Raw genomic sequence first — 49,720 nt, 5'->3', positions numbered from 1 at the left:
AAGGCGAAAAAGTCATCGACGGGAAAATCTAAGCTTAAAATACTATCAATCTCATCGACAAATATAAAAATTCGCTCGTTAGGAAATCTTGCTAATAATACCTCTTCAATAAATTGACTCAATCTTTGCAGGAGAGAAACTTCTTCTTGTTCTTGCCACCAGGTTTTTAAATTGACTTTTCCTACAAGATGGAAACTGCGCCACAAATCCCCAACAATTCCTTTGTACCACTGTAAGGGAGTAATGTTTTCGCTGCCGATGCGGGTCATGTCGATCGTACTGCACTGAAACCCTTCGGCTTGCAGTCGGTGCAGGGTGCGAACGAGAAGGGAAGATTTGCCCATTTGCCGGGAATTGAGAACGTAGCAAAACTCGCCGAGTTTTAAGGCTTCATAAAGTTCGATATCTGCTTGTCGTTGGACATAGGTAGGCGCATCAGTTGTGAGACTGCCACCAATTTGGTAAGAGTAATCTTTCATAGTTGATATTTAATTGTTATCGTGTAAAATGAGCCGGAAAATATTACCATATAAGCACTTTGGAAATTGAATCTGAACGATCAATGACTCGCCTAAAATAATTTTAATTTATAAAGTTGTTTAGGAAAGACTTTAAAAAATAAGACTAGACAAATTATATTTTAAATTATATTTAATATCTGCCCTAGCCGTCCAAGCTTAAAGAGAAAAGAGACAAGTCGAAGTGAATTTATCACCATTCACGATGTTCATTGGGGCATTGAAACTTTCATATAGCCCTCAAACAAGTATGTGCAATTTGTCGGTTCATTGTGAGAGACACCTTCGCGATCGAGACTCACATATTTTCCTCACTTCACGCCTTTATCAAATTGGAGTTGATGCGCTCTAAAAAGATAATTAGCAATTGGTATGAAGTCCAAAGAAATCTGTTCACTTTAGTTGTCCGTGAGTATATTTTTGCGAACCTTAGCAGTGATGGCACGATGTAGAACGCATAGATAATGTTTTTTGTCAATCCTTAAGTCCTAGATTTACCTAATCTTTACATTTTCCCCACCAAAAATTAGCCCAACCTTTACATAATTACACCCAAAAGAGAGTTACAAATATAACAGACAAACAGTCATCCCTCGGAGGTATTATTATGGCAAAGGCAGCGTGGAAATTTTTAATGAGCACTTCATTAGTGGCTAGCATGAGCGCAATCACAGCGGCCTCATCTTTTGCTGCCTCTTTAACAAACCCTACTGTCTCTGGAACAGCCGGCACTGACTACTTGCTCTACAAACAAGTTGGTAATCAAACGGTTCGCGACGACTCAGCCTCTTTATCCACTGTATTAGAAGGTTCCGCGGCGAGCCCTGGTGGGAACGTCGAACTGTTTGCCAATAGCGAAACGAGCTTGTACACGACTCCCTTTTCTTCTGTCGGTCTTACCAATTTCAAGACAGCTCCCATTACGAGCTTGACCGGCTCCCTCTTCGGCATGAATCTTATCCTCAGCAGCCTGAATGGAGCAGACTGGTTTACAACCAAAAAAGGTACCTATGACACCAGTTATGGGGCAGATAACCTCGCTAACAGATGGTTTAAGGATGTCTTTGCTGCTAACGGGTTCAGCAGCGTGATTAGTCTATTCGGTTCAACCATCTACAATACCGGTTTAAATGCAGGCGTCTTCCAACGATTCAGTGACTCCAACGTTTCTTATGTGAATCAGGACACCGCTACCAGTGATATTAAGATTGGCTTAGCCGGTCACTTCGATGCAAAAACACTATTACTAAAATCCCTACCGTCTAGTGTCGTGGGGATATTGGGCACCAAACCGCTACAAGCGAGCGAAGTTATCAAAGTGACCTACGGCGGCGTGACTCAATACAAGTACAGCTTTAACGCCACTGGGTCGGGACTTACAGCAGCAGACGACGGAATTTCTCACAACGGCAACTACGAACTCACAGTCCAACCAGTACCAGAACCCACCACGATGTTAGGACTTGCTCTTGGCGCGAGTGGTTTGTTGGCGGCTAAGCGCAAGCGGACCAAAATCTCCTAAATTTTTTTTACTAAGCTCCTTTTTGTTGTGAAACCGCAGTTCAACGCAGATTATGAACTTTTCATCTGCATTTACCTGCGGCTTTTTTATAGCAACCGCCTTGGCGGTTAAGCCATAGACTGAAGGAGTGCGATTTTTATCTACTATTAAATCGCGGGGCGTAGCTACCCCGAAAATCGCGAAGGTATTTCGATTGTATTCTGGATTAATGGCGCGTTGGTTGTAACAATAACAAATCAAGGCAAAAAAGTCATCAACTGGAAAATATAAACTTAAAATACTATCAATTTCATCGACAAATATAAAAATTCGCTCCTCCGGAAATCTCGCTGATAATATGTCTTCAATAAATTGACTCAATCTTTGCGGGAGAGAAACTTCTTCTTGTTCTTCCCACTAGGTTTTCAAGTTAAATTACCCTAAAAGATAAAAGCCACGCTTTAAATCCCCAACGATTCCTTTATACCACTGTAAGGGAGTAATGTTTTCGCTGCCCATAGGGGTCATGTCGATCGTACTGCATTGAAATCCCTCTGCTTGCAATCTATGGAAGGTGCGAACGAGAAGGGAAGATTTGCCCATTTGTCGGGAGTTGAGGACGTAGCAAAACTCGCCGAGTTTTAAGGCTTCATAAAGTTCGGAATCGGCTTGTGGCACTACGTATGTAGGCGCATCACTGGCGAGACTGCCACCAATTTGGTATGTTACTTGGGTCATGCGGTTGATGGGTGGGTTGAAAGGTGAAAGTTTATAAAAAGAGGTAGTCCGATCCTTAATGTTTGTCACCCTCCCTACTTAATTATAATCCCTCCTTAAAAGTTACGTTTTTAGAGTATTTTATTTAAAAATAATATTGACCAAGTAACGAGTGGAAGTTATTTTACAATATAAATCGCCTAATCTTTTTAATTTATATTAACATTGAAATTAACAGCAAACAAGGAGAATCAATATGCTCGTTCAAGAACAACCGACCCAATCTAAACAAATGACCCTAGACGAGTTTCTGGACTGGTATCCAGAGGGTGAAGGTCGCTTTGAACTACAGGATGAAACTGTTATAGAAATCCAAGCAACTGGAACTCACGAAAAAGTAGGGGGCTTACTTGCCATTGAAGTGGGAGTAGAAATTAAACGTTTGACTTTGCCCTATTTCATTCCCCGACAAGGAATTATTAAGGCTATTGATTCTGATAAGTCTGGCTACAGCCCAGATGTGATGGTATTAGATTGGCAACAAATTGAAACGGAACCAATGTGGAAAAAGCGCTCGACTATTACCAGAGGTGAAAATATCCGTTTAGTCATCGAAATCGTGAGTACGAATTGGCCAAATGACTACTTAATAAATTTAGCAGAATATGAAAAATTGGCAATTCATGAATACTGGATTGTCGATTATTTAGGTTTAGGTGGCAGAAGATATATTGGCAACCCCAAGCAACCAACTATTTACGTAAACCAATTGGTTGACGGTGAGTATATAGTTAATCAGTTTAGAGGTGATGATGTGGTGCGATCGCTTGCTTTCCCGGATTTAAACTTAACGGCAGAACAAATTTTTCAGGTGGGGCAATAACTAAATAAAGTTGTGCGAACCAAAATACAGGCGGTACAACTCGCAGCTTAGCGTACAGCGGTTGTTATTGATATGAATCAGCCCCATACTCAATAATTTAGCAGCCACTATCGGATCTAATTCCACTCCGTGTTCCGATTTTACCACTTGTTTAAGTGCAACCGCGAGTTCGGGATACTCTTGCAATGTTACCCAAAAATTCCGCAAGTAATCTTTATAAATTCCCGCTATTGTGGGAGCTTCTTGTAGTAGCTGATCTAGCGTTACACTGTTGTAACAGAGGTGGTAAAAAGCTAGCCGCACCAGATAAGGATGTCCCCCCACCATTGCCATCAGTCGCTCGGCATCCAGGCTATCTGTCCAATCCACTCCGTGACGCTGCGCTAAAGCAAGTATCTGCTCTTCTGTAAAATAGGGCAATTGCAGCGGTAAACCGACATTAAAAGGCGATTCAGTGAGCTTTAAAGGAATATAAATTTCTGTGGAGTGAAGAACGATTAACCGCAGTTTTCCCAAAGTTTCAATCCGCTTTGCTTCTTCATGCCAGCTTCGCAGCAGAGGCAAAAATTCTCGGGCAATTTTTGGATATTCAAAAATTATATTTACTTCATTTAAAGCTAACACAAGAGGGGTACTTATTTGTGCTAATACATATTGTTGCAAATAGATGGTACAGCTTACTTTGCTACCCATGTCTTCATCCCAATAATCATCTAATAGAGGTGGTAATTCTAGGTTACGGCTGATGTTGGCACAAAACCAGCGTAAAAATTTATTGATATTGGCTAAGACAGCTTCCTCGGCTTGCTGAAAATCTAAACTTACAGTTCGATAGTCAAGAGAAGTCGCGCGCTCTAAAATGCGTAGCAGAAGGGAACTTTTTCCCATCTTCCTGGGAGCTTTAATCCGCAGCACACTTCCTGGTTTGGCAATCTCTCGATAAGCGAGTTCTTCAATTAGCGGGTGAGGGATATAAAATGGCGAATCCAGGGGTACGGGAGAGCCGGGAAATTCTAAAGGTGTTGCTAGGCATTTGCTGCGGGTAAATGCTTCAATTAATTCTTGTTCCTCTGCGGTCAGGGAATGTGATTCTACACAAGAGCGAAAATTTGATTTGCTAATAGATGTCTGCAAGATTTGAGAGAGAGATTGCCACAAGGATGAAGCGATGTTTCTCAGGTAATGCTCTCCGTAATGAGAGACCGATGCGATACTTGTATAAGTCTTGCCTTCCCAAACTTGGCGGAGTATGATTTCTTGTACTGGATATAAATCTTTTTGTAATCGCACACGAATTAGCTGTAATACCTCATCTATCGTCATAACTGGCAATAACCATATAAGTGTATCGTTGATATTATCACTTATGATTGACGGTAAAGCTGAGAGCGATCGCCTATTGGATTGCGACAGGCTCCTGTCGGGACATTTCTCACGGGGTAATTGGTGACATTGGTTAATTCTCCCGCGAAGAGTAGCACTATCAATAAAGAATTCCCTCGCGGGGTGGGGGGGGGTGTATTTAACCTGTGTGCACTTTTCAAGGGTACAAGAGTTAACCCACCTCTACAGGTTGTTGAGAATGGTTTTCTTCGTTAAGTTAAATCCGTGACATCCGTTAAATCTGGTGATTGCCCCGTTGCCAGACTGATCGCTGAGTGGTATAACCTAATTTCAATGGGCGCTGGCGCTCCTACTGGAAAGGAATCTGCGCTCAGTTTTTCTTGATCCTTGGCTAAAATGTCATGCCGGTGTCACAGTTGGTAGTGAAGGCAGAATTAAAAATGTGACAGTTGACCTTGCTAAGGCTGAGTCGATTGATGTTAAGTTAATTAACACGAGTTTCATCTTGCTGTATCTACTCATCACAAGTGTTAAGTTTGAAACTCTAATTCTTCTTTTTGGGCCAGCAGTTTTTCAAATTCTCCTGTAACCACGTTTAAAAAATCTTAGCAAATAACCGAGTTAATTTGATGGAAATGGTTCATGAAATGTTTTCAAATTATTTTATTCCTCACGGTCATTGCTACTTGTGGAAGCCGGGATTAGTGGGGCTACACGTTTTGTCCGATGGCTTGATAGCCGTCGCTTATTTTTTGATACCGTTCACGCTGATTTATATTGTCAAAAAGCGGAAAGATGTGCCTTTTGACTGGGTTTTCATGCTGTTTAGCTCTTTTATTATCTGCTGCGGGATTACCCATATTATCGAAATATGGACGCTGTGGCATCCTAATTATTGGTTTTCTGGTTTTCTTAAAGGGATTACAGCGCTGATTTCGCTATCTACAGCAGTAGTGCTGGTTGAACTAATCCCAAAAATCTTGGCTATCCCCAGTCCAGATCAATTGGCGGTGGCAAATTTAGCTTTACAAAATGAGATTGGCGAGCGCAAACAAGCTCAAGAAGCACTCTCGGAATTAATGCTAGAATTGGAAAAACGGGTGATGGAGAGGACGATGGCTTTAGAAGTTGCTAATGAACTTTTGCAACAGGAAAATCGCGATCGCTCTTTGGCTGAAAATTCATTGCGGCACTCGGAAGCTAAACTGCGAGAACAAACTCTGCAGCTAGAGAACGCTCTGCAACAGCTTAAAGGCGCTCAAGCTCAACTCGTGCAAACTGAAAAAATGTCGTCTTTGGGGCAAATGGTAGCTGGGGTTGCTCACGAAATCAATAACCCTGTTAACTTCATTTATGGCAATCTGATTCCGGCGGAGGAATACATTAAAGATATTTTGGCATTGATTAAGGCTTATCAAGTTTATTACCCCACTCCTGCGCCGGAAATTGCAGACAAGATTCACACTATCGAACTCGATTTTATTTTAAAAGACCTGCAAAAACTTTTTGGTTCGATCAAAATAGGAGCAGAGCGAATTAGGGAAATTGTTAAATCTTTACGAACTTTTTCCCGGTTAGACGAAGCCGACATGAAAAAGGTAAATATTCATGAAGGACTCGATAGCACTTTAATGATTTTGCAGCACCGCTTGAAAGAACAACCAAACCGTCCGCCTATCCAAGTGATTAAAGAGTATGGAGATTTGCCTAAATTGGAATGCTACGCTGGACAGCTTAACCAAGTATTTATGAACATTTGTTCTAATGCTATTGATGCTTTAGAACAGATTGTCCAGCAGGGATATTCGACCAACGGCTATTGGGAAAATAATTTCGGTGACGACTTACAAAACCCCCATTGCCCACTGCTAAAAATTCGCATCCGCACGCTTTTAGTTGATGGCAAGTGGGTGCAGATTCACATTGCTGATAATGGCACTGGCATAGATTATGATGCGATCGCTAAAATTTACGATCCATTTTATACGACGAAACCTATCGGTGCTGGTACCGGGCTGGGTTTGGCAATTGCTTATCAGATTATTCAAGCCCATGAAGGTTATTTGCGCTGCACTTCCGAGGTTGGGAGAGGTACTGAGTTTATCATTGAAATTCCTTTGCGATCGCAATTTGGCGAGCACCACCTATTTCAGAAGCAAGCTGTTATGAACAAGCTGAGTTAAGGCGTTAATAAATAATGCTGAATCCAGCTACAACTTTGGGTTTCTTTTATTTTTTGCCTAACTTTAGGCCTCATCAAATCCCTATTATCTGCCAATAACAAGTATTATGTGGGAAGCACTCAAAAATATTTTTTCCCCAACTCAGTATATGCCTCACGGTCATTGCTATCTTTGGCAAACGCCTTTAGTGTGGCTGCACGTAACTGGGGACTTTTTAATCGCGATCGCCTACTATTCAATTCCGGCGATGCTAATTTATTTTATCTTCAAGCGGCGCGATGTTCCTTTTTTAGGAATATTTGCTTTATTTGGTGCATTTATTATTCTGTGCGGCACGGGTCACTTGCTAGACATTTGGACGTTGTGGCATTCCGCTTATTGGCTGTCGGGGATTGAAAAAGGAATTACTGCACTTGTTTCCTGCTTCACGGCGGCCTCGATGGTAACACTATTACCCCAGTTTTTGTCTTTAAAAACCCCGCAAGAATTAGAGGCCATAAATCGCAAGTTGCAGACTGAGATTGCTGTGCGTGAAGATGCAGAATTAGCGTTGCGCTACGCTTATGATGATTTAGAAATTAAAGTCCAAGAGCGCACCGTACAGTTGACAGAAATTAATGGTCATTTAGAAGCAGAAATAAGAGAAAGAATAGCCGCTGAATCCGCTTTACGCGAACGAGAAACTAGGTTAACAGAACAACAAAATGGTTTGCTAGAATTAGCAAAAAATTCTAGTATCTACGAGGGAAATATCGGCGAGGCGTTGAGAGAGATTACGCAAATGGCAACTCGTACCCTGAATGTCGATCGGGCAAGTATTTGGTTTTATCAGGAAGATAAATCCGCAATATGCTGTGCGGATATTTACGAACTGACTCCCAATCAACACACCGCGGGTGCAGAACTGAAAGTTGCTGACTATCCTAGCTATTTCCAAGCTTTGAATACACAACAGGCGATCGCAGCAGTTGATGCCAAAACCGATCCCCGCACCCGAGAATTTAGCGAATCTTATTTGACGCCTTTAAACATCTCGTCGATGCTAGATGTTCCTATTACCCATCAAGGACAAATTGCGGGTGTAATTTGTTTAGAACATCAGGGAACGACCAGGAATTGGACGCTCGACGAACAAAGCTTCGCTAGCTATGTGGCGCAGATCGCAGCTTTAGCAATGCAAGCTCGCGATCGCAAGCAAGCGGAGTTAAACTTGCGTTCTGTCACCGAACGCTTGCAATATTTACTGGCGACTACTCCGGCGGTGATTTTTAGCTGCAGATTAGGGGGAAATTATGACGTAACATTTGTCAGCGATAATATTGTTTCAATGATTGGTTACGAAGCGCAAGAATTTCTTGATGGTTCCCTTGATTGGCATAGCCTAGTTCATCCAGAAGATCGAGAAATTGTTGCTACTTCATACGCTCAGATATTGGAAAAAGAATCGATTTCCTACGAATACCGCGAACGGCACAAAGACGGTAGTTATCGCTGGATTTACGATGAGATCAAGTTAGTCAAAAATTCTGCTGGCATACCTGTGGAGTGCGTGGGTTATGGAGTAGATATTACTGCTCGCAAACAGGCGGAAGCAGCTTTGCAGCAACGAGTAAAAAGAGAGCGGCTCGTGAATGCTATTCAAGAGCGGATTCGCTCCTCTCTTAACGTCGAAGAAGTAATGACAATGGCTGTGGAAGAAATCCGGCAGTTTTTGTCAACTGATAGAACAGTTATTTACCGCTTTAACCCAGATTGGAGTGGATTTATAGCCGTCGAGTCAGTATCTGTAGGTACGATGCCGATTTTGGGGATTGACATTAATGACCCTTGTTTTCGAGAACACTACGTCTCTGTTTACGAGGAGGGACACCTGCGCGCGATCGACAATATTTATACGGCAGGTCTTTCAGAGTGCCACGTTAATTTACTGAGCGAGTTGGAAATTAAAGCTAACCTCGTGGTTCCCATTTTGCAAGGTGAAAAACTATGGGGGCTACTAATTGCTCATCACTGCCGCAGTTACAGGCATTGGACCTCTTCTGAGATAGAGTCTCTCCAGCAAATTTCAGTGCAGCTAGCAATTGCGATCCAGCAATCTACCCTTTTTGAACAAGCCAAAACAGAAATTGCCGATCGCAGATTAGCAGAAACAGCTTTACAAAAAGCTGTTGTAGCTGCGGATACAGCTAACCGCGCCAAGAGCGAATTTCTTTCTTCTATGAGCCACGAATTGCGGACTCCCCTGAATGCCATTCTCGGATTTAGCCAGGTGATGGTGCGCGATTCATCTCTCAACAATCAACACCAACAGCACCTAGAAATTATTAATCGCGCAGGTGAACACTTGCTTGCTCTAATTAATGACATTTTGGAAATGTCCAAAATTGAAGCGGGCAGAAGTCAGCTTAATGAAAGCAGTTTTAATTTAATGCGGTTGCTAAAAACCTTAGAAGAAATGTTTAGATTAAAAGCTAAATCTAAGAAATTGCAGCTAAATTTGGAAGTGGGTGACGGCGTACCACACTTTGTTACGGGAGATGAAGGTAAATTGCGGCAAATTTTGATTAATCTTGTAGGAAATGCGATCAAGTTTACAGATATGGGTAGTGTTACTTTGCGAGTAAAAAATCAGGTACAAGAAAGTTTGAGATCTGAAAACGCAGAGTTTGGGGACACACAAACAAAACTGGCTGGCGCGGGTTGTGAACATTCCGAAAGCTTAGCGGTTGAAACCACAGCTATACCAAAAAAAACCGGATGGTGCACTGGTTTTAATCAGTCCGAAAGCTTGACGAACTTTAGTTGTGTAGACGCGAATGACCTTCGTGCGGAATTTTTACGCCTTCAGTTTGAAATTGAAGATACTGGTCTTGGCATTGCCCCAGAAGAGATGAATAAGTTATTTGAACCCTTTGAGCAAACAAAAACAGGTCAAAAATCTCAACAGGGGACGGGGTTAGGTTTACCAATTAGCCGCAAATTTGTACAAATGATGGGAGGAGATATTACTGTCAACAGTACACCTGAGTTGGGAAGTAAGTTTGCATTTGATATTCAAATCAGCCTTGCCACTCCCAGCGAGATTAAAATCCTTAAACCGCAGAAAAAAGTAATTGGTTTAGCACCGAATCAACCAGAATACCGGATTTTGGTTGTTGACGATCGCGCCGATAACTGCCTAGTCATAGAGAGATTATTGTCACCACTAGGCATCCTCGTGCGAGAAGCTAGAGATGGTGAAGAAGCTATTGCTGTATGGAAGGATTGGCAACCGCACCTGATCTGGATGGATATGCAGATGCCTGTCATGGATGGCTATGAAGCCACCAGAAAAATTAAAGCTCATCCTCTCGGAAAACAAACTGTAATAGTTGCTCTTACTGCTAGCGCTTTTGAAGAGGAACGACAAACTATTTTAGGAGCAGGCTGCGATGATTTCATGCGTAAACCCTTCGATGCAAAGATATTATTTGCGAAAATGGAAGAACTTTTAGGAGTGCGTTACATTTACGAGGAATCTGTTGATGCACCACCACAAGAAAATGAAATCAAAATTAGCGGAGGGACTAGCAATCAATCGGTAGAGTCACAACTCGGTCAAATGCCTATTGAGTGGGTAGAAAAGATATCTCATGCTGCTCATGAATGTTGCGACGATAAAATTCTCAAGTTGATTGAGGAAATGCCGAGCGAATTTGATTTTGCAGCACAATATTTAACTACTTTGGTGCAGGATTTCCTATTTGACGACATTATAGATATAGCGCAGTCAGCAGTTGCGACGGTGTGAAAACACCTGTTTTCAAGTAATCTAAACTTAGGAGCCTATTTCATTTAAAAAAGACCTAACATTAAGCCGCAATAGCGTCTCCTTGCAATCTTTTTTTAGGAGAGCAAAGCGGAATTTATACTTCTTCGTGTTTTTGAGGGAAACTTCTTAAGTGTTAATATCTTTTATCTTGACAAACTACCGTGAGTGATCGCATGGACAGCCATCAATATCCTACAATCCAAGCCAACATTTTAGTAGTTGATGATAAGCCCGATAATGTGCGGCTTTTATCTACAATCTTGACCGAACAAGGGTATCAGGTTCGTAAAGCGCTGAACGGACAAAGGGCGATCGCTACAGTGCAAGAGTTTCCGCCGACCCTAATTTTGCTGGACGTGATGATGCCAGATATGAATGGATATGAGGTATGTGCAAATTTGAAAGCTTCACCAAAAACCAGTTCCATTCCCGTGATTTTCTTAAGCGCCTTAGATGACGTTGTAGATAAGGTGAAAGCCTTTGATGTGGGAGCAGTTGACTACATTACTAAACCTTTTCACGGTAAAGAAGTATTGGCACGAGTGGCAAATCAGTTAACTATTCAAACTCAACAACAGTTACTTCAACAGCAAACGAAGCAATTCCAAGAACTTGTCGATCGTTTGCAAAATGAAATTAAAGAGCGGCAGGGGGTGGAGCTAGCTTTACGGCTTGCTCAAACAAAGTCGGATCATTTATTGCTGAATATTTTACCAGCAGCGATTGTTGAAAATTTGAAAAAGGGCGAGGGTTCTCCTGCCCAGAGGTTTGATTCAGCAACAGTTCTTTTTGCCGATATTGTCGATTTTACGTCTATTGCTGCTAGAATGTTACCTCTAGAATTGGTAAATGTATTGAACCAAATTTTTTCCAGGTTTGACCAACTAACTGAAAAACACGGTTTGGAAAAAATTAAAACAATTGGAGATGCTTATATGGTAGCGGGGGGGTTGCCGGTGCCGAGGGCAGATCATGCAGAAGCGATCGCGAATATGGCCTTGGATATGCAGGAAGCGATCGCTGATTTTCAAACTGACAGAGGCGAACCATTTCAAATTCGGATTGGCATTCATACAGGGCCAGTAGTTGCTGGCGTAATTGGTACTAAAAAATTTATCTATGACTTGTGGGGAGATACTGTTAATGTTGCTTCTCGGATGGAATGTCAAGGATTACCGGGATATATTCAAGTTACTACGGCTATTTACGAACTGTTAAAAGAGCGGTATTTATTTGAGGAAAGAGGTGCGATTACGATTAAAGGAAAAGGAGAGATGAGCGTCTATTGGCTAAAAGGTAAACCAGATAATCCAGCGGTAGAAACCGATGCTTGTCAAACGAAGTCCACTCCTAGCGAACTAATAGAGTACCCAAATACTCCACTTATTTAAGAAGTTGGACATCTAACCCAGGAGCTATAAATAAACGTCGAGCTAATTCTTAAAAAATGAAAATAATTTGCAGTTTCCAATTTGTATTTTCCCGGACGATTTCAATGCGATCGATAAATTCTCGAAAGTAAAACCTGCGTTCTGATTCTGATAAATCGAGCCAAAATTGCGGCAGGGAAACAGTTTGGGCAGTTTCTCGCAAATTTACTGGGGGTAGTTGAGCCAATTTGCTTTGCAGTTCGGCAATTTCGGTGCGGATTTTGTAGGCTCTAAACTCTGCCGTTTCGGTGTCTAATATGCCGCTTTCAATCAGGGCGGGAAGTTGCTCTATAATTTCTTGTTTCGATGCGATCGCCCTGACAATTCCTGCTTTAATTCCATTCATATTCGGCATTTGCAATCCAGCAACAGCAGCGGGTAAATCCCGACAAATACCGGCGATGGTTAATTGCAATACTTCATCGTAGGAAAGGCCGCTACATTTAGGTTGTTTTGGACAGTTAATCGGTCGCAAATAAAGGTATTCTTTTTCTTGGCGGTAGGAGGTGACTTTGGCAACTGTCATGGGCGATTTGCATTCTGCACAAATTGCTAAACCGGCGAGGGAACGTGGGGCGCTAGCGCTGCGAGGAGAAAGGCAGCGGTTGCGGCGCAGTAACCTGTCTATTTGGGCTGCTTCTTCTCTGGAAATAATCGGGACGTGGGTATTAGAAATTACTTGGCTGCTTTGATATTCCAAATCGCCTCGGTAGGCGGGATTTGTCAGCCAGCGGCGGCCGGTGCTTACAGAGATTTTCTTGTTGTATTTCTTGGCTAAATACCGCACGGAACCTCGCAAGGAACCGTAAATTAAAAAGTGTTCAAAAAAGTCTTTGACGGTGGGGGCGGTGGATTTATCGATCGTATAACAATCTTTGCCGCGCCGGTAGCCGTAGGGAGCCTTACCCGGTGGAATCCGGGATTTGATGCGGTTGCGGGCGTGTCCTTTGCGAATACTCCGGCTGTGTTGGCTGCGCTGGATTTCTGCGAGGATTTGCAGCAAGTTTTTGCGGTTTCGCGGTTCTGTTTCTGCTTGTACGATGATTTCGACGCCGAGGTTTTCGAGTTGGGCGAGGTGCGAACACACTTGCTGTACGGTGTCGCCGAGTTCTTCAAAACGCTGAATTAACAGGTATTTGACTGGTTCTGTTTCGCAGTCTTTTAGGAGTTGTTGCAGTTGTTGTCGCCCTCCTAAGTCTTGATAGGTGCGATCGACTTCTTGACCCCAAATTTCCGGTGCGGGTGCTGTTTCGAGTAGCGGTTCGGTGTAAGAATAAGCGATGATTTTCATCTGTTACTCGCTGAGTTCGATGATGTTGCCGTCGGGATCTTGGGTAAATAATGCCGATCGACCTGACGCGCTCATTTGAAACTGGCAATTGTGAGCGATTAACTGCTGTTTGGCAGCCTCTAAGTTAGCAACAGAAAACGCTAGATGTCGGTTGCGTCCCCATTTAGCATGGTCTACGGCATCTGGGATAATTGTGGCTGCTAAAATTAGGTGGAGCTGGAAGTCTCCGATTTGATACCAGATTCCGGGAAATTTTAAGTCTCGATCGATTTTTTGCAGTCTTAGTACGGTGCTGTAAAAGTGTTGGGATTTTTCTAGGTTGGAGATGAGTAGGGCGCTGTGGAGGGAGTTAGTAATTTGCATTTTTTTGAGTATTTATTTTTTGATTGTAACCGCTGATGGAGGCAAATGAGCGCTGATGATCGAAGATTTTTTGATGTTGGTTTAGTTTTTGATATGATAACATTGTGAGTCGCTCTTAATATATCCATTATCAAGTCTTGTAACAAAAAACTGCCCGCTGGGAGTGTTTTTAACAATGGTTTCTCAAAAAAGTGCGATCGTCTCCAGATCGGGCAAATTCCGTCTCCGCAATGTCTTAGTAGTTCCCTTTGTTCTCCAAATTTTGGCTGCTGTTGGCTGCGTTGGATATCTCTCTTACAGAAACGGAGAGCAGATAGTCAACGATATTGTTAGTCAGTTGCGGCACGAAGTGAGTGCGAGAGTTTACGAACGTGTTCAAACCTATCTGGAAGCTCCGCCATTGGTGAATCAGATCAATCAGGATGCTGTACCTTTGGGGGTGTTGAACTTTGACGATTTGGAGCAAGCACGACCCTATTTTTGGAAACAAGTTCTGCAATTTAATTCGATCGGTCACGCGGGAATTGCCAACGAAAAAGGTCAGTACCTGCGTGTGGGTTGGGTAAATCGGCTGGTTGGACTTGAACAACCTCAGCTTGCCCAGCAACTGGTTTCCGGGGGTGGCGACTTGATATATTACAACCTTGACGATAATGGGAACCCCACAAAAATTGACAAAACTACGCCCAATTATGACGTTCGCACGCGCCCTTTTTACCGAGTTGTTGTTGAGAAAAAACAGGCAGCTTGGAGTGAAGTTTATATTAATTTTGGTTACGGTACGCTGCAAATTAATGCGAGTCTACCCTATTATGATGGCGAAGGGAAACTAATTGGCGTGCTGACTTGCCAGATGGGACTCGATCAAATTCGTCACTTCCTGCAAACCTTAAGGGTGGGTAATTCCGGTCAAGTATTTATCATTGAACCCCAGGGGGAGTTAATAGCCACCTCGCTTAAAGAACAGCCTCTGTCGCTGGGAAAAGGCAAAGATACAAAGCGGATCAAAGCACAGGAAAGCAGCAACCCATTGATGCGTAAAAGTGTGGTTTATCTGCTCGATCGCTTCAAGCGTTTGGAAGACATCCATCAAACTGTTCAACTTGACTTTAAGCTAAACGGTGAGCGGCAATTTATCCAAGTTTCTCCGCTAACTGACAAGTACGGTCTCAATTGGCTGATTGTAGTAGTAGTTCCTGAAGCCGACTTTATGGCGCAAATTTATGCTAACACTCGCCAGACCATCTTGCTGTGTATTGTGGCTCTAATTGTCTCTGTTGGAGTGGGTATTTTCACCGCTAGCTGGATTACTCGCCCCCTGAATCAAATTGCTCGAGCTTCAGAATATCTAGCAGGTGGCGCTCTTAACCAGAACGTTGATTCCAGTCGAATTTGGGAAATTGAAACCTTAAGAAATTCTTTTAACAGCATGGCGAGACAACAGCAAGAATCCTTTGAAACGCTAGAAGATAAAGTCAAAGAACGTACCTCTGAACTCGCCACAGCCACTAAACAAATTGCCACTCTCAACCAGCGCCTGAAAGCGGAAAACCTCCGCATGAGTTCCGAACTCGATATGCTCAAACAAATGCAGCAGTTGATTCTGCCAAAACCTGCTGAACTCGCAGCGATTGAAGATTTAGATATTGCCGGATTTATGGAGCCAGCCTCGGAAGTAGGTGGTGATTACTACGACGTACTTTGTACTAACGGGGTTGTCACGATTTGCATTGGTGATGTCACCGGACACGGATTAGAAAGCGGTATTTTGATGGTGATGACTCAAGCTGCTGTCCGCACTCTTCAGGAAATGCAAGAATCCGATCCGGTGCGTTTTTTAGATACCCTCAACCGCACTATTTATAAAAATGTCCAGCGCATGAACTCCGACAAAAATATGACCCTAGCTTTGCTCCACTACGCCGATAGCACAATTAGTATCAGCGGTCAACATGAGGAAACTCTAGTGGTCCGGAAAGGTGGTCAAATCCAGCGGATAGACACCATAGATTTAGGATTTCCGCTCGCCTTAGATGAGGATATTTCTGATTGGATTAGCCATGTTTTAGTAGACTTAGAGCCGGGGGACGGCGTGGTGCTTTATACTGACGGCATCCCCGAAGCTAGAAACATACACAAAAAATTCTACGGTATCGAAAGACTCTGTGAAGTGGTTTCTCAAAACTGGCATTTGAGCGCCGAACAAATCAAGGAAGCCACCATCGCTGATTTGCGAAAATTTATTGGAGAACAAAAGGTATTTGATGACATTACTTTGCTAGTATTGAAGCAACAGGGCAATATTGTGCATAATTTATGATTGACGGTCGTCAACCCGGTTTCTACCATGGGTCTTGGATTTAGTAATCAAGCATCGAAGCAGAAACAAGATTTCGAGTTCCGCGCCTGTAAGTTATAATAATTTACAGCGAGGAAGTCAAACAACTTGGCGCTTCCAGATTCAGAAGTATAAATTATGAAACCACAAATAAATTTAGCATTATCTAAATCTCCAGAAGAACTCCATAACCAGCTCCAGGAGTTGAGCGAAAAACTTGAGGAAGTAGAGGATGAAAAAAACAGCTATGAAACCTTAGTAGAAATTGTCACGCAACACTCCACGGATCTGGAAAACCAGATCCGTCATAAAAACCGAGAGATGCAGACTTACATCGAACAGGTAAAAAAGGTTATAGATGCAGCTATTGCTGTAAAAAACAATAGTTTTCAACCCGATATATTGTCAGATGTGGCAGCGCGCAGTGATGCACTGGGAGAACTGGCACAGGTATTCTCGCATATGGTGCAAACGGTGAAAGCGCGGGAACAAGAATTAGAGAAACTTTTGCAGGCTTACGGACGTTTTGTTCCCGATGAATTTCTCCAATTTCTCGGCAAGCAGAGCATGGTTGATTTCCAGCTTGGAGATCACGTGAGCAAAGAGATGGCAATTATGTTTTCCGATATGCGTTCGTTCACCACGATGGCGGAGCAAATGACTCCTCAAGAAAACTTTGACTTCATCAATAACTATTTACAGCAAATTAGTCCCGAAATTCGCAAGCACAACGGTTTTATTGTCAAGTATATTGGAGATGGAGTCATGGCAGTTTTTCCTGATGGCGTGGATGATGCTATTCAGGCAGGAATTGTGAAATTGGAGCAGTTGCACAAATACAATCAAAGCCGTAAAATAAATGGGGATATACCGCTGAAGATTGGCATTGGTATCCATGTGGGTGATACGATGGTTGGGATTATTGGAGACGCGAATCGGATGCAAGCAGATGCGCTCTCAGATCATGTCAATCTCACCGCTCGTCTGGAAGGTTTGACTAAGTATTATGGCGTATCTTTATTAATTTCTGGAGATGTGGTACAACGTTTGAGTCAACCTGAAAAGTATCATATCCGTTTTTTGGATCGGGCTATTGTCAAAGGTAGACAAGAAGCCATTACAGTTTGTGAGGTGTTAGATGTTGAAGTAGAACCAGTGCGATCGCTCAAAATTCAAACCTTGCCTATATTTGAGGAGGGACTCCAAGAATATTGTCAGGGAAATTTTGCTAAGGCCATAGTTTTTTTTGAACAGATTGTAGCGCTAAATCCAGATGACAAGCCCAGTCAACTTTACATAAAACGCCTCCAATCGCTGTTAAGAAATAGTATTCCTGCTAACTGGAATGGCGTGTGGAAATTCACCAAAAAGTGATATGAATACATCAATTGGAGCGAAAAAAATCATGACATCTGGAAGCTTAAAAACAATGACACAAATCTTTGGTGAATTCATTGAAGAATTTCCTCCTGAACACGACTCCCTAGAACTTACATTTACTCCCAGTTCTCGCCCGATCAAACAGCGCTGGCGCAACAACAGGCTTTCAGCTCATTTTGTAGCCGATTATTTGTCTAGCTTTCTACCGGTGGATGAGGAGGATGCTAGCAGCGAGAAACGGATCAAACAAAGCAAGGGAGCTGTCAGCTACGTCGCCAACGAACTCTTAGAAAATGCGATAAAATTTAATAAGGATGATATCAATTACAAAGTCAAATTTGGCATACACTTTATTGGGGAAACAGAGGTAATAGCGGTAATTTTTGCCAGTAATAGTGTCAATCCAGAAGGGGCGAATAAGTTGAAGGAGTTTATTGAAGAAATTATGGATTCCGATCCAAATGAACTTTATTTGCAGCAGCTTGAAAAAAATGCGGAATCCGAAAGCGATACTTCGGGATTGGGCTTGCTGACGATGATTAATGACTATTCAGCTAAGATAGGTTGGAAATTCGAGCCCCGGCCAGATAGTGATACCATCATTGTTACGACTGTGGTTCAAATTAGGGTCTAGTTCCTAGCCTTTCAATATTTACTCTCTTGTGCGATCGCAATATTTTAGTCAGGAAACAAAATCACAATGGGCATTCATGAAATTAAAGGTGAAGATTACACCATTCAGTACGATCCAGAATCAGTCACTGTCACTTTCCAAGGCGAACTCAGCCTGAGCGGTCCAGCAGAGTATGCACCAATAGCCGAATTGTTAGATGAGGTCGCTAATGGCGAACCGCCTACTATTACCTTGAGCCTAAAACAATTGGAATTTGTTAACAGTTCTGGTATCAGTATGCTGTCTAAATTTGTGATTAGCGTCAGGAAAAAGAAAACGATTCAACTTGTGGTATTGGGTTCAAATGATATTCCTTGGCAACAGAAATCTCTTAGAAATTTAGAAAAGCTGTTGCCAACTTTGAAGCTCGAATTAGAGTAGGATATGTGTAAATTTTAATTACAGTTAACACAGGCGGGACGCCCGTGCCACACACGGTTAACACAGGCGGGACGCCCGTGCCACACACAGTTAACATAAATCAATTTGGATTTAGTAAATTGCTTAAGTTTGCTGTATCGGGAGTTCAATGATAAACTCGGTTCCCTTGGAGGGTTCCGACTCGCACCGGAGCGATCCTCGGTGATTTTCTACTAAGATTTTGTAGACAATAGACAATCCTAAACCGGTACCTTTACCAATTTCCTTGGTGGTGAAAAACTGCTCGAACATTCGCTCTTTTATCTGTGGTGCCATTCCGGTTCCCGTGTCAGCAATCCGCACTCTCACGCGATCGGGCCCAGCTAATTCTGTGGCGATCAAAATTTTTAGCGCAGCATAGGGCTGATTTTGTGATATCTCGTCCAAAGCATCGATCGCGTTGGTAATTAGATTCATAAATACTTGATTTAGCTGTCCTGAATAACATTCTACAGGAGGCAATTTTCCATAATTTTTAATTACTTGAATGTCGCGACGGTCTATTTGAGAATTTAGACGGTTTCGCAAAATTAACACGGTGCTGTCAATGCTGTCGTGCAAATCGCACAGGGTCATGTTACTGTTATCGGTTCGCGAAAAGTTGCCCATAGATTTGACAATTTCGCGAATGCGATTGGAACCCATTTGCATGGAAGAGATAACTTTAGGCAAGTCTTCAACGAGAAAATCAAGATCTATCTCTTCGATTTTAGCTGTGATTTCGGGACAGGGATTGGGATAGCATTCTTGATAGAGACACAGCAGGTGCAGCAAATCTTGAGTATAAATTGCGGCATGGCTCAAGTTGCCGTAAATAAAACTAACTGGGTTATTAATTTCGTGGACGATACTAGCCATTAGCGCCCCCAGCGAAGACATTTTTTCGCTGTGGAGGAGTTGAGCTTGAGTTTGTTTTAGTTCGCATAGTGCGCGATCGAGCTGGGCTGCTTGAGCTTCCGCTTTCGAGGTAGCAGCACAACTTTCTTGATAAAGTTGAACCTGTTTAAGGTCGATTTCAAATTGTTCGATTTCGCTTTCTTGCTGGTATTGACTCACCACGGCATCGAAAGCTTCTAGCAAGTCGCCGCCCGCTGCTTCGACAATATACAGCAGGTGGGGGTTTTCCAGCATGAGTTCGGCATCGGGAACTTGGACCAATGCTTTTATTCGATCGATATATGCGCGCACTTGTTTGTCTAAATACAGTGGCGGCTCAAAATACATTGCCTTGAGGGCGGCTGAAGGGGGACTCACTAAGTTGACGCTGCTGCCAATATTAATTAAGTCGCGGTGCGATTTTTCCATAAGCTCGATCGCCTCTAACAAATTTCCCCGCAGTTGGGCTTTTTCTAGGTCATCCTGAGAACAAACTAACCTCATGCAAAAAAAAGCCGTTCGTTGCGAAAGCATTCGCTGACGGCCGCTGATATTAATTACCGCAGCACTAATTTTTCTGGCTGTCGTAATTTCTTCCAGATTAAAATAGTTCCTCATTGCCGCCATTGGTAATATCCCCGACTCAACTAAATGTCTGTAGCTCGTGCTGACACAAGATTTAAGAGTCATAAGAAAAAAGTGTACAAGACACTAAACAATATATTCTGTATTTCTTACTAAAGTAGTATACTAAAACACAATTATCTTGAATTGGTAGCTTATCACAACTTTTAGGATTCGGCTTCTTGCACAGTTTTTCTTAATTATTCAAAATTTTACAAATCAACTTCGCCATAATTTGAGCTTCAGTTTGTGGCAACCCGTGAGTAGAATTGGGAACAATTGCTAACTCGGCCCCGGTATCTCGTTAGCGTAGGTTTCACCGTGGCATAGAGGAATTGTTTTGTCACTATCTGCGGCGATTACTAAGGTACGAATTTGAAATTTGTAATTTTTTTTCTACTGTATCAACTGCATCTCCCGGCCGCATCCAGCTCATAAAAAATGACCTTGCTACTGGTTGAAACATTAACTCCTTGCGCCACCATGAAATTTACTGCAATTTCTAACTTTTTCCCGCTAAACTAGCAAAAGGTTTTGCCAACTGCAAGACCCAATCCACGGCTGGGCTTTCCCACAACAGCGGCCGCAAAGCATCGTATTGACCGCAAAAACTATCGTCCCGAATTCCCGCTGGCGCTGCTAACACTAAACTGCTAACAGAATTAGGATATTGGAGGGAATATGCAGATGCTACCCAACCGCCAAAAGAATGTCCGATGATGCAGCATGGTTCGATATGTAGTTGTTCTACAACTTGCCGGACAAAATCAACTTCTACAGCTACGTCATAGCCGATTTCTGGTTGGCTGGATTCTGGAAAACCTAACATATCTAAACTGATGCACCGAAACTGAGATTGCAATAACTCAATTAATGGCAGCCAGCAAGTCTTTTCTCCAAAGAAACCGTGCAGCATCAATAAGGGTCGGCCGCACCGGATGTCGAGGTAGGCTGCTGTTTGGGTGGTGCTATTGACAAATGTACTTAAATGTGATTTTGTCTTAGAAATGCTTGAGACTGCATGGGGATCGACTCCTGAGAGGTAAGAAATCTTTGTAAACCATTGTAACAAAACAGCAGTCCAAAGGTTAAACTTCATTACGGAGTACACAATTAGAAATAGACCGTGATACTCTCTATGATTATTAGAAAATACTGCAAACTCAAAGCAGGAGAACACTTTGAACTCTACTTTAAAACAGTACCCGGCTTGCTCTCTTCGCGAAGATGTCAGTGAGTACGTAGCACACCTACAGCTTCACATGACGTTACAAGCTCGCAACTTGCTCCCTACCATTACCACCGCTAAGGACAGTCGCGAACAACTGTTGCAGCAGACTCAGGCTCATTTTGAGAAACGAGTTTCTCGACAAACTCTTTAAACAAATTTTACGATCGCCCGCGATCGAACTTTCCCAAATTTCAGCATCCCAGAAACCCGGCATCTTCAAAAATGCCGGGTTTCTTTTCGGCTAATTATGCAGGGGGCCCGGTTTTGGGTAATATGCGTTGGGTGTGCTTGAATTTTATTTTTATGCGAATTTCGATTATTGCATTTTTGACTTTGGCGGCGCTGGCTGGCGGTGAATTGGCAGCGCGGGCGATCGATCCGAGTGCCGCACCGACTGAGGCGGAGTTTAGAGAGGGAACCGCAGAGGCGCAGAGGGCGCAGAGAGAGGAGGATGAGGTCATTGGTGACAACTTAACGTCAAACCGACCATCTCTGTTGTTTGTAGCGAAGTCTAGATCCCCCCTAACTGCCCTTAATAAGGGGGGGACAAGAAATATGCTCAAAGTCCCCTTTATTAAGGGGGATTTAGGGGGATCTAGACTTGATGACAAGCGACATTTGTTATCGGTTCCAGTCTTAAATAGTAACCAATCGGATGAGGTGAACCCAACTGTGCGGGATTTGCCGGCATCCGATGAGCTCGCAGCTTCTCCAGAAGTACGCGCGGCGCAGCTATCCCCTAGGGAATCGCCCTCTCTCAAGTCCAGCCACAATAAAGATTTTACATCTCTGTTAAAAACTCCAGCGACGATCGCGGCCAACGCCGAAATCCCCGAAGCAGTAAACAGCAACGCCAGACAGCTAGGCGGTGCTCTACAAATCAGTCAAGCGGGCAATGCTGAAGGCGTTTACGTTGCAGAGGTGAAAATTCGCTTTGTCAATTCCCGAGGCGAAGCTGTTGATAAAAAAGGGAATCCGGTTGAGGGCAGAATTTCGGAAGATTTTATCCGAGGTGAGCTCAAACTCAAGGCGGGGGATAACTACAGCCGGGAAGTTGTACGATCGGATTTACAGCAATTGCAGCAATTGGGATTGTTTGACAAGGTTACGGTTTCGATTGAAGAAGTTGGCACGGATGTTAATGTAATCTACAACGTTCAAGAGCGCTCGGCTCGCTCTTTTAGCGTGAGTGCCAGTCTTAGTGATGATGTTGGCGTTGCTGTTCCTCTTTCCTATACCGATCGAACTTTCGGCACCAACCCGCAGCGGCTAGCGGTGGAACTTGAACCCAGCCTCCGAGGTATCCAGTACGATGTCGAGTTTGTCAGCCCTTACGTTGTCGCCGAAGACCGTTTGGGATACAGTGTGAGAGCTTTTGGCGATCGCAGAATATCGGAAATTTTCAACAAAGATATTGATTTGACCAACGGGAACCGAGTTCGGGAAATTCGGATGGGGGGAAATCTCAGGTTTACCAGACCTTTGGGCGATTGGCAATCGACTTTGGGACTGAATTATACAAATATCAGCACGCGCGATCGCAACTTAAATATCGCCCGCCGCGACGAACTCGGCAATCCTCTCTCATTCAGCGGCAGCGGCGTTGACGAGTTATACACTGTTTCTTTTGGTGCGGTGCTCGATCGGCGGGACAATCCCTTCAGCCCAATCCGAGGCTCGATTCTCAGCCTCAGCACCGAGCAGTCAATACCTCTGGGACGAGGAAACATTGTGAGTAACAGGCTGTTAGCGAATTATATACAGTATGTGCCAGTAAGTTTGTTGGGCATCAGCGAGTCCGAAGCCTTGCCCGAAATGCTGGCTTTTAACTTGCAAGCGGGGACGGTAATCGGGGATTTGCCACCAACGGAAGCTTTTCGCCTCGGCGGTCGCAATTCTGTGCGGGGTTACGATGGCGGGGATATTGGCAGCGGCCGGAGTTATTTTTTGGCTTCCGGTGAATATCGGTTTCCTGTGGGTCAGGATGTGGGCGGCGTAATATTTGTTGATTTTGCGTCGGATTTGGGAACGGGAGATAGCGTACTCGGAAAACCGGCGGTAGTCAGGGACAAACCGGGGACGGGGGCAGGTGTTGGCGTGGGTGTGAGGGTGCGATCGCGCTTTGGATTAATTCGCTTAGATGTGGGTGTTAGCGACTCTGGCGACCTCAAATTTATACTCGGTACAAAACAACGATTTTAACAGTAGTACAACAGATCGGTTAAACCGCAATCTTAAACAGATTCTGCGCGACTCAATTGCCGCCAAAGCCGTTGGCAGGGTATCATCAAACCTACCGGCCTCGGCTGGCGGGGTGTCGGTAATTGCTGCTAAGGATTGGGCGAGTTGTCGATCGAAATTGAGTGAAATACAGCACCTCGGTAAGGACACAACAATGTTGTATCCCTACTGTGTTGTAGGCAATTGACAATTGCTATATTTATTTAGGCTCGTAAATGCTTAACGCTTTGGTTTCTTCAGATCAACAGTTTTCGGCTTAGCCGGCGGAGTGCGCGGATAAAACTTAAACTTATTGAGCGCAGCACTTGCCGATTTAGCCACACCGCTATCTATATCTCGCAAAGCTTTTTGTAGCAGCGGAATCACTTTTTCCGACTTAATCATTGCTAGTGCTTCCACAGCAGCTTCACGCACCTCCGGGTGAAGATCTTGAGCTAACTTTCCCAAGGTTTCTATTGCTCGCTGACCTTCGGCTCTCAGAGCATTAGCAGCAGCCATTTTACCTAAAGCAGATGCTGCAAACTTGCGGGTTTCTTTGTCCTGACTTTGAACACATCCCATCAACTGCGGTAGGGAATAGCTTGGTGCTTGTCTGGTAATTGGAAGCTGTTGTTCGACTTCTGGTTGATGTAAATCAATTGGTTGTGGTTCCGAAAAATCTGTGTAATTTAACTCTTCTTCAACTTCTGTTTGATTTAACTCACTTGACTGTTCCTGCCAAACTTCTTGTTGTGGTAAATTTTCTCGAAATTCTGTTGAATTTAACTGACTGAATTCCTCCTCCGGGACTTCTTGTGGTTGTACATTACTCTCGTACTGATCTTGCAAAGACCTGATAGTAGCTTGCATCTGAGCTTCGTGCTCTCTCAACTGCTCGTGAGCCGCTTGCAACTGACTCTCGTATTGCTCTTGCAAAGCCTCCATATTTAACTGCATCTCAACCTCGCGGTTCTCATATTCCTCGGCAATTTGCCTCAAGCGAATTTCGTGTTCATTTTGCAAGCTTTGCAAATGTTGCTCCATCTGAGCTTGATAATTTAGATGCAATTCGTCAGCAACTCTGAGTAAATGATGTTCGTGTTCTGCTTGCAAAGATTGGATATTTTGCTGCATCCTAGCATTGTTAGCGGCTTCTAATTCCTCGCTGATTTGTCGCCGCAGCTCGTGTTCATCTACGCTGGTAAGTGGTTGGAGCTGACTGTCGCGTTCTGCCAAAACTTGTTGGAGCTGACTGTCGCGTTCTGCCCGAACTTGTTGGAGCTGATTTTCGTATTGAGCCGCAACTTGTTGGAGCTGATTTTCGTATTGCGTAGTAACTTGTCTGAGTAAATTTTCGTGTTCGACAGTCGCTTTTCTAAGCTGATTTTCCCGTTCTCCTTGCTGAGATTCGACAGCTTGTTGCACCCGAGACATCTGAGCTAATTCTATTTCCTCACTAATTCTGCGAGTTTGCTGCAAGTATTCTTGCTTTTGTTTCTTTAAGCGCTTTTCCACTAACCAGTAAGCAACTGCTACCCCTGCCAAAAAACCTACGATCGCTCCTATGATAGCCACAACTGAGATCCTCCCGACAAAATAGTGATCCTGGACTTTTTACATTTAACCATAGAGCCTCCTGTAACCGCCCAGTAGCAACAGCCAGGCTGTCACTGCCAGCCAGTGAACTGCCACCGCAGGCCAGATAGAACCGCTTTGCAGGTATGCGATAGAGCACGCAACTCCCAAAATTGCCGCCAGCAGCAAAAATACTGGATTCATAAAGGTCGATCGACCAACCGGATAAAAAGTCAGCGCGTTCAGCGGGTGGTAAACTACAAAAGTCGCCAAACTGGCGCATCCCCAAAACCACAGCATTAAGCCAGAAGCCTTCTCGAACGGGTGTGGCAGCATTAACACCCGGAACAATAATTCCTCGGTGATGCCCGGACTTAACAAACAGCCAATGAGCACTCCCACAATTGTACGCCGAGAGGTTTGCACGTCTACTTTTAGAAATCCCGACCAAAAACCGACGGAAAGAGCGATCGAAGTGTAAACCAGCGCGAGCATAGCTGCAACCAGCCAATCAGTGAAATCGGGAATAGTTGAAAAAGCCAGGGTAACGCGGCGTATCAAAAATCCCGGCAGCGCTTGAAGCGGAGCTATCCCGAAGGGAATCGCACTAAAATTTAACATAATCAAACTGATCCTTAAAATTTTCAAACAGATGTTAGTAGTAAGTTGAGCCGTTTATTATGCAAAACCAATCATTGCCGCCCGTCAGAGTCCGCGTTTTTGTTTCCGGATTAGTTCAAGGAGTAGGATACCGATATTCAACGAGGAATCAAGCAAAGTATTTCGGCCTGGGCGGCTGGGTAAGAAATCTCCCCGATGGGCGCGTCGAGGCTGTCTTTGAAGGATCCAAACAAGCTGTGGAAGGAATGATTAGTTGGTGCCGCCGCGGCCCCACCGGTGCTACGGTTAGTGAGTTGGTTTTGGAATACGAAGACCCGGAGGGCGAGCGCACTTTTGAGATCCGCCGATAAAACAATAAAGGAAATAAACTGCGGTTGAAACCGCTACTATACAAACGAAGTCTGCCTAGTCTGCGGCAGGCTTCGCCCAAGCAGACTAAAGAATAAATCCGATAAAAAGCGCGAACTTGGTATTGCCAATTTATCAATGATGAGCAAGTTGACTTAAATTAGCAAACAACTGAGCAACTTTGGTCAAATCTTTATCTCCCGGCGCTATTTCTACGCCGCTAGAAAGGTCAACACCGCTGAAGTTATTGCCGATCGCCCTATCAATTGCATTTAAAATATTATCGGGTGTTAAACCGCCCGCCAACAGCCAAGGACACTGCGGTCTAAACTCTGATAACATCATCCAGTCGATCGTTTTACCAGTACCGCCCAATTGCTGTGGATGGTAAGCATCCAGCAGTAAAGTATCGACACGAACAGCATAAATAGCCGCCGTCTCTAGAGTTTCAGGAGTCTTAATTCTCAGGGCTTTGATAATTTCAATTCCCGGCAAAAACTCCCGCAGTCGATCGCAATATTCCGCTGTTTCATCTCCGTGTAACTGCACCCCGCTTAAATTTGACTCTGCCGCTACTTGACAGATATTTTCTATTGTGGTGTTGGCAAAAACGCCGATGCGATCGACATTTTCCGGCAACTGCTCGACAATCAGGCGAATTGTTTCTGGGCGGACATAGCGGGGAGAAGCCGGCACACAGATAAACCCTAAAGCCTGGGCTCCCAAACGGGCGATCGCAATTCCTTGGTCTAATTTAGTGATTCCGCAAATTTTAACCCGCACTCTTCCTCCTCGGTTCCGCAGTTGTATCAAAATATCAACGAATTGTTAACTATTAAAACAAATCTTAGTTTAATGCAAACTGCTTTTTATAATCTTGGAAATCAATTTATCTGTGAAATCAGGAGATAAGAACATGATCACCTCATCTTTGCTGTTAGCCGTACAATCTACCGCTCCCTCAACACCCGAGTGGTCGCCACTGGTAGGACTGACAATGATTTTATGTAATTTGCTGGCGATCACGATCGGCTACTACGGCATCTCCAAGCAAAACCGAGGCAAGGGCCCAGCTTTACCCGTTGCACTCCCTGGAATGTTCAAAGGCTTCGGCGTACCAGAATTGCTGGCAACAGCCAGCTTCGGCCACTTGCTCGGAGCCGGAGTAATCTTGGGCTTGGGTAACGCTGGAGTTCTGTAATAAATCAGGGAAAGGCAAAGGCAAGGGGTAGAAAAGATATAATAGAAACTCTTTCTTGCTCTCCTTTCCCAGGAAACTTCATGCAGACAGGTTGGCGAATCGGCTCTTTATTTGGCATCCCCCTACTTATAGATTATTCGTGGTTTATAATTTTAGCCTTAGCAACCCGCGAATACGCCAGCAGTTACCGCGTGTGGGGGCCTGCGCTCTCCTGGAGTGCGGGGTTAGCAATAGCTCTGCTGCTGTTTGCTTCCGTGCTGTTGCACGAACTAGGACACAGCTTGGCGGCGATATCGCAAGGCATTAAAGTTAATTCTATTACCTTATTCTTATTTGGCGGGGTAGCTTCGATCGACTCGGAATCAAAAACTCCCGGTCAAGCTTTTCAAGTAGCCATTGCCGGCCCTCTAGTCAGCTTTGCGCTGTTTTTAATCCTCGGTTTGGGTTCTCAAGTTCTTCCCCCGAGAAGTTTGCTAGCAATTGTTACCGAAAGGGTAGCACTAATCAATCTCGTTTTGGGATTATTTAACTTAATTCCCGGTCTGCCTTTGGATGGAGGACAAGTTTTAAAAGCAGCAATTTGGAAAATCACCGGCTCTCGATTTACCGGCGTTCGCTGGGCGGCAAAAACAGGACAAGTTGTAGGTTGGCTGGCTGTTGCTTTGGGTCTGAGTTTATGCTTTTTAGCGCGCGAGTACGGCGGCTTGTGGATTGCGCTGATCGGCTGGTTTGGCATTCGCAATGCCACTGCTTATAGCCAAGTTACTTCGCTGCAAGAAGCCCTGCTCAAAATTAAAGCCAGCGATGCGATGAGTCGCGAGTTTCGAGTTGTAGATGCAGATTTGACTCTGCGAGAATTTGCCGATCGATATTTGTTAGAAGTCAATCCGTTTCCATTTTACATTGCTGGGACCAACGGCCGGGATTTGGGCTTAGTGTCGATCGACGATATCCGCTTCACAGAACGCAGTCAATGGCAAGTTCAGACTTTGCACAACATTTTGAAACCCCTGGGAAAAACCCCCACAGTTTCCGAAAAAGCATCCATCGCAGAAGTAATTAACAGCATGGAAGCGCGTCAACTCCCCCGAATCATCGTCCTCTCGCCGATTGGTTCAGTAGCGGGGACGATCGATCGGGGCGACGTGGTTAAAGTTTTGGCAAAATACCTCAAACCCCAGATTTCAATGGCCGACATCCAGCGCAGCAAAGAAGAAAACAGCTATCCGCAGGGATTGCAGTTAAGTGCGATCGCCAAAACCGCACAGGAAAATTAAAAATTTGGCAATTTAAGATGGGGTGCATTTTTTCAAGGAGAGTTGAAAAAATAATTATCAATATGCCCAAATTTTTTCATCAATTTCATCGTCAGTTGAAGGATAGAGGCTGGAGTTGGAAAAACTTAACTCATTCCTTCCCCTTCCCTGACTTGCAACCTCTTACTATTATCTGCATTACCGTGACAGGAGCTCTATTAGGAGTGCGGCATTTAGGCTGGTTGCAGCCACTGGAATTAAATGCTTTTGACGTGATGGTGCAGTTGCGTCCTGATGCGGGCCCTGACCCTAGGTTGCTGGTAGTAACAATCACCGATCGGGACATTAATATTATTGAAAAGTGGCCAATTTCCGATCGCACTTTAGCAAAAGCGATCGCAGAAATAGCTCGTCTTGAACCCACAGCTATTGGCATAGATATAATTCGCCCCACTCCCTACGAACCGGGAAATGCAGAATTAGCAACTCAACTGAAAAACCCCAAAGTATTTCCCATTACCTTCATCGGCAACTCAGAGTCCGATCGAGCTCCGCCACCTCCCAATATACAAAAAGAACGGATAGGATTTAACGATTTAGTCCTAGATCCAGATGGTAGAGTGCGTCGAAATTTGATGTTTGCTGGCGATGGTAAAACCACACATACTTCATTGTCAATGCGGCTAGCTTTTGCATATTTGGATAGCAAAAAAATAGATTCTAAATTGACAGAAAAACAAGAAATTCAGGCGAATAAAACAGTATTTTCAAAATTGCAATCGGACTCAGGAGGTTATCAAAACATTAATGCCCAAGGGTATCAAGTCTTACTCAACTACCGATCTGCTGAAAATATAGCAAAGATCGTGACACTAACTCAAGTTTTGGAGCAAAAAGTTGATCCTAAATTGGTGAAGGGTAAAATAGTGCTAATAGGCGTTACAGCCCGAACTGTCAAAGATTTATTCTCCAGCCCTTACAGCGCTACTGCCAGCGGAAACCGCCTGATGCCTGGGGTATTAATTCACGCCACTGCCACCAGCCAAATTCTCAGTGCAGCTTTAGACGGCAAAGGGCTATTTTGGTATTGGGACGAATGGCAAGAAATTCTCTGGATCGCAGTTTGGAGTGCAGTGGGCGGCTGTTTAGCTTGGCGGCTAGAAAAATCCCTGAATTTGATGGGAAGTGCGATCGCAGGTTGCGGTTCATTATTCGGATTCACCTTTTTCCTCTTCATGCAACAGGGGTGGATACCTCTCATGGCCCCTACCCTGGCACTTTTAATCACCGCAGCAGTTGCAGTTACCTATAAGTACGAGCAGTCGAGGCAACAGGAAGGGATTGTGATGAAATTATTAGGACAACAAACTTCACCCGCGATCGCAAATGCCCTGTGGAAAGAGCGCGTCCATCTGCTCGAATCAGGGTTATTGCCAGGGCAAAAAGTTACTGCAACGATCGTCCTCACCGACTTGCAGGGTTTTAGTACAATCTGCGAAAAACTACCGCCAGAAGTAGTAATGAGTTGGTTAAATGAGTATTTATCAGCCATGGCCCAAGAAGTCCAAGAACATCAAGGCGTGATTAACAAATTTACCGGAGATGGAATGCTGGCAGTATTTGGCGTACCCATTCCCCGCACAACTCCCGAAGGAATAGCAGAAGATGCTCGCTGCGCCGTATCTTGCGCTCTAGCCATCAGTTCCCGCTTGCCACAAATGAATCAAAATTGGCTCGATCGGGGTTTGCCGTCGGCAAAAATGCGAGTAGGTATCTTTACAGGGCCTGTGATGGTGGGTAGTCTAGGAGGCTCAACCCGTTTAGAATATGGAGTGATCGGCGACAGCGTAAATATTGCCTCTCGGCTCGAAAGCTGCGAAAAGGATCGGCAAGAGGACACTTGCCGGATATTGATTGCAGAAGAAACCTTTCTGCATCTGGCCGACAAATTTGAAGTAGAATCTTGGGGAGCTTTACCACTAAAAGGCAGGGAACAAAAAGTTAATGTCTACCGCGTCTTGGGAGAAGCAAGATCGGGAAAGTAAAAAGAGACAAAATAACTTTAAAAATTCAGGGAACTACTATGAAAAAAATGACTAATTTTTGGCTAAATTTGCTCGCATTTGGTTCCATATTATTAATAGGAGCATTTAACGCTTGCCAATTTGCAGGTCTGGGACAGCCGATACCCAGGGAGCCGGGCAAGCCAGGCACTGAATCGGGAGGACCGCGCTTCGGTCCGCCGATTCCAAGCACAGATGGCAAGCCCTCCACTGAATCGGGAGGACCGCGCTTCATTCAGCCCCGTGAAGATATCGACGATCGCCCCCCCACTCAACCGAGACGGCCTATACGCGGTGGCTGCGCGAGCATTAGTCAGCTAGGTCTCACAGCCTTAGTGCCTAAAAATAAGATCGGACGGACTGTTTCCGACTATCCAACTTTCTTTTTCTACTTGCCTCAAACAGAGGCAAAATTAGCCGAATTTACCCTAAACGATGAAAGCGGCAACCAGATTTATAAACAGGATGTCACAATTACAAATTTATCAGGGGTGATCGGCGTTAGTATCCCCCCTAACCAAAATGTGCCCCCCTTGGAAGTAGGCAAAAGTTACACTTGGAATTTTACAGTGAATTGCGATTTTGAAGACCGATCGAGCGATCAGATCGAAAGCGGTACTGTACGGCGAGTTGAAATCAGTGCAGATATCCGCCGTCAATTAGATCGGGCAGATCCGCGCCAGAAAACCGTTATTTATGCTGAAAATGGGATTTGGCAAGATGCCCTCAGCACCTTAGCTGCCGCTCGCCAAGCCAATCCTAACGATGCAGAATTAGCTGCTGATTGGGAAAGCTTGCTAGAGTCAGTGACATTGGTCAAAATTGCCAAAGAGCCGATCGTTCCAACTCAGCCACAGCCATAAGCGGTACTGCATTTAAATTTAACTTTTTTGGCGTCGGAGGAACGACCCACAAGAGTTGTAATAAAAATAAGTGTACAAATTTTTAAATGCTCTCAGTAACAGCCAAGATGGCCGTTCCACAAGAAATAATTTTTCTTGTAGAATCGCCCTCTTGGCTGTTCCGAAAAGGCGGTATACCCCACAATAATTCTCCCAGAAATATGTGGAACGGCCATCTTGGCTGTTCCGAAAAGGTGGCAGGAAAGCCCGTCGCCAAATATGCAGATTAAATGTCAAACAGCTTATTACTTGTTAATTTCAAAATATCATCCCATTCCCGATCCGAAAGTGGCTGCACCTCCAACTCAATCCCAAAACACCGACAAGCCGCCGCACTCAAAACATCAATTACAGTTGCAATCAAATCATCCCCCCCTTCAGATAGAGGTAATTGCACAGGAATTAATTCCTCCCTAAAAACTTGAGAAAATAATTTAACATCCGGCTGCAAACGCATCGAACCGTGCTGCAAAATAGCATCACCCCGTCGCAATTGCGCGCTACCAATTAACTTGCAGCCATCAAGTGTAACTAAATCCGCACCTGTGGCAGTACCAAAACAATTCGGATTGTGAATATAACCCCTTCCAGCTTCCCCGTACTGCAAATCCAAACCCATCGCCCTCCAACCCTCAATCAAAAACTCGCAAATAGTCTGATAAGCTTTCATACGACTGCTGGCAAATCCCGACGCCACAACTGCATAAGTTAAATCCCCTTGATGCAGCACGGCGCGCCCGCCGCTTGGCCTCCTCACCAACTCCACAGGCATTCCCTGCCAAGACAAATGCTGCCAAAACTCCGGCCACCTGCGCTGGTGGTAGCCCAAGGAAATCGCCACCGGTTGCCAAGTGTAAAATCGCAGAGTTGGCGGATGTTTGCCCGCTAGATGCTGTTCCAGCAGCCATTGGTCGATCGCCATCTGCACGCTACCAGACGCCGACAACAGTGGAATTAAACGCCATACAGAATTAGCCATCAGTCCCCAGTCCTGAGTTTGCACTCAATAATTCGCAGAATGTTTTAAAATTAGTAACAGTTTTTTGGGCCTGTCTTCTAAGTTGGTGCAAGTTTCACGCCCGCCGGTGCTTTAGAAATAAATAGAAAAAATAATCGCAGAACCATGAGCAACAGTGTAATTGTCATTAACGACGAAAAATTTGAAACAGAAGTCCTGAAAGCAGAGCAACCAGTGCTTGCCTATTTTTGGGCTAGTTGGTGCGGGCCTTGCAAACTGATCGCGCCTTCGGTAGACTGGGTGGCGGCCAACTACAGCGATCGCCTGAAAGTCGTTAAAATGGAAATTGACCCCAATCCTAATACTGTCAAGCAGTATAAAGTAGAAGGAGTCCCAGCTCTCAGGCTGTTTAAAAATGCCGAAGTAGTGCTTTCTCACGAGGGCGCTATTACTAAACAAACTTTGGTCGGTTTGCTCGACGCTCACTTATAAAGTTTGAATATGATTCGGGAGTTTCCAACTCCCAACTTACAATTATAACAATCGCAATTTTTTTTAAAATCTCTCTTTTCTCCTCAATGTTCATCTCTGACTCTGCGCCCTTTGCTGTCAGTAAAAACTTTTACAAAGCCAATAAAAATGAAACATAAAAATAAATAATTTACGCAATATAAAAAGCTTCATTAAAATTTCCCAAAATTACAGAAAATATGCAATTTGCTAAACGTTTAGAGCCACTGCAATTTAATGTATTTGCCGATATGGATCGGGCAAAAGCTCAAGCTAGAGCAGCGGGGCAAAATGTGATTGACTTGTCTCTGGGTTCTTCGGATTTGCCGGCGGCTGCTCACATTACAGATGCGATCGCACATTCTCTGTCAGACACCAGCACCCACGGCTATTTGCTATTTAACGGCACAAGAGATTTTCGCGAAGCAGCAGCTATTTGGTACGAGCAAAAATTTGGGATTGCAGTCAATCCAGAAACAGAAGTGCTGCCGTTAATTGGTTCCCAAGAAGGCACGGCGCATATGCCTTTAGCTGTACTCAACCCGGGAGATTTTGCTTTGCTGCTCGATCCGGGCTATCCTTCCCACGCGGGGGGTGTGCATTTAGCCGGAGGTCAAATTTATCCGATGCCGCTATTAGCAGAAAATGCGTTTTTGCCGATAGTTGAAGATATTCCTACAGCAGTGCTGGCTCAGTCGAAGATGATGGTTTTGAGCTATCCTCACAATCCTACAACTGCGATCGCCCCAGTTGCTTTTTTTGAGAAAGCTGTGGCTTTTTGTCGAGAACATCAACTTGTTTTAGTTCACGATTTCCCTTATGTGGATTTGGTGTTTGACGATCGCAATTCTCTCATAGAGGCAGAGTCTGGTAACGAGGAAGAATATCGAAAATTGATGGCGCCGTCAATCTTTCAGGCCGATCGAGATAAGAGTGTGGCGATCGAGTTTTTTACACTATCCAAATCCTACAGTATGGGAGGTTTTCGAGTCGGATATGCGATCGGCAATTCCGAACTAATTGCAGCGCTGCGCCAGGTAAAAGCCGCAGTGGACTTCAACCAATACCGAGGGATTTTGAACGGAGCGATCGCAGCATTAAGCGGCCCTCAAGATACCGTCAGAAGCAGCGTAGAAACCTTCAGAAAACGGCGGGATGCCTTTGTAAACGCGCTACAGGGCATCGGCTGGCAAGTACCCGTACCCCCCGCCACCATGTACGTCTGGGCGAAACTGCCGGAACCTTGGGCCCAAGATTCCGTAAAATTTTGCACTCAGCTAGTACAGAGTACAGGAGTCGCAGCTTCCCCCGGTGCCGGTTTCGGGAAATCAGGAGAAGGCTACGTGCGATTTGCCTTAGTCGAGTCGCCAGCAATTTTGGAAACAGCAGTTAGAAAAATTGCTGAGTTTCTAAATTGAGCGATGCAATCTGTGTCAACTTAACCTCAAACACCCTTGTGATACTTAAGCGCACCAGAATCGAGCTTTGAGGCAGGGGTTAAAACCCCTGCCGCGCTGGGGGTTTTGAGATTTTTGGACATAGGATGAAGGACACGGCGCCTAAGTGCTTACCCGTAGCTCAAAATGGATGCAATTGCTAAAATAGTGTGATTTCTACCTAAAGGAATAGATATTTGCACGCAGTATCTGTCACAATCTTTTTTAAGAAATGTTAACGTGAGACATCTTGGGAATTACCAGTTCCGCTCACCCACTCTAAAAATCCTTGAAGTGAATTCTGTCGGGGTAGCGATTGTTCCGTAGCGGCTAGCGCACACCCGAAAAAGACCACACTGCCCAAAATTGCAATCAGCGGAAAAGGCTTGCCCAGCCCAAAGTCCCGCTGAAGGCGAGCTAACGGTCTGCTCTCGCGCCTGAGCATCTTTCCCACCGTCAGTTGTTTGAGACTAAAAGGATCGCGCACAAAATGACCGCTCCAGCTAATTACCATATGAGAATGGCAGTGGGGACAAGTGAATAGTCCACTGACCATCCCGACTGGGCCTACGACGCTAGAACGGTTGCAGATCGGGCAAGTGACAGAATGAGTGTTATAGGTGGGAGCGTTCATAACTGTTTTTCTTGATTAAAAAAAACTAACAAGTAATTGGGAGCCTGTGTTAACGCTTAAGGTATAGACCTTGAGAGGCACTTTTCCTTAATTCCTAGTTTACCGCTCCGATCGGGTCGATCGGAGCTCACTGCTTGGGAAAACCTTCAAAATGCCAACATCCCAACGAGTGCAAGTCTGGAGCACAGGTGAGATTATATTGCAAGGGAGTTACGGTTATTCTGTTGTCGCGAATAGCTTGTACGTCTGTAGGAATATCATGCGGCACCGCCGAATCAGCGATTTCTTCTACATCTTCTAACAATTCCCCAGCCAGCCAATAATAAGTTTTGCCGCGCGGATCTGTGCGCTTTTGAAATATGTCGAAATAGCGGCGAATGCCTTGACGGGCGATCGCAACTCCGGTAATTTCTGCTTGTGTGACTGCTGGTATGTTGACATTCAACAGCATCGGTTTCGCCATTGGCTGTTTTTCCAACTGTGCCAGCAAGGTGACAGCGAAATCCACCGCCGGCCCAAATTCCTGCGAAGTAAAGCTCGCGAGGCTGAAAGCAATGCTGGGAATCCCTTCCATAATTCCTTCCATTGCTGCCGAAACCGTACCCGAACAGATGATATCCGTGCCTAAATTGGGCCCGTGATTGATACCGGAAAGGACAAAATCCGGCGGTTTGTCAAGTAAAGCCCACAAAGCAAGTTTTACGCAGTCGGCGGGAGTACCCGAACAGGCCCAAGCTTGGACTGCGGGATCAAAAATAGATTCGACAATTTCGGCGCGGATAGGTTGGTGCAGGGTAAGGCCGTGGCCGGTAGCGGAGCGCTCTCTGTCGGGACAAACTACGCTCACGTCGTGGCCAGCGGCGGCGAGAGCGTTGGCGAGGCTGCGGATGCCTTGTGCAAAGATGCCATCGTCGTTGCTAATTAAAAGTTTCATTGAAATTTTTAGAGGCCTTATAACAATACTAAACTAGATTTAACTAGGGCGATCGCTCTAACATCGAATTACTTATTACAAATTATCCGTAACTGCCGAAAATCCAAAATCTAAAATCTAAAATCTAAAATCAACAAGACTGTAGAGCCAAAATTGCGCTAAACTCAACTTGGCCCAAAACTGCCATCAATCTAAAATCTAAAATCTAAAATCTAAAATCAAAATGACTGTCCAGCTAAGCGACATTGAAACTCAACTAGAAATTCTCGGTCAAGAGTCCAAAAGTGCGATCGCCAGTGCCAATACCCTCGAACAACTCGAACAGTTGCGCGTCGGCTACCTCGGCAAAAAAGGCCAACTCTCTCAAATTTTAGGCATGATGGGCAAACTGTCGCCAGACCAGCGACCCAAAGTAGGTGCGATCGCCAATACAGTCAAAGAAGCCCTGCAAGCCGATTTAGAAGACAAGCGCGCCGCCCTCCAAAGCGCCCAAATCCAAGCCAAATTAGCCTCAGAAACCATCGATGTCACCATGCCGGGGATTTTTCGCCCCCAAGGCCGTGTTCACCCCTTAAATGCCGTCATAGACCGAGCTCTGGATATCTTTGTCGGTCTCGGCTACACTGTCGCCAACGGCCCGGAAATGGAAACAGATTATTACAACTTCGAGGCGCTGAACACACCGCCCGACCACCCAGCGCGGGATATGCAAGATACATTTTACCTACCAGGCGGTGACTTGCTGCGGACTCAGACATCATCGGTGCAAATTCGCTACATGGAACAGCACAAACCACCGATTCGGATTGTCTCTCCCGGCCGCGTTTACCGCCGCGATACTGTCGATGCTACTCACGCAGCAGTTTTCCACCAAATTGAACTTTTAGCAATTGATGAAGGTCTGACATTTACTGACTTGAAAGGCACAATTAAAGAGTTTTTGCGGCAAATGTTCGGGCAAGATTTGCCGATCCGTTTCCGCACGAGTTACTTTCCGTTTACGGAACCTTCTGCCGAAGTTGATTTGCAGTGGAACGGCAAATGGCTGGAAGTTTTGGGCTGCGGAACTGTCGATCCGAATGTTCTTAAAGGAGTCGGTTTAGATCCAGAAAAATATACTGGGTTTGCGGCCGGTTTTGGTGTCGAGCGGTTCGCAATGGTACTTTATGAAATCGACGATATTCGCCGGGTTTATGCTAGCGACTTGCGCTTTTTGCGACAATTTTAAACAAGGGGTTGGGGTCGCTTACACGAGCCGTCTAGAGGTCTTGGTCAATGTACATCAATCTTTCAGTTTGAAGTAAGTAAGTACAAATAAACATTACTTGGGGAGAGGGCGGGTTCTGCAACGATCGACTCGCCCTTACTGTAGATAAGCCCTAAAGCCGCCCCTACAAGCCCCTGCAAGATATTATTGTTTTTTTGCGCTTACCTACTTATTTATTGTCTACTTGCCAAAAACACCCTTGATGCTGTCAACAGCGCTCTCGACAGCATTCTTGGTATTGTCTACTGCTTTCTGAGTCCGAGCTGAATCTTCGGATGCTCTTTTCTCAATTGTGGCCGCATCTTTCTTAGCTTTGCGCTCTACGACACTACCATTCTCCGATGCTCGATCGACTTTAGCAGCATTTGTCTTGGCAGTTTCCTTAACCTTCTCTTCTGTATCTCGGATGAAGTTCTTGGCTCGTCCAGCATCTTTGCTAGCTTTTTCTTGAACCTTATCGCCCGCATCTGCTTCTGCTGCCATCGAGTTTACAGCAGGAGAGGCCATTGCTGCGGTGTTCGAGAAGAACGCACCAGACCACACGAAGGCCATCGCGGACACGCAAAGCACAGTTGCAGCCATCCAGCGCCCGACTGTCGAAAGCCGTTTCGTAAAAGAATTCAGTTTCATACAATACACAATCAGATATGACATTCTATTTCTACTCGATCGGAGCGCTCGGCTGAACCGTTCTCTAGAGAGAGGTTATCCGCCGACCAACGGTTAAAAAATTTCCCTCTTTTGATAGATGGAAGCAACGAAGGTCAGTCAATTTTAGATTTTAGATTTTAGATTTTAGATTTTACTCCCCAGCCGCCATTTGGAATCTTGAACTTTGGTGAGTCGATTGTAAATTTTAGATTAAAAATTAAACAATTGATATCGATTCCGGTGCAACCGGAATCGATATGAAACAGCCTTGGGGCGGGTGGGGTGAATGTAGTTCACTCAGTTGAAATCTGCTGTATTTACGAATAGGTGGTTTCCGAGATTGTGTGTGGGATATCAACATATAATACTTAACAAACAACTAATGACTAATCACAATTTAGTAAAAAAGTCAATACAGTTTCATCAATTCCCTTTAGTTTTAAAGGCTTATATTTAACAATGCGATTTTCCTCAACATAATCTGCAACCGCCGCCGAAATTAGCACCGTGTTGGGTTCCGTCACCTCTTGCAAGCGGGCGGCAATATTCACGCTCGGCCCGATCGCAGTATAATCCGATCGGTCGGGGCCGCCAAACATCCCCACCACCGCAGTACCCTGGTGAATTCCGCAGCGAAACCGCACCGGAGGCATCCCATTTTCCCCAACAATTCCCTGCTCCAACCAGCCCTGGTTAAGCTCCTTGAGAGCTCGCAGCATTTGCCCAGCAGCAGCTATAGCGCGGCGTACTTGCTCGTTAGGCGTTAGTTCCTCCGGCGCGCCAAAGAAAGCCATTACCGCATCTCCAACAAACTTGTCCACCGTACCGCCACTGTCAAAAATAGCCTTAGTCATTGCCGCCAAATATTCATTCAAAAGCTCAGCTACCCGGCGCGAGCGCAGCGTATTTGCCATTTCAGTAAAACCGACAATATCGCTAAACAAAATAGTAATCAATCGCGGTTCGGGGCGCAAATCCAGCGCCAAATCTCCAGCCGCTGCGGCCTTCACCATCGACGGCGGCAAAAATCGGCGCAGCACCGATTCAGTTAAATAACTGTTCAACTGCTGTACTCGGCGCTCGTTTTGTTTGAGGGCGATCAAATTCCGCACTTCTGCCAACAATTCTCGATCGTTAAAAGGCTTGGACAAATAAGCATCCGCACCCCTTTCTACTCCTTCAATTCGAGTATCTTCATCGGCTTTAGCAGTCAGCAAAATTGCCGGAGTTCCCTGCAATTCCTCATCCTCTCGAATCATCTTAATCAAATCCAATCCCGAAATCAAAGGCATCATCAAATCAGTTATAATTAAATTAGGATGACGTTTTTTTGCCACGGCAAATCCTTCTTCTCCGTTGCGCGCCAGCAAAACTGCAAAGCCGGAATCTCGGAGAATTGCCGACACATAAAAGCGCAAATCCGGATTGTCGTCAACCACCAAAACCGTTCCCACTGCTGTTTCCGATCTGAGCGATTGGATCGCCTCAAAGTTATAATTTTCAACCTCATTTTCCGATAAATCCGCCTCAACATCTGCCAGTTCCACCGCAGCTTTGGATGAGTGAAACTCCGCAGGTATTTCTAGTACCTGTTCCGGGGGCAAGTGAGTCGAACCGAAGTGCAGCCAAACGGTAAAAGTAGTACCTTCACCGTAAACTGACTCAACTGAGATTTGACCGCCGTGGAGTTCGACTAATTCTTTTACAAGTGCCAAACCTAAGCCGCTGCCTTCGTAGGAACGGCTAGCTGAACCTTCGGCTTGATGAAACCGCTCGAATAAATAAGGAATTTGTTCGGTGCGAATGCCGATACCCGTGTCTTTTACTTGCAACAAGCAGTGAGCGCCGGCAGATTCAACTTTGAGAGTGATAGTTCCGCCTTCTGGGGTGAATTTGACAGCATTTGACAGCAGGTTGTAAATAACTTTGTCAAATCTTTCCAAGTCCAAATAAAGTAAAGGACATTCTTGCAGTTGGGTAATTAAGTGCAGTCCTTTTTTCTCGCAGTAGGCGCGGAACGACTCTGCGGTAGAGTAACAGAAACCGACTAAATCGCAGGGGCGAAAACTTGGCTGCATCCGTCCGGCATCGAGCCGCTGCAAGTCCAGCAGTTGATTTACCAAGCGCAGGAGGCGGCGAGAATTACGCAAAGCGATTACGGCTTGTTCGTAGGGCAAGTCTTCTTGGCGCCTGCAAGCTGATTCTAGAGGGCCGATAGTTAGAGTTAGAGGCGTGCGGAACTCGTGGGAGATATTTTGGAAAAATTCGGTTTTGAGCCGATCGGCTTCCAGAAGCCGTTCTGCCTGCTGTCTGGTAGTCTGGTAGAGGCGCGACTGCTGCACGGCCAGAGCCGCTTGAGTTGCGACTATTTGAGCCAGGTCAATGTCTGAGATGTTCCAGCGGCGGATGCTGTGATTTTGGCGCAGGGAAATGCTGCCGATGATTTTGCCTTCTGAGAGTAAGGGAACGACTAACAGGGCGCGGGCTGGCGATCGAACTTGCAGTTCTGTAACATTTAACTCGGGGTGTTCGTGGAGATCTTCGATCGCCACCGGTTCTTTTGATACCATAACTTGCAATAACACCGGATTGCCCCGAATCGGCACCAAAGACTGTGGCAAAGAAGGATGGGCAAAAACCCAGGCGCGAGTGTTCTCAGCAGCATCACCCGAAGCCGTGTCGTAGCCCAGAGGGTTCGCAACTACCTCTGGATTGTCAATAAAACCCGGTTCTACAGCAACGGTATCCCTATGTGTGTCGTATAGCCCCACGCATTGGACGTATTCATCATCTTCTGTCCACAGAGATAGGGCGCAGCCGTCAACTTGCAAAGCTTGGCCGAGTTGTTGAGTAATGGCTGCAAAAATATTTTGGGGATCGAGACTCGATCGAATTGCCGTAGTAATAGTATTGACTAATGCCTCGCGCTTGGCCAGCGCCCGCACCTGTTCGTAAGCCCGGGCTTGAGAAAGCGCCAAAGCCGCTTGGTCTGCCACCGTAATTACCAACTGTACCTCGTGGTCTTGCCAGTGGCGCGGTTGCTCGAACTGGTGCAGCGCCAAGACTGCCATCAGTTCCATTTTGTAAAACAGCGGTACGATCAAGCTCGATCGAATATTCGCAGCTTCGTAAGCCTGCTGTCGTTGCTGATTATCCCAGTTTAAAACTCGCTCGTCAGTTTGGGCATCTTGAATCACCTCCACATCCAGAGTTTCCCAAACCAAATCCGGCAGCAAATCTGGGGAGAGTTCTGCTGCACAAGCATCTCCGGGCGTGACTTCCTCATCGCCCCCCAAACCTTTAGTTTCGGCTTTCTGGTAAACGAACCACTCATCGGCCACCCGGCCGTCTTGGAACGGCCGCAGCAGACAGCAACTCACCTCAAACATCTGCCCGACAGTTTCCACAATTCTTTGCAGCATTTGCTGGTAATTGGGAGCCGATCGGATAGTATTGGTAACGGCATAAAGCAGCGATTCTTGGCTCAAAGCACGGCGCAGTTCATTGGTGCGCGTTTTCAGAAGATTGTGAGTCTCAACAGCTTGACTGACAAGATTTATCAGCTCTTGAGCATCCCAAGGCTTGGTAACGTATTTGAATACTTTGCCAGCGTTAATAGCTTCAACTAAATCTTCAACATCCGTATAGCCAGTTAAAATAATTCGGATCACGTCGGGGTACTGAGCCGCCGTCAGGCTGAGAAACTCGGTACCGCTCATTTTTGGCATTCGCTGGTCGGAGATGATCACCGCAACTTCTCCCTCTTTTGCCAAAATTTCGAGAGCAGCGGGACCAGATTCGGCTCTGAGCACTTTGTAGTCTCGATGGAAGGTGCGGTAAAGCAAGTCGAGGTTATCCGGTTCGTCATCGACGATCAGAATTTTTAGCTTAGGATTTTCTTGGGAATTCATGCACCGTTCTCCTGTGCCCCAGGGCTGTTCGATTTAATAAGTCTGATTAAAGGAAGAATTCGCCGATTTAAATTGCTGAAGTCATACCATTTTCGATTTTCGATTTTCGATTTTCGATTGCGATTGACTGATGACATAAGGGTTGGTATTTTGCCTAGAGTGCCATTATTTTTGGAAAATGGTATCACAATAATTCGTGGACATGAAGTTGTTGTGAGTATGCGAGGCAAGCATCAACCTTGATTTTTGATGTCTGGGTTTTCAATTCGGAATTCTTCTGAGCCACAGTTATCTGTCGTGCACCCCAATTTTATTATTTAATGATATTCACATAAACTCGTCTCCCGATAATTTTCTTTCACCCGTTATCTTTATGCAGCAGGAGAGCAAACACAAATCTGGGCATTTTAACTGCCGTCTGGATATCTCAGAATACATAGGAATAACCGTCCTGATTGTGAGTTGATTTGCCAAATTTATGTTTGAGCCTGGCTCCTGGGACTATTTTATTTGGTATGTGAAAGCTGCCCGCAGCAAGATACAATAGACAACCAACATCTTCGCCTGTGTTTTTTCCCACAAGTAACAGCAACTTTAACAGTCAGCCAATGATACCGACCACAATCCGGCGTCGATCCCCTGACTGATATTTCGGGGTGGCCCACAGACCACAGAGGTGTCTGTGGGAGTGACGCAATTGCTGTACCATTTTAGTTAGACTTGCACTTTTTTCCCCGATCTCGGAATTTTTTCTGCCTCCTGCAGACCAACGCCCAAGCCAATTACTGTGGCGAAACACCGCAAGAGCGAGCATCCATCTGTTAATCTTAGCTAGGGATGTACTCTGTGGAAACCTATCAGTCGATTTTAGATTTTAGATTTTAGATTTACTCCACAGATGAATCGCGGAGCTTGAACTAGGGTCTAAAATTTTGATCTCTCCACGACCAGTGTCGGTGGCGTATATCATCGGTTTTTGGGCGGGGTCAATCAGCTCGATCGAGGTTTTGAAGGTCTCGCTCGCGCGCAGCAGAGTATCGAACCGACGGGGAAAACCCCTGCAGACTGTTTTCAGGCATCCAAATTTAAATTAGGAGGTTGGAAAAGTACCCCCTAGCTCAACAGGTAAAGCCGGTTCGATCGAGGACGGGCGATGGATTGCCCAGAACTGCTGAAAGCTGGGGTGCCAGGCCGGGGGGCGGCGGGGAACATCCGACACGCCAGCGCGCCCGGTGTTAGTCTGATAAGTCGTTGAGTTTTTCAACTACCGCTTGACGGATAAATTATATTCGATCGGGTATTTCCGTAAGCAGAGAGCGGTAGGATTCCGAGAACCTGACCTTAAAACCTTTGTGATTGTTTTTAATACCTTGCCCCCTAAGCTGTCGCGAATTTAATTTGTAAGCTACTGTTTACTGAAACTCTTGTGCTGCCGGTCCAAAGCGAGGGATTAAGCTTCAAGTTAAAGCCCAAATAGCTGATCCACAAATCTAGTATTATCGGATGAGTTTGATTCTTTCAGAACTAGAGTATTAAAGGCTCAAAATTTTCCATTTACCTCAAATACTACTTAAAGTCAAACACAAAAAAATGTAATTTAATCTGGATAATAAACTATGCCTATAAGTTACGTTATAAGATTCAGTATAACATCAGTAAATTTTCTAAGAGGGTAGCTTAGAAACTAGCGTAAAATAATTAATATAGTGGCCTGGCATTGTGAATCCTTCATTTTTTTCCTCACCATCTCACCAACAACAAACTCCCGGACTTTCTGGTTTTTCGATCCGGGTGGCTGCGCCCAACGACTTAACGCAGCTAGCTGATATTTTAGCCATGAGCTTTCACTCCCGCGAGGGGTTTGTAGAATGGGTGTATCCAGTGTTACGTTTGGGCATTTACGAAGATTTAAAAAATCGACTGCGTTCTAAGGCCGAACATTACATTTGTCTGGTTGCTGAGCTAGTCTCGCGCGACGAGGGAACGCAGAATTATCGATCGCACCGAGCTCAGCGCATGGCAGGAACAGTAGAAATGGCTTTGCGTTCTCGCTTTCCTTGGCAAATCCCTAATTCTGACTATCCTTATTTGTCGAATTTAGCCGTTCACCCCGACTATCGGCGGCAGGGGGTTGCTCAACAATTGCTCAGCAACTGCGAGGAGACAGCCAGAGAATGGGGATTTTCTGAGATTTACCTCCACGTTCTGGAAAATAATCACGCGGCGCGACAGTTGTACTATCAGGCAGGCTATCGCTTGCAACAGGTGGATTGGAATTGGACTGGTTGGCTGTTCGGCCAGCCGCGCCGCCTGTTTTTACGCAAGCAGATTTCGCTATCTTAAAGTAAGTATTGGAATTGATCGTGGGGAATTGGGACGAAGCAGGAAAAAGGAAAAACTAGCTATCCGTGTATCTTTGACTTCCGAATTGTGAATCAATGGAATGGGTATGAGGAATTAGTGATGAATTTTAGTTCGCTCTTAAGCGCGATCGCACAACACACTAAAATTATTTGGTAGTAAACACTTGAGCTACTAACCCTTGTGTACCTGGGAACACCTGAAAAACCCCATACAAAGTTAGATCGACTCCGGTAGCCTTGTCGGCCGTAAAAGCTCGTCAATAATCATAGAGAGTGCAACAGAAATTTATCTGCGTTAATCTGTGTTTATCTGCCCTCATATGCGGTTGAAAAAAGATAATTTATCGAACCGCACATGACAAGGGATTGAAGCTGCTAAAGATAATAGACTTATAAATAATTCCGAGGCTAACAAATTTGATGTTATATTAGGTTCGGATAATTAGTTATAATTAAGGGCAGCCGATTCACAGGGACGCCAAACCCCCTATGCCAAAAAAAGTCCAGTTAGAACCGCACTTAAGTGTCCAGGAACTCTACACTCGCTACCGGACAAGTTCAGGGTTAGTCGAACGCAGCCACTACCAGATCATCTGGTTACTCGCCTTGGGCCACACCCCACTAGCGGTGTCTCAAGTTACCGGTTACAGCCGGATTTGGATTTACCAACTGCTGCGACGCTACAACCAATTGGGGGCTGGCGCCTTAAGCGATAGACGTTCGTCCAATCGTGGGCAACCTCCTCAACTCAACGACCTACAAAGAGCGCAACTTTGGCAAGTCCTATCTGGGCCTGCTCCCGATGGTGGTTTATGGAATGGTCGCAAAGTCGCTGATTGGTTAAGTGAGTTGACAGGAGAGCACATCAGTCGCCATCGGGGATGGGAATATCTTCGGGAAATGGGCTACCGTTTGAAAGTCCCCAGACCGCAGCATCAGGAAACTGACCTCTCTCAACAACAACAGTGGAAAAAAAACTTCATTTCGAGTTGAGATTTTTACAAGGTAAATACCCTCAAGCAGAGATTGAAGTTTGGGCGATGGACGAACATCGCTTGGGACTGCTACCAGTATTGCGCCGAGTCTGGACGCTGGTTGGGGAACAACCCAGTGCCGAGGTCAAACATCAATACAAGTGGCTGTGGGTTTATAGTTTTGTCCACCCCGAGTCAGGAGAAACTTATTGGTGGTTGCTGCCGTTTGTCAACACTCAACTGTTTAATCGGGTGTTGGCCGATTTTGCTAGAGAATTTGAATGGGGTCCAGATAAACGAGTGCTGCTGGTCGTTGACCAAGCTGGATGGCATCAGTCTCAAGAGCTAGTGATTCCTGAAGGCATTGATTTGTTCGAGCTGCCATCACATTCTCCCGAATTACAGCCAGCAGAACGATTGTGGCCACTTACTAATGAAGTCGTAGCCAATTGCTCACCCCAAAATCTTGACGAGTTAGAAGAGCTGTTGGTCTATCGTTGTCAGCAATTGCTCGGTCAACAAGACTTGATTCGCGGACTGACTTGTTTTCATTGGTGGCCTTTAACTCGCCGACCGTTGACAATTAATTGAGTTCGATGAGTTCGAGGTCCTCACCCAGAGCGGCTCTGGAGTGGTCTGACGTGCAAATTAAAATTCTGTCGCCCGAATCCAAGTTCGGTCGCCCGAATTCAAGTTCGAGCGCCCGAATTAATATTATAAGTAATTACCCGAACCTGATATTATACCAAATCCGGCTTGAATACACCTTAATTTTTTAGCATTTTAGAGAGGGAAAAAAGGCAACTGTAATAGCGATGTCAAGGGCAGAGTGCTACACAGTTTCTAAGCCAGATTGAGTATTGTGAGGAACGCCACAGAAGTTCTGACCTGCTGTGGCGTTTTGTTTGTCAAAACAGGAGACTTTCGCCACCAATTCTAGAGCTCAGAGAGATTTGGTAGGAAATCCGAGGAGCCGATCGCCCCCTGAACCCCAACCAGATTCGCTAAAACCCGATCGGTGCCTGCTACTTGCAGCAACGTACCGTTCGGAGTGGCGCTAAATTGCAACTGCTGGAAACTCAGCCCGTCGGTCAAAACAAACTTATCGACGCCTACCTCGAAGTTAATCACAGTATCAGTGCCGCCCTCACCATTCAACAAAAATTGATCGCTCCCAACACCTCCAATTAAAGTATCGTCGCCCAAGTCGCCAAACAGCCAGTCATCTCCAGCGCCCCCATTGAGCAGGTCGTTATCTTTACCCCCAATTAGGGTATCGCTGCCAGCATCTCCGTTGATAGTATCTTGGCCTTCGTTGCCGTAAAGCAAGTCATCGCCCTCACCGCCGTTGATGCAGTCTTGCTGGTCGTTTGCCCCCACCGAGACACCCCGGTTATCAGCACGATCGCCATAGATGGTATCGTTGCCCTCGCCACCGCAGAGTTCATCGCTGCCGTCACCGCCGTAAATCAAGTCGTCGCCCCGATCTCCCTGTATGAGGTCGTTAGCTTTGCCGCCGTAAATCAAGTCGTTGTCTTGACCGCCACTGATGGTATCTTCAGCTTCATCGCCGAACAGCACATCAGCACCGATGCCGCCAAAGAGCAAGTCCTCGCCGCCAACATCTTTAGCTCGACTGCGAGCACCGCCGTACATGGTGTCGTCGCCGCTGTCGCCGACAAGGGTATCAGAGCCGAGTTCGCCCCAAATCAGGTCATTATCTTTGCCACCCCAAACACAATCATTGCCTTTACCTGCTTGCACGGTATCATTACCGTGGCCGCTGCCGATGATGTCGTTGCCGCTGCCACCAAACAGGAAGTCTTGTTCCCCGATATCCCCGATTGACTGGGAACTGCCACTGTCGCCGAGCAGAGTATCGGCTCCTTCGTCGCCGTAGAGGGTATCGGAGCCTAATTGACCGTAGATGATGTCATTGCCTTTACCTCCGTAAGCGCGATCGTTATCTTTGCCTGCAACCAGCGTATCGTTGGCTTGTTGACCGTTGAGGAAGTCGTTACCGAAGCCTCCGTACAGCAAGTCGCGTCCCTGGGAGTCGTTGGCCCTTTGGTCGCGGATGCCCCCAAACAAGCTGTCGGAGCCGATGCCCCCAAACAACGTATCGGAGCCGAGTTCGCCCCAAATCAGGTCATTTTCTTTACCTCCAAGGGCAATATCGTCACCTTTGCCGGTATGGATGGTATCGTCGCCCTCGTTGCCGTTAATGATGTCTGCACCCTCGCCTCCAAAAATCAAATCGCGAGCATCGTCAGGACTCTGGGAGTTGTTCTGCCCGGTGTCTCCGAGCATCGTATCCGCACCTCGATCTCCAAATAGGTTGTCAGAGCCTAAGTCCCCGGCAATCCAGTCATTCTGTTTGCCTGCGAATACGATATCGTTGCCCTCGTCTCCGTAAACAATATCGGTGTCAATGCCACCAAAAATCCTGTCATTGTCTTCGTTGCCGTAAATTTCGTCCGCGCCATCTTCACCTAAAAGCAGGTCGTTGCCTTCAAAACCGACAATTTTTTGGTTGCCTTTGGTGTCTACGATGAAGTCATCGCCGTCGGTTCCTTTGGTGGTTTTTCCCTGTGAAAATTGTGAAATAGGCCGGACAAATCCAACTGCGGGTGGTTGCTGCGGGGGCGCAAAGGTAATTGCCGGTTTTTCAACAATGGGCTGACACAAACAGTCGGTATCTGGTTCCCCGATCGGATTTGAGATGATCGGCGATGCCGGAGTTGGTGTCGGCCTTGGCGCCACCGGCCGCAAGATAGCGACAACAGTAGCGACAGCGGGACTGGAGGCGCCACTGTTGTCTGTGGCGCTGTAGGTGAAATTGGCTCCTGTAAAGTTGCCAGTTGTTTGGAAAAATAGTTGCTGTAACTGTTGAGGCGTCAGAACTTGACCTGCTGTGACTGGTACACCGCCGTTGGCTGGGTCTCCTAAAAACAGGACGGCTTGGTCTGGTGAGGGCAGGGTGTTGATGGTGTAAGAGACGATCGACCCGTCGAGGTCGCTGCCGCCCAATCCGGTGACTAACTGGCTGCTGTTGGGCCCGAGTCTGGAGTTGGCATTGTTGGCAACTGGTGGTTGGTTGTCAGTTGGTGTGGGAGTTGGAGTTGTGGGAGTTGGTGTGGGAGTTGGTGTGGGAGTTGGTGTGGGAGTTGGTGTGGGAGTTGGCACTATCAGTCCATTCACACTAGCGGTAGCGGGTGGACTGATAGCACCGCTGTTGTCTCTGGCGCTATAAGTGAAATTGGTTCCTGTAAAGTTGCCCGTTGTGAAGAAAAATAGTTGCTGTAACTGTTCTGGCGTCAGGACTTGGCCTGGTGTCACTGGTACGCCGCCGTTGGCTGGATCTCCTAAAAACAGGACGGCTTGGTCTGCTGGGGGCAGGGTGTTGATGGTGTAAGAGACGATCGACCCGTCGGGGTCGCTGCCGCCCAATCCGGTGACTAACTGGCTGCTGTTGGGTCCGAGGCTGGAGTTGGCATTGTTGGCCAATGGTGGTTGGTTGTCAGTTGGTGTGGGAGTTGGTGTGGGAGTTGGGGCCCCCGGCCGCAAGATAGCCGCCACAGTAGCGACAGCAGGACTGGAGGCGCCACTGTTGTCTGTGGCGCTGTAGGTGAAATTGGCTCCTGTAAAGTTGCCAGTTGTTTGGAAAAATAGTTGCTGCAACTGTGCTGGAGTCAGGACTTGGCCTGGTGTCACCGCCACACCGCCGTTGGCTGGATCTCCTAAAAACAGGACGGCTTGGTCTGGTGAAGGCAGGGTGTTGATGGTGTAAGAGACGATCGACCCGTCGGGGTCGCTGCCTCCCAATCCGGTGACTAACTGGCTGCTGTTGGGCCCGAGGCTGGAGTTGGCATTGTTGGCTAAGGGCGGTTGGTTATCTGTTGGAAGTATGGCGGCCACAGTAGCGGTAGCGGGACTGGTGGCGCCGCTGTTGTCGGTAGCGCTGTAGGTGAAATTGGCTCCTGTAAAGTTGCCTGTGGCTTGGAAAAATAGTTGCTGCAACTGTTCTGGAGTCAGGACTTGACCTGCTGTCACCGGTACACCACCGTTGGCTGGATCTCCTAAAAACAGCACGGCTTGGTCTGCTGGAGGCAGGGTGTTGATGGTGTAAGAGGCGATCGACCCGTCGGGGTCGCTGCCTCCCAATCCCGTGACTAACTGGCTGCTGTTGGGGCCGACGCGGGAGTTGGCATTGTTGGCTAATGGCGGTTGGTTGTTAGTTGGAGTTGTGGGAGTCGGTGTGGGAGTTGGAGTTGTGGGAGTCGGTGTGGGAGTTGGAGTTGTGGGAGTCGGTG

The 49,720-nt window shown here is 45.7% G+C and carries 36 protein-coding genes and 3 pseudogenes; 23 read left to right on the top strand and 16 right to left on the bottom strand.

The features are described from left to right. The coding region (locus QUA45_RS08180) for an AAA-like domain-containing protein (RefSeq protein ID WP_333220211.1) at nucleotides 1-479 on the bottom strand (479 nt) is incomplete at its 3' end. 207 nt (nucleotides 480-686) lie between these two features. On the opposite strand from QUA45_RS08180, the pseudogene QUA45_RS29140 reads away from it, so the two are divergent. Together QUA45_RS29140 and QUA45_RS08175 are read left to right on the top strand one after the other, a co-directional pair. Next, nucleotides 687-970, top strand: a pseudogene (locus tag QUA45_RS29140) (IS701 family transposase); the annotation flags it as partial. A 155-nt stretch (nucleotides 971-1,125) separates the two neighbouring features. Further along, nucleotides 1,126-2,040 (top strand): NF038130 family PEP-CTERM protein, encoded by a 915-nt coding sequence (locus QUA45_RS08175; protein WP_333099456.1) that lies wholly within the window; start codon nucleotides 1,126-1,128, stop codon nucleotides 2,038-2,040. Nucleotides 2,041-2,163: 123 nt separating this feature from the next. Here the strand turns inward: QUA45_RS08175 and QUA45_RS08170 are convergent. Beyond that, nucleotides 2,164-2,757: pseudogene (locus QUA45_RS08170) on the bottom strand (AAA-like domain-containing protein); the annotation flags it as partial. A 235-nt stretch (nucleotides 2,758-2,992) separates the two neighbouring features. Between QUA45_RS08170 and QUA45_RS08165 the strand changes: the two are divergent. Beyond that, nucleotides 2,993-3,619, top strand: a complete 627-nt coding sequence (locus QUA45_RS08165) for a Uma2 family endonuclease (protein WP_333220209.1) — start codon at nucleotides 2,993-2,995, stop codon at nucleotides 3,617-3,619. Here QUA45_RS08165 and QUA45_RS08160 read toward each other — a convergent pair whose 3' ends face one another. Beyond that, on the bottom strand, nucleotides 3,620-4,942 hold the full coding sequence (locus QUA45_RS08160; protein WP_333220207.1) for an AAA-like domain-containing protein: 1,323 nt from the start codon (nucleotides 4,940-4,942) through the stop codon (nucleotides 3,620-3,622). A gap of 650 nt (nucleotides 4,943-5,592) precedes the next feature. On the opposite strand from QUA45_RS08160, the gene QUA45_RS08155 reads away from it, so the two are divergent. From QUA45_RS08155 to QUA45_RS08145, 3 genes are all read left to right on the top strand, one after another. Further along, nucleotides 5,593-7,146: an ATP-binding protein gene (locus QUA45_RS08155; RefSeq protein WP_333220205.1), complete on the top strand. Its 1,554-nt coding sequence runs from the start codon at nucleotides 5,593-5,595 to the stop codon at nucleotides 7,144-7,146. A gap of 106 nt (nucleotides 7,147-7,252) precedes the next feature. Beyond that, nucleotides 7,253-10,936, top strand: a complete 3,684-nt coding sequence (locus QUA45_RS08150) for a GAF domain-containing protein (protein ID WP_333220203.1) — start codon at nucleotides 7,253-7,255, stop codon at nucleotides 10,934-10,936. A gap of 194 nt (nucleotides 10,937-11,130) precedes the next feature. Then, complete coding sequence (locus QUA45_RS08145) at nucleotides 11,131-12,348, top strand: adenylate/guanylate cyclase domain-containing protein (protein WP_333099488.1); 1,218 nt, start codon at nucleotides 11,131-11,133, stop codon at nucleotides 12,346-12,348. 49 nt (nucleotides 12,349-12,397) lie between these two features. On the opposite strand, the gene QUA45_RS08140 is transcribed toward QUA45_RS08145, so the two are convergent. Continuing rightward, on the bottom strand, nucleotides 12,398-13,678 hold the full coding sequence (locus QUA45_RS08140) for a recombinase family protein (RefSeq protein ID WP_333099461.1): 1,281 nt from the start codon (nucleotides 13,676-13,678) through the stop codon (nucleotides 12,398-12,400). 3 nt (nucleotides 13,679-13,681) lie between these two features. Beyond that, entirely contained in the window at nucleotides 13,682-14,041 is a 360-nt protein-coding gene (locus QUA45_RS08135) for a VOC family protein (protein WP_333099463.1), read from the bottom strand. Between the two features lie 175 nt (nucleotides 14,042-14,216). Here QUA45_RS08135 and QUA45_RS08130 point away from each other — a divergent pair, with 175 nt between their 5' ends. From QUA45_RS08130 to QUA45_RS08115, 4 genes are all read left to right on the top strand, one after another. Beyond that, nucleotides 14,217-16,361, top strand: coding sequence for a SpoIIE family protein phosphatase (locus tag QUA45_RS08130; RefSeq protein ID WP_333220201.1), 2,145 nt, complete (start codon nucleotides 14,217-14,219; stop codon nucleotides 16,359-16,361). A 156-nt stretch (nucleotides 16,362-16,517) separates the two neighbouring features. Beyond that, complete coding sequence (locus QUA45_RS08125; RefSeq protein WP_333099465.1) at nucleotides 16,518-17,753, top strand: adenylate/guanylate cyclase domain-containing protein; 1,236 nt, start codon at nucleotides 16,518-16,520, stop codon at nucleotides 17,751-17,753. A 31-nt stretch (nucleotides 17,754-17,784) separates the two neighbouring features. Continuing rightward, nucleotides 17,785-18,393: a DUF6272 family protein gene (locus QUA45_RS08120; protein ID WP_333220213.1), complete on the top strand. Its 609-nt coding sequence runs from the start codon at nucleotides 17,785-17,787 to the stop codon at nucleotides 18,391-18,393. A gap of 66 nt (nucleotides 18,394-18,459) precedes the next feature. Further along, nucleotides 18,460-18,813, top strand: a complete 354-nt coding sequence (locus QUA45_RS08115) for a slr1659 superfamily regulator (protein WP_333099467.1) — start codon at nucleotides 18,460-18,462, stop codon at nucleotides 18,811-18,813. A gap of 123 nt (nucleotides 18,814-18,936) precedes the next feature. Here QUA45_RS08115 and QUA45_RS08110 read toward each other — a convergent pair whose 3' ends face one another. Together QUA45_RS08110 and QUA45_RS08105 are read right to left on the bottom strand one after the other, a co-directional pair. After that, nucleotides 18,937-20,418: an ATP-binding protein gene (locus QUA45_RS08110; RefSeq protein WP_333099468.1), complete on the bottom strand. Its 1,482-nt coding sequence runs from the start codon at nucleotides 20,416-20,418 to the stop codon at nucleotides 18,937-18,939. A gap of 436 nt (nucleotides 20,419-20,854) precedes the next feature. Then, entirely contained in the window at nucleotides 20,855-21,451 is a 597-nt protein-coding gene (locus QUA45_RS08105) for an alpha/beta hydrolase (RefSeq protein ID WP_333099469.1), read from the bottom strand. Nucleotides 21,452-21,533: 82 nt separating this feature from the next. Between QUA45_RS08105 and QUA45_RS08100 the strand changes: the two genes are divergently transcribed. Continuing rightward, nucleotides 21,534-21,734: a hypothetical protein gene (locus tag QUA45_RS08100; protein WP_242720238.1), complete on the top strand. Its 201-nt coding sequence runs from the start codon at nucleotides 21,534-21,536 to the stop codon at nucleotides 21,732-21,734. Between the two features lie 152 nt (nucleotides 21,735-21,886). After that, entirely contained in the window at nucleotides 21,887-23,785 is a 1,899-nt protein-coding gene (locus tag QUA45_RS08095; protein WP_333220199.1) for a BamA/TamA family outer membrane protein, read from the top strand. 258 nt (nucleotides 23,786-24,043) lie between these two features. On the opposite strand, the gene QUA45_RS08090 is transcribed toward QUA45_RS08095, so the two are convergent. Both QUA45_RS08090 and QUA45_RS08085 read right to left on the bottom strand, forming a co-directional pair. Continuing rightward, entirely contained in the window at nucleotides 24,044-25,378 is a 1,335-nt protein-coding gene (locus tag QUA45_RS08090; protein WP_333220197.1) for a HEAT repeat domain-containing protein, read from the bottom strand. A 45-nt stretch (nucleotides 25,379-25,423) separates the two neighbouring features. Beyond that, nucleotides 25,424-25,999 carry a CPBP family glutamic-type intramembrane protease gene (locus QUA45_RS08085; protein ID WP_333220195.1) on the bottom strand — a complete coding sequence of 192 codons (576 nt, stop codon included), beginning with the start codon at nucleotides 25,997-25,999 and terminating at the stop codon, nucleotides 25,424-25,426. A 59-nt stretch (nucleotides 26,000-26,058) separates the two neighbouring features. Between QUA45_RS08085 and QUA45_RS08080 the strand changes: the two genes are divergently transcribed. Further along, complete coding sequence (locus QUA45_RS08080) at nucleotides 26,059-26,349, top strand: acylphosphatase (protein ID WP_333059409.1); 291 nt, start codon at nucleotides 26,059-26,061, stop codon at nucleotides 26,347-26,349. 133 nt (nucleotides 26,350-26,482) lie between these two features. Here QUA45_RS08080 and QUA45_RS08075 read toward each other — a convergent pair whose 3' ends face one another. Continuing rightward, the gene (locus tag QUA45_RS08075; protein ID WP_333099475.1) at nucleotides 26,483-27,130 is read right to left on the bottom strand and encodes a phosphoribosylanthranilate isomerase; all 648 of its coding nucleotides are present in this window, start codon (nucleotides 27,128-27,130) and stop codon (nucleotides 26,483-26,485) included. Between the two features lie 133 nt (nucleotides 27,131-27,263). On the opposite strand from QUA45_RS08075, the gene psaK reads away from it, so the two are divergent. The 5 genes from psaK (at nucleotide 27,264) to QUA45_RS08050 (ending at nucleotide 31,999) form a co-directional block, all read left to right on the top strand. After that, nucleotides 27,264-27,548, top strand: coding sequence for a photosystem I reaction center subunit PsaK (gene psaK / locus QUA45_RS08070; protein WP_333040629.1), 285 nt, complete (start codon nucleotides 27,264-27,266; stop codon nucleotides 27,546-27,548). Between the two features lie 80 nt (nucleotides 27,549-27,628). Continuing rightward, nucleotides 27,629-28,825 carry a site-2 protease family protein gene (locus tag QUA45_RS08065; protein ID WP_333099476.1) on the top strand — a complete coding sequence of 399 codons (1,197 nt, stop codon included), beginning with the start codon at nucleotides 27,629-27,631 and terminating at the stop codon, nucleotides 28,823-28,825. A 62-nt stretch (nucleotides 28,826-28,887) separates the two neighbouring features. Then, nucleotides 28,888-30,849: an adenylate/guanylate cyclase domain-containing protein gene (locus QUA45_RS08060; protein WP_333099477.1), complete on the top strand. Its 1,962-nt coding sequence runs from the start codon at nucleotides 28,888-28,890 to the stop codon at nucleotides 30,847-30,849. Nucleotides 30,850-30,887: 38 nt separating this feature from the next. Then, nucleotides 30,888-31,730, top strand: a complete 843-nt coding sequence (locus QUA45_RS08055) for a DUF928 domain-containing protein (protein ID WP_333099478.1) — start codon at nucleotides 30,888-30,890, stop codon at nucleotides 31,728-31,730. A gap of 86 nt (nucleotides 31,731-31,816) precedes the next feature. After that, nucleotides 31,817-31,999: a hypothetical protein gene (locus tag QUA45_RS08050; protein ID WP_333220193.1), complete on the top strand. Its 183-nt coding sequence runs from the start codon at nucleotides 31,817-31,819 to the stop codon at nucleotides 31,997-31,999. On the opposite strand, the gene QUA45_RS08045 is transcribed toward QUA45_RS08050, so the two are convergent. Further along, the gene (locus tag QUA45_RS08045) at nucleotides 31,996-32,748 is read right to left on the bottom strand and encodes a biotin/lipoate A/B protein ligase family protein (RefSeq protein WP_333220191.1); all 753 of its coding nucleotides are present in this window, start codon (nucleotides 32,746-32,748) and stop codon (nucleotides 31,996-31,998) included. The genes QUA45_RS08050 and QUA45_RS08045 overlap by 4 nt on opposite strands. A gap of 144 nt (nucleotides 32,749-32,892) precedes the next feature. On the opposite strand from QUA45_RS08045, the gene QUA45_RS08040 reads away from it, so the two are divergent. Together QUA45_RS08040 and QUA45_RS08035 are read left to right on the top strand one after the other, a co-directional pair. Next, nucleotides 32,893-33,219 (top strand): thioredoxin family protein, encoded by a 327-nt coding sequence (locus tag QUA45_RS08040; protein ID WP_015177073.1) that lies wholly within the window; start codon nucleotides 32,893-32,895, stop codon nucleotides 33,217-33,219. A gap of 218 nt (nucleotides 33,220-33,437) precedes the next feature. Then, nucleotides 33,438-34,655 (top strand): LL-diaminopimelate aminotransferase, encoded by a 1,218-nt coding sequence (locus QUA45_RS08035; RefSeq protein WP_333220189.1) that lies wholly within the window; start codon nucleotides 33,438-33,440, stop codon nucleotides 34,653-34,655. 253 nt (nucleotides 34,656-34,908) lie between these two features. Here QUA45_RS08035 and QUA45_RS08030 read toward each other — a convergent pair whose 3' ends face one another. Beyond that, nucleotides 34,909-35,307: a hypothetical protein gene (locus QUA45_RS08030; RefSeq protein ID WP_333070462.1), complete on the bottom strand. Its 399-nt coding sequence runs from the start codon at nucleotides 35,305-35,307 to the stop codon at nucleotides 34,909-34,911. Between the two features lie 127 nt (nucleotides 35,308-35,434). After that, nucleotides 35,435-36,241 (bottom strand): 5'/3'-nucleotidase SurE, encoded by an 807-nt coding sequence (gene surE / locus QUA45_RS08025; protein ID WP_333220188.1) that lies wholly within the window; start codon nucleotides 36,239-36,241, stop codon nucleotides 35,435-35,437. Nucleotides 36,242-36,464: 223 nt separating this feature from the next. On the opposite strand from surE, the gene pheS reads away from it, so the two are divergent. Beyond that, the gene (gene pheS, locus QUA45_RS08020; protein ID WP_333099484.1) at nucleotides 36,465-37,469 is read left to right on the top strand and encodes a phenylalanine--tRNA ligase subunit alpha; all 1,005 of its coding nucleotides are present in this window, start codon (nucleotides 36,465-36,467) and stop codon (nucleotides 37,467-37,469) included. Nucleotides 37,470-37,688: 219 nt separating this feature from the next. On the opposite strand, the gene QUA45_RS08015 is transcribed toward pheS, so the two are convergent. Both QUA45_RS08015 and QUA45_RS08010 read right to left on the bottom strand, forming a co-directional pair. Beyond that, on the bottom strand, nucleotides 37,689-38,138 hold the full coding sequence (locus QUA45_RS08015; RefSeq protein WP_333099485.1) for a hypothetical protein: 450 nt from the start codon (nucleotides 38,136-38,138) through the stop codon (nucleotides 37,689-37,691). Between the two features lie 407 nt (nucleotides 38,139-38,545). Then, the gene (locus QUA45_RS08010) at nucleotides 38,546-42,070 is read right to left on the bottom strand and encodes a response regulator (RefSeq protein WP_333099486.1); all 3,525 of its coding nucleotides are present in this window, start codon (nucleotides 42,068-42,070) and stop codon (nucleotides 38,546-38,548) included. 1,719 nt (nucleotides 42,071-43,789) lie between these two features. Here QUA45_RS08010 and QUA45_RS08005 point away from each other — a divergent pair. Together QUA45_RS08005 and QUA45_RS08000 are read left to right on the top strand one after the other, a co-directional pair. Further along, nucleotides 43,790-44,413, top strand: a complete 624-nt coding sequence (locus QUA45_RS08005) for a GNAT family N-acetyltransferase (RefSeq protein ID WP_333069860.1) — start codon at nucleotides 43,790-43,792, stop codon at nucleotides 44,411-44,413. Between the two features lie 509 nt (nucleotides 44,414-44,922). Further along, a pseudogene (locus QUA45_RS08000) lies at nucleotides 44,923-45,998 on the top strand (IS630 family transposase). 345 nt (nucleotides 45,999-46,343) lie between these two features. Here the strand turns inward: QUA45_RS08000 and QUA45_RS07995 are convergent. Next, nucleotides 46,344-49,720 (bottom strand): Ig-like domain-containing protein (locus QUA45_RS07995; RefSeq protein WP_445305295.1); only part of this gene is annotated, 3,377 nt, incomplete at its 5' end.

Origin of the sequence: Microcoleus sp. Pol12A5, assembly GCF_036701435.1 — a bacterium.
In the GTDB taxonomy this organism is placed as follows: Bacteria; Cyanobacteriota; Cyanobacteriia; order Cyanobacteriales; family Microcoleaceae; genus Microcoleus.
The sequence above is the reverse complement of the archived record's forward strand: the minus strand, read 5'-3'. Positions and strand labels throughout refer to the sequence as shown.

Bases quoted from the DNA above. Each gene is read 5' to 3' on its own strand.
- QUA45_RS08175 (WP_333099456.1), top strand. From the start codon at position 1,126: ATGGCAAAGGCAGCGTGGAAATTTTTAATGAGCACTTCATTAGTGGCT.
- QUA45_RS08165 (WP_333220209.1), top strand. From the start codon at position 2,993: ATGCTCGTTCAAGAACAACCGACCCAATCTAAACAAATGACCCTAGAC.
- QUA45_RS08160 (WP_333220207.1), bottom strand. From the start codon at position 4,942: ATGACGATAGATGAGGTATTACAGCTAATTCGTGTGCGATTACAAAAA.
- QUA45_RS08155 (WP_333220205.1), top strand. From the start codon at position 5,593: ATGGAAATGGTTCATGAAATGTTTTCAAATTATTTTATTCCTCACGGT.
- QUA45_RS08150 (WP_333220203.1), top strand. From the start codon at position 7,253: ATGTGGGAAGCACTCAAAAATATTTTTTCCCCAACTCAGTATATGCCT.
- QUA45_RS08145 (WP_333099488.1), top strand. From the start codon at position 11,131: ATGGACAGCCATCAATATCCTACAATCCAAGCCAACATTTTAGTAGTT.
- QUA45_RS08140 (WP_333099461.1), bottom strand. From the start codon at position 13,678: ATGAAAATCATCGCTTATTCTTACACCGAACCGCTACTCGAAACAGCA.
- QUA45_RS08135 (WP_333099463.1), bottom strand. From the start codon at position 14,041: ATGCAAATTACTAACTCCCTCCACAGCGCCCTACTCATCTCCAACCTA.
- QUA45_RS08130 (WP_333220201.1), top strand. From the start codon at position 14,217: ATGGTTTCTCAAAAAAGTGCGATCGTCTCCAGATCGGGCAAATTCCGT.
- QUA45_RS08125 (WP_333099465.1), top strand. From the start codon at position 16,518: ATGAAACCACAAATAAATTTAGCATTATCTAAATCTCCAGAAGAACTC.
- QUA45_RS08120 (WP_333220213.1), top strand. From the start codon at position 17,785: ATGACATCTGGAAGCTTAAAAACAATGACACAAATCTTTGGTGAATTC.
- QUA45_RS08115 (WP_333099467.1), top strand. From the start codon at position 18,460: ATGGGCATTCATGAAATTAAAGGTGAAGATTACACCATTCAGTACGAT.
- QUA45_RS08110 (WP_333099468.1), bottom strand. From the start codon at position 20,418: ATGACTCTTAAATCTTGTGTCAGCACGAGCTACAGACATTTAGTTGAG.
- QUA45_RS08105 (WP_333099469.1), bottom strand. From the start codon at position 21,451: ATGAAGTTTAACCTTTGGACTGCTGTTTTGTTACAATGGTTTACAAAG.
- QUA45_RS08095 (WP_333220199.1), top strand. From the start codon at position 21,887: ATGCGAATTTCGATTATTGCATTTTTGACTTTGGCGGCGCTGGCTGGC.
- QUA45_RS08085 (WP_333220195.1), bottom strand. From the start codon at position 25,999: ATGTTAAATTTTAGTGCGATTCCCTTCGGGATAGCTCCGCTTCAAGCG.
- QUA45_RS08080 (WP_333059409.1), top strand. From the start codon at position 26,059: ATGCAAAACCAATCATTGCCGCCCGTCAGAGTCCGCGTTTTTGTTTCC.
- psaK (WP_333040629.1), top strand. From the start codon at position 27,264: ATGATCACCTCATCTTTGCTGTTAGCCGTACAATCTACCGCTCCCTCA.
- QUA45_RS08065 (WP_333099476.1), top strand. From the start codon at position 27,629: ATGCAGACAGGTTGGCGAATCGGCTCTTTATTTGGCATCCCCCTACTT.
- QUA45_RS08060 (WP_333099477.1), top strand. From the start codon at position 28,888: ATGCCCAAATTTTTTCATCAATTTCATCGTCAGTTGAAGGATAGAGGC.
- QUA45_RS08055 (WP_333099478.1), top strand. From the start codon at position 30,888: ATGAAAAAAATGACTAATTTTTGGCTAAATTTGCTCGCATTTGGTTCC.
- QUA45_RS08050 (WP_333220193.1), top strand. From the start codon at position 31,817: ATGCTCTCAGTAACAGCCAAGATGGCCGTTCCACAAGAAATAATTTTT.
- QUA45_RS08045 (WP_333220191.1), bottom strand. From the start codon at position 32,748: ATGGCTAATTCTGTATGGCGTTTAATTCCACTGTTGTCGGCGTCTGGT.
- QUA45_RS08040 (WP_015177073.1), top strand. From the start codon at position 32,893: ATGAGCAACAGTGTAATTGTCATTAACGACGAAAAATTTGAAACAGAA.
- QUA45_RS08035 (WP_333220189.1), top strand. From the start codon at position 33,438: ATGCAATTTGCTAAACGTTTAGAGCCACTGCAATTTAATGTATTTGCC.
- QUA45_RS08030 (WP_333070462.1), bottom strand. From the start codon at position 35,307: ATGAACGCTCCCACCTATAACACTCATTCTGTCACTTGCCCGATCTGC.
- surE (WP_333220188.1), bottom strand. From the start codon at position 36,241: ATGAAACTTTTAATTAGCAACGACGATGGCATCTTTGCACAAGGCATC.
- pheS (WP_333099484.1), top strand. From the start codon at position 36,465: ATGACTGTCCAGCTAAGCGACATTGAAACTCAACTAGAAATTCTCGGT.
- QUA45_RS08015 (WP_333099485.1), bottom strand. From the start codon at position 38,138: ATGAAACTGAATTCTTTTACGAAACGGCTTTCGACAGTCGGGCGCTGG.
- QUA45_RS08010 (WP_333099486.1), bottom strand. From the start codon at position 42,070: ATGAATTCCCAAGAAAATCCTAAGCTAAAAATTCTGATCGTCGATGAC.